General features: G+C 64.4%; 59 protein-coding genes and 1 riboswitch (1 of these 60 running past the window's edge). Of the genes, 28 read left to right on the top strand and 31 right to left on the bottom strand.

The window, feature by feature from the left end:
* The 3 genes in view from IVB01_RS16445 to grxD are tightly spaced (at most 45 nt apart) and all read right to left on the bottom strand, a layout consistent with a single transcriptional unit that may run on beyond the window.
* Positions 1-779, bottom strand: the 5' portion of a protein-coding gene (locus tag IVB01_RS16445) for a serine hydrolase domain-containing protein (RefSeq protein WP_247280691.1). The gene continues 508 nt to the left of window position 1, outside the view; 779 of the gene's 1,287 nt are visible here — the first part of the coding sequence; the start codon lies at positions 777-779; the stop codon falls past the left edge of the window.
* Between the two features lie 45 nt (positions 780-824).
* Positions 825-1,376, bottom strand: a complete 552-nt coding sequence (locus IVB01_RS16440; protein WP_247280690.1) for an O-acetyl-ADP-ribose deacetylase — start codon at positions 1,374-1,376, stop codon at positions 825-827.
* Positions 1,377-1,379: 3 nt separating this feature from the next.
* Positions 1,380-1,706 (bottom strand): Grx4 family monothiol glutaredoxin, encoded by a 327-nt coding sequence (grxD, locus tag IVB01_RS16435; protein ID WP_247280689.1) that lies wholly within the window; start codon positions 1,704-1,706, stop codon positions 1,380-1,382.
* Positions 1,707-1,941: 235 nt separating this feature from the next.
* Here grxD and egtB point away from each other — a divergent pair, with 235 nt between their 5' ends.
* Both egtB and egtD read left to right on the top strand, forming a co-directional pair.
* A complete protein-coding gene (egtB, locus tag IVB01_RS16430) occupies positions 1,942-3,240 on the top strand; it encodes an ergothioneine biosynthesis protein EgtB (protein ID WP_247280688.1) in 1,299 nt (432 codons plus the stop codon).
* 51 nt (positions 3,241-3,291) lie between these two features.
* Positions 3,292-4,263: an L-histidine N(alpha)-methyltransferase gene (gene egtD / locus IVB01_RS16425; protein ID WP_247280687.1), complete on the top strand. Its 972-nt coding sequence runs from the start codon at positions 3,292-3,294 to the stop codon at positions 4,261-4,263.
* Positions 4,264-4,274: 11 nt separating this feature from the next.
* Here the strand turns inward: egtD and IVB01_RS16420 are convergent, their stop codons facing one another.
* A complete protein-coding gene (locus IVB01_RS16420; protein ID WP_247280766.1) occupies positions 4,275-5,456 on the bottom strand; it encodes a low temperature requirement protein A in 1,182 nt (393 codons plus the stop codon).
* A gap of 39 nt (positions 5,457-5,495) precedes the next feature.
* Entirely contained in the window at positions 5,496-5,750 is a 255-nt protein-coding gene (locus IVB01_RS16415) for a BolA family transcriptional regulator (RefSeq protein WP_028137365.1), read from the bottom strand.
* Between the two features lie 175 nt (positions 5,751-5,925).
* Between IVB01_RS16415 and IVB01_RS16410 the strand changes: the two genes are divergently transcribed.
* A complete protein-coding gene (locus IVB01_RS16410) occupies positions 5,926-6,285 on the top strand; it encodes a DUF427 domain-containing protein (RefSeq protein WP_247280686.1) in 360 nt (119 codons plus the stop codon).
* Positions 6,286-6,358: 73 nt separating this feature from the next.
* Here the strand turns inward: IVB01_RS16410 and IVB01_RS16405 are convergent, their stop codons facing one another.
* A complete protein-coding gene (locus IVB01_RS16405; RefSeq protein ID WP_007612121.1) occupies positions 6,359-6,532 on the bottom strand; it encodes a DUF1328 domain-containing protein in 174 nt (57 codons plus the stop codon).
* 169 nt (positions 6,533-6,701) lie between these two features.
* Between IVB01_RS16405 and IVB01_RS16400 the strand changes: the two genes are divergently transcribed.
* Entirely contained in the window at positions 6,702-7,889 is a 1,188-nt protein-coding gene (locus tag IVB01_RS16400; protein WP_247494693.1) for an acyltransferase, read from the top strand.
* 34 nt (positions 7,890-7,923) lie between these two features.
* On the opposite strand, the gene purL is transcribed toward IVB01_RS16400, so the two are convergent.
* Entirely contained in the window at positions 7,924-10,134 is a 2,211-nt protein-coding gene (purL, locus tag IVB01_RS16395; protein ID WP_247280684.1) for a phosphoribosylformylglycinamidine synthase subunit PurL, read from the bottom strand.
* A 184-nt stretch (positions 10,135-10,318) separates the two neighbouring features.
* On the opposite strand from purL, the gene IVB01_RS16390 reads away from it, so the two are divergent.
* Together IVB01_RS16390 and IVB01_RS16385 are read left to right on the top strand one after the other, a co-directional pair.
* On the top strand, positions 10,319-10,798 hold the full coding sequence (locus IVB01_RS16390; RefSeq protein ID WP_247280683.1) for a PaaI family thioesterase: 480 nt from the start codon (positions 10,319-10,321) through the stop codon (positions 10,796-10,798).
* A gap of 74 nt (positions 10,799-10,872) precedes the next feature.
* Positions 10,873-11,838, top strand: coding sequence for a DMT family transporter (locus tag IVB01_RS16385; protein ID WP_247280682.1), 966 nt, complete (start codon positions 10,873-10,875; stop codon positions 11,836-11,838).
* A 180-nt stretch (positions 11,839-12,018) separates the two neighbouring features.
* Here IVB01_RS16385 and IVB01_RS16380 read toward each other — a convergent pair whose 3' ends face one another.
* A complete protein-coding gene (locus IVB01_RS16380) occupies positions 12,019-12,990 on the bottom strand; it encodes a tripartite tricarboxylate transporter substrate binding protein BugD (RefSeq protein WP_247280681.1) in 972 nt (323 codons plus the stop codon).
* Positions 12,987-13,688, bottom strand: coding sequence for a phosphoribosylformylglycinamidine synthase subunit PurQ (gene purQ / locus IVB01_RS16375; protein ID WP_247280680.1), 702 nt, complete (start codon positions 13,686-13,688; stop codon positions 12,987-12,989). The genes IVB01_RS16380 and purQ overlap by 4 nt, the downstream gene beginning before the upstream one ends.
* A 169-nt stretch (positions 13,689-13,857) precedes the next feature.
* Here purQ and IVB01_RS16370 point away from each other — a divergent pair, with 169 nt between their 5' ends.
* A complete protein-coding gene (locus IVB01_RS16370) occupies positions 13,858-14,874 on the top strand; it encodes a magnesium and cobalt transport protein CorA (RefSeq protein ID WP_247280679.1) in 1,017 nt (338 codons plus the stop codon).
* Positions 14,875-14,886: 12 nt separating this feature from the next.
* On the opposite strand, the gene purS is transcribed toward IVB01_RS16370, so the two are convergent.
* Entirely contained in the window at positions 14,887-15,126 is a 240-nt protein-coding gene (gene purS, locus IVB01_RS16365; RefSeq protein WP_247280678.1) for a phosphoribosylformylglycinamidine synthase subunit PurS, read from the bottom strand.
* 15 nt (positions 15,127-15,141) lie between these two features.
* Complete coding sequence (gene purC, locus IVB01_RS16360) at positions 15,142-15,909, bottom strand: phosphoribosylaminoimidazolesuccinocarboxamide synthase (RefSeq protein WP_173015815.1); 768 nt, start codon at positions 15,907-15,909, stop codon at positions 15,142-15,144.
* 309 nt (positions 15,910-16,218) lie between these two features.
* On the opposite strand from purC, the gene IVB01_RS16355 reads away from it, so the two are divergent.
* Entirely contained in the window at positions 16,219-16,542 is a 324-nt protein-coding gene (locus tag IVB01_RS16355) for a DUF1476 domain-containing protein (RefSeq protein ID WP_247280677.1), read from the top strand.
* 133 nt (positions 16,543-16,675) lie between these two features.
* Here IVB01_RS16355 and cynS read toward each other — a convergent pair whose 3' ends face one another.
* Together cynS and IVB01_RS16345 are read right to left on the bottom strand one after the other, a co-directional pair.
* The gene (gene cynS, locus IVB01_RS16350) at positions 16,676-17,164 is read right to left on the bottom strand and encodes a cyanase (RefSeq protein ID WP_247280676.1); all 489 of its coding nucleotides are present in this window, start codon (positions 17,162-17,164) and stop codon (positions 16,676-16,678) included.
* A gap of 263 nt (positions 17,165-17,427) precedes the next feature.
* On the bottom strand, positions 17,428-18,636 hold the full coding sequence (locus IVB01_RS16345) for a TrmJ/YjtD family RNA methyltransferase (protein ID WP_247418770.1): 1,209 nt from the start codon (positions 18,634-18,636) through the stop codon (positions 17,428-17,430).
* 336 nt (positions 18,637-18,972) lie between these two features.
* Here IVB01_RS16345 and IVB01_RS16340 point away from each other — a divergent pair, with 336 nt between their 5' ends.
* Positions 18,973-20,187 (top strand): NADP-dependent isocitrate dehydrogenase, encoded by a 1,215-nt coding sequence (locus tag IVB01_RS16340; protein ID WP_247280674.1) that lies wholly within the window; start codon positions 18,973-18,975, stop codon positions 20,185-20,187.
* A gap of 197 nt (positions 20,188-20,384) precedes the next feature.
* Here the strand turns inward: IVB01_RS16340 and alaS are convergent, their stop codons facing one another.
* Positions 20,385-23,063, bottom strand: a complete 2,679-nt coding sequence (gene alaS / locus IVB01_RS16335) for an alanine--tRNA ligase (protein ID WP_247418768.1) — start codon at positions 23,061-23,063, stop codon at positions 20,385-20,387.
* Between the two features lie 236 nt (positions 23,064-23,299).
* A riboswitch (glycine riboswitch) is annotated at positions 23,300-23,390 on the top strand.
* 147 nt (positions 23,391-23,537) lie between these two features.
* Here alaS and gcvT point away from each other — a divergent pair.
* From gcvT to gcvP, 3 genes are all read left to right on the top strand, one after another.
* Positions 23,538-24,689 carry a glycine cleavage system aminomethyltransferase GcvT gene (gene gcvT, locus IVB01_RS16330; RefSeq protein ID WP_247418766.1) on the top strand — a complete coding sequence of 384 codons (1,152 nt, stop codon included), beginning with the start codon at positions 23,538-23,540 and terminating at the stop codon, positions 24,687-24,689.
* 10 nt (positions 24,690-24,699) lie between these two features.
* Entirely contained in the window at positions 24,700-25,068 is a 369-nt protein-coding gene (gcvH, locus tag IVB01_RS16325) for a glycine cleavage system protein GcvH (RefSeq protein WP_247280671.1), read from the top strand.
* Positions 25,069-25,242: 174 nt separating this feature from the next.
* Positions 25,243-28,110: an aminomethyl-transferring glycine dehydrogenase gene (gcvP, locus tag IVB01_RS16320; RefSeq protein ID WP_247418803.1), complete on the top strand. Its 2,868-nt coding sequence runs from the start codon at positions 25,243-25,245 to the stop codon at positions 28,108-28,110.
* A gap of 4 nt (positions 28,111-28,114) precedes the next feature.
* On the opposite strand, the gene IVB01_RS16315 is transcribed toward gcvP, so the two are convergent.
* The 5 genes from IVB01_RS16315 to IVB01_RS16295 all read right to left on the bottom strand — a co-directional run bounded on the left by IVB01_RS16315 (position 28,115) and on the right by IVB01_RS16295 (position 33,904).
* Complete coding sequence (locus IVB01_RS16315; RefSeq protein ID WP_247494692.1) at positions 28,115-28,879, bottom strand: hypothetical protein; 765 nt, start codon at positions 28,877-28,879, stop codon at positions 28,115-28,117.
* 265 nt (positions 28,880-29,144) lie between these two features.
* The gene (locus tag IVB01_RS16310; protein WP_247451532.1) at positions 29,145-30,143 is read right to left on the bottom strand and encodes a hypothetical protein; all 999 of its coding nucleotides are present in this window, start codon (positions 30,141-30,143) and stop codon (positions 29,145-29,147) included.
* A gap of 3 nt (positions 30,144-30,146) precedes the next feature.
* Positions 30,147-30,515, bottom strand: coding sequence for a hypothetical protein (locus tag IVB01_RS16305; RefSeq protein ID WP_247418758.1), 369 nt, complete (start codon positions 30,513-30,515; stop codon positions 30,147-30,149).
* A gap of 717 nt (positions 30,516-31,232) precedes the next feature.
* Complete coding sequence (recA, locus tag IVB01_RS16300; protein WP_247280668.1) at positions 31,233-32,321, bottom strand: recombinase RecA; 1,089 nt, start codon at positions 32,319-32,321, stop codon at positions 31,233-31,235.
* 1,325 nt (positions 32,322-33,646) lie between these two features.
* The gene (locus IVB01_RS16295) at positions 33,647-33,904 is read right to left on the bottom strand and encodes a DUF2798 domain-containing protein (RefSeq protein ID WP_247418756.1); all 258 of its coding nucleotides are present in this window, start codon (positions 33,902-33,904) and stop codon (positions 33,647-33,649) included.
* A 206-nt stretch (positions 33,905-34,110) separates the two neighbouring features.
* On the opposite strand from IVB01_RS16295, the gene IVB01_RS16290 reads away from it, so the two are divergent.
* Together IVB01_RS16290 and IVB01_RS16285 are read left to right on the top strand one after the other, a co-directional pair.
* Positions 34,111-34,299, top strand: a complete 189-nt coding sequence (locus tag IVB01_RS16290) for a hypothetical protein (RefSeq protein ID WP_247418755.1) — start codon at positions 34,111-34,113, stop codon at positions 34,297-34,299.
* A 150-nt stretch (positions 34,300-34,449) separates the two neighbouring features.
* Positions 34,450-34,695, top strand: coding sequence for a hypothetical protein (locus IVB01_RS16285; RefSeq protein WP_247280664.1), 246 nt, complete (start codon positions 34,450-34,452; stop codon positions 34,693-34,695).
* Here IVB01_RS16285 and IVB01_RS16280 read toward each other — a convergent pair.
* On the bottom strand, positions 34,692-34,946 hold the full coding sequence (locus IVB01_RS16280) for a hypothetical protein (protein WP_247280663.1): 255 nt from the start codon (positions 34,944-34,946) through the stop codon (positions 34,692-34,694). The two genes, IVB01_RS16285 and IVB01_RS16280, sit on opposite strands and share 4 nt — an antisense overlap.
* 106 nt (positions 34,947-35,052) lie before the next feature.
* Positions 35,053-35,346, bottom strand: a complete 294-nt coding sequence (locus tag IVB01_RS16275; RefSeq protein WP_247280763.1) for a hypothetical protein — start codon at positions 35,344-35,346, stop codon at positions 35,053-35,055.
* Positions 35,347-35,717: 371 nt separating this feature from the next.
* Between IVB01_RS16275 and IVB01_RS16270 the strand changes: the two genes are divergently transcribed.
* Positions 35,718-36,182, top strand: a complete 465-nt coding sequence (locus IVB01_RS16270) for a PaaI family thioesterase (RefSeq protein ID WP_247418753.1) — start codon at positions 35,718-35,720, stop codon at positions 36,180-36,182.
* Positions 36,183-36,227: 45 nt separating this feature from the next.
* Here the strand turns inward: IVB01_RS16270 and IVB01_RS16265 are convergent, their stop codons facing one another.
* Together IVB01_RS16265 and IVB01_RS16260 are read right to left on the bottom strand one after the other, a co-directional pair.
* Positions 36,228-38,222: a pyrroloquinoline quinone-dependent dehydrogenase gene (locus tag IVB01_RS16265; protein WP_247418802.1), complete on the bottom strand. Its 1,995-nt coding sequence runs from the start codon at positions 38,220-38,222 to the stop codon at positions 36,228-36,230.
* Between the two features lie 56 nt (positions 38,223-38,278).
* Positions 38,279-38,503: a hypothetical protein gene (locus IVB01_RS16260; protein ID WP_247280661.1), complete on the bottom strand. Its 225-nt coding sequence runs from the start codon at positions 38,501-38,503 to the stop codon at positions 38,279-38,281.
* Positions 38,504-38,656: 153 nt separating this feature from the next.
* Here IVB01_RS16260 and IVB01_RS16255 point away from each other — a divergent pair, with 153 nt between their 5' ends.
* Positions 38,657-39,061: a hypothetical protein gene (locus tag IVB01_RS16255; RefSeq protein WP_247418750.1), complete on the top strand. Its 405-nt coding sequence runs from the start codon at positions 38,657-38,659 to the stop codon at positions 39,059-39,061.
* 109 nt (positions 39,062-39,170) lie between these two features.
* Positions 39,171-39,503, top strand: coding sequence for a hypothetical protein (locus tag IVB01_RS16250; protein ID WP_247280659.1), 333 nt, complete (start codon positions 39,171-39,173; stop codon positions 39,501-39,503).
* A 56-nt stretch (positions 39,504-39,559) separates the two neighbouring features.
* Here IVB01_RS16250 and IVB01_RS16245 read toward each other — a convergent pair whose 3' ends face one another.
* The gene (locus IVB01_RS16245) at positions 39,560-40,027 is read right to left on the bottom strand and encodes a YeeE/YedE family protein (protein ID WP_247451530.1); all 468 of its coding nucleotides are present in this window, start codon (positions 40,025-40,027) and stop codon (positions 39,560-39,562) included.
* Positions 40,028-40,032: 5 nt separating this feature from the next.
* The gene (locus IVB01_RS16240; RefSeq protein ID WP_247418748.1) at positions 40,033-40,461 is read right to left on the bottom strand and encodes a YeeE/YedE family protein; all 429 of its coding nucleotides are present in this window, start codon (positions 40,459-40,461) and stop codon (positions 40,033-40,035) included.
* 185 nt (positions 40,462-40,646) lie between these two features.
* Here IVB01_RS16240 and IVB01_RS16235 point away from each other — a divergent pair, with 185 nt between their 5' ends.
* A complete protein-coding gene (locus IVB01_RS16235; protein WP_247280656.1) occupies positions 40,647-41,816 on the top strand; it encodes a GNAT family N-acetyltransferase in 1,170 nt (389 codons plus the stop codon).
* Between the two features lie 7 nt (positions 41,817-41,823).
* Here IVB01_RS16235 and IVB01_RS16230 read toward each other — a convergent pair whose 3' ends face one another.
* Entirely contained in the window at positions 41,824-42,489 is a 666-nt protein-coding gene (locus IVB01_RS16230; RefSeq protein WP_247418746.1) for a DsbA family oxidoreductase, read from the bottom strand.
* 167 nt (positions 42,490-42,656) lie between these two features.
* On the opposite strand from IVB01_RS16230, the gene IVB01_RS16225 reads away from it, so the two are divergent.
* Positions 42,657-43,457: a thioesterase family protein gene (locus IVB01_RS16225; protein ID WP_247418744.1), complete on the top strand. Its 801-nt coding sequence runs from the start codon at positions 42,657-42,659 to the stop codon at positions 43,455-43,457.
* Here the strand turns inward: IVB01_RS16225 and IVB01_RS16220 are convergent.
* Both IVB01_RS16220 and IVB01_RS16215 read right to left on the bottom strand, forming a co-directional pair.
* Positions 43,445-44,269 (bottom strand): helix-turn-helix transcriptional regulator, encoded by an 825-nt coding sequence (locus IVB01_RS16220; protein WP_247418733.1) that lies wholly within the window; start codon positions 44,267-44,269, stop codon positions 43,445-43,447. The two genes, IVB01_RS16225 and IVB01_RS16220, sit on opposite strands and share 13 nt — an antisense overlap.
* Positions 44,270-44,309: 40 nt before the next feature.
* On the bottom strand, positions 44,310-45,131 hold the full coding sequence (locus tag IVB01_RS16215; protein ID WP_247418731.1) for a helix-turn-helix transcriptional regulator: 822 nt from the start codon (positions 45,129-45,131) through the stop codon (positions 44,310-44,312).
* Positions 45,132-45,232: 101 nt separating this feature from the next.
* Between IVB01_RS16215 and IVB01_RS16210 the strand changes: the two genes are divergently transcribed.
* Together IVB01_RS16210 and IVB01_RS16205 are read left to right on the top strand one after the other, a co-directional pair.
* Positions 45,233-45,463 carry a hypothetical protein gene (locus IVB01_RS16210; protein ID WP_247418730.1) on the top strand — a complete coding sequence of 77 codons (231 nt, stop codon included), beginning with the start codon at positions 45,233-45,235 and terminating at the stop codon, positions 45,461-45,463.
* Positions 45,464-45,494: 31 nt separating this feature from the next.
* Positions 45,495-45,893, top strand: coding sequence for a hypothetical protein (locus IVB01_RS16205; RefSeq protein WP_247280650.1), 399 nt, complete (start codon positions 45,495-45,497; stop codon positions 45,891-45,893).
* A gap of 120 nt (positions 45,894-46,013) precedes the next feature.
* Here the strand turns inward: IVB01_RS16205 and IVB01_RS16200 are convergent, their stop codons facing one another.
* A complete protein-coding gene (locus IVB01_RS16200; RefSeq protein ID WP_247280649.1) occupies positions 46,014-46,589 on the bottom strand; it encodes an SET domain-containing protein in 576 nt (191 codons plus the stop codon).
* Between the two features lie 161 nt (positions 46,590-46,750).
* Between IVB01_RS16200 and IVB01_RS16195 the strand changes: the two genes are divergently transcribed.
* A complete protein-coding gene (locus IVB01_RS16195; protein WP_247280648.1) occupies positions 46,751-47,356 on the top strand; it encodes a hypothetical protein in 606 nt (201 codons plus the stop codon).
* On the opposite strand, the gene IVB01_RS16190 is transcribed toward IVB01_RS16195, so the two are convergent.
* Positions 47,353-48,108 carry a TetR-like C-terminal domain-containing protein gene (locus IVB01_RS16190; RefSeq protein ID WP_247280761.1) on the bottom strand — a complete coding sequence of 252 codons (756 nt, stop codon included), beginning with the start codon at positions 48,106-48,108 and terminating at the stop codon, positions 47,353-47,355. The two genes, IVB01_RS16195 and IVB01_RS16190, sit on opposite strands and share 4 nt — an antisense overlap.
* A gap of 106 nt (positions 48,109-48,214) precedes the next feature.
* Here IVB01_RS16190 and IVB01_RS16185 point away from each other — a divergent pair, with 106 nt between their 5' ends.
* The 5 genes from IVB01_RS16185 (at position 48,215) to IVB01_RS16165 (ending at position 51,565) form a co-directional block, all read left to right on the top strand.
* Positions 48,215-49,603, top strand: coding sequence for a carotenoid oxygenase family protein (locus tag IVB01_RS16185; protein WP_247494691.1), 1,389 nt, complete (start codon positions 48,215-48,217; stop codon positions 49,601-49,603).
* 76 nt (positions 49,604-49,679) lie between these two features.
* Positions 49,680-49,943, top strand: a complete 264-nt coding sequence (locus IVB01_RS16180; RefSeq protein ID WP_247280646.1) for a hypothetical protein — start codon at positions 49,680-49,682, stop codon at positions 49,941-49,943.
* A gap of 76 nt (positions 49,944-50,019) precedes the next feature.
* Positions 50,020-50,595 carry a hypothetical protein gene (locus IVB01_RS16175; protein ID WP_247280645.1) on the top strand — a complete coding sequence of 192 codons (576 nt, stop codon included), beginning with the start codon at positions 50,020-50,022 and terminating at the stop codon, positions 50,593-50,595.
* 12 nt (positions 50,596-50,607) lie between these two features.
* Positions 50,608-51,162 carry a septation protein IspZ gene (locus IVB01_RS16170; RefSeq protein ID WP_247280644.1) on the top strand — a complete coding sequence of 185 codons (555 nt, stop codon included), beginning with the start codon at positions 50,608-50,610 and terminating at the stop codon, positions 51,160-51,162.
* 106 nt (positions 51,163-51,268) lie between these two features.
* Positions 51,269-51,565, top strand: a complete 297-nt coding sequence (locus IVB01_RS16165) for a hypothetical protein (RefSeq protein WP_247280643.1) — start codon at positions 51,269-51,271, stop codon at positions 51,563-51,565.
* 181 nt (positions 51,566-51,746) lie between these two features.
* Here IVB01_RS16165 and IVB01_RS16160 read toward each other — a convergent pair whose 3' ends face one another.
* A complete protein-coding gene (locus IVB01_RS16160; RefSeq protein WP_247280642.1) occupies positions 51,747-53,402 on the bottom strand; it encodes a fumarate hydratase in 1,656 nt (551 codons plus the stop codon).
* A gap of 209 nt (positions 53,403-53,611) precedes the next feature.
* Here IVB01_RS16160 and IVB01_RS16155 point away from each other — a divergent pair, with 209 nt between their 5' ends.
* Complete coding sequence (locus IVB01_RS16155; RefSeq protein ID WP_247418724.1) at positions 53,612-54,085, top strand: hypothetical protein; 474 nt, start codon at positions 53,612-53,614, stop codon at positions 54,083-54,085.
* The last annotated feature ends 157 nt before the right edge of the window (positions 54,086-54,242 follow it).

Genomic DNA, 54,242 nt, shown 5'->3' with positions numbered 1-54,242 from the left:
TCGGTGACGAAGAACCCGGTATCGACCATGCCGAGCGGATCGAGCAGCTTTTCCCGCATGATATCGATCAGCGGCTTGCCGGCCGCGATCTCCATCACGCGCGCCAGCACGTCGGTGGAATGGCCATATTGCCAGAGTGCACCCGGCTGGTTGTGCAGCGGCAGTTTTGCGATCCGCTCGGCGAACTCGGCAAGGTCGAAATCGCCGGCATAGATATTCGCCTCCCGATAGGCTTTTCGCACCAGGCTGTCGCCGTAGAAGCCATAGGTGATGCCCGAGGTGTGGCGCATCAGGTCGAGCACGGTCATCGGCCGGTTGGGCGACACCAGTTCGAGCGACCTGCTGCCGTCTTCGGCCTTCTTCTCGACGCCGACCTTCACATTGGCGAAGGACGGGATGTATTTCGCGACGGGATCGTCGAGCTTGATCTTGCCCTCCTCGACCAATTGCATCGCGACCACCGAGGTAATCGCTTTGGTCATCGAGAACAGGCGGAAGATCGTCTTATCGGTGATCGGGGCCTTGCTGACCACGTCCTGAACGCCGAACGCTTCGTGAAAGACCGGCTTACCGTGCTGCTTGATCAGCACGGTCGCGCCGGCGATCTTGCCGGTAGCGACTTCGTTCTTGAAGAACTCGCTGATCCTCGCGAGCTTGTCCTGGTTGAAATGCGCGCCGGCTGGAATCTCGTAAATGCCCTCCGCCCGCGCCAGCGACACGGGGCCAAGCGACATCAGCGCGCCGCAGACCAGCGCACGCAATCCTGATCGTGAAATCATATCCCCTCCCCGGAACATGGCCCGCGGAGTGTACCGACCGCGTTGTCAGGCACAAGGGCTGCCGTATCGCGCCAGAACGGCCGTGTGAAGAGCGGCGCTTCTCTCCGAGAAACAACAGAATATGACGCGGGTGACCGAGGGCGTGGCCGGCAGCGTGTCGATGGTCGTATGAACTGCAATCGTCGCGGCCTGGTCAGCCGGGAAACGATACACGCCGGTGGAGATCGCGGAGAAGGCCAGCGAAGTCAGCCCGTTGGCCTGACAGAGCTCAAGCGCGCGCCGATAGCACGAGCGCAGCGCCTCCGCCTCGCCGCGGCCCCCGCCGTGCCAGACGGGGCCGACCGCATGGATCACATGGCGCGCAGGCAGAAGATAGCCCTTGGTGATCTTGGCATCGCCGGTCGGGCATCCTCCGAGCGTCCGGCATTCGGCGAGAAGCTCGGGACCGGCAGCGTCGTGGATCGCCCCGTCGACACCGCCTCCACCAAGGAGAGACGAATTTGCGGCGTTGACGATGGCGTCAACGCCGAGCGTGGTGATGTCGGCAACGATGACCTCGAGCTCGGCGCCGCCGATCCGGCGCGTCAGCCGGGCCATGCATCAAGCCGCGACGACGACGCCCTTCTCGGAGAGGAGCTGCTGCAATTCGCCGGCCTGGAACATCTCGCGGACGATATCGCATCCGCCGACGAACTCGCCCTTCACATAGAGCTGCGGGATGGTCGGCCAGTTCGAGTATTCCTTGATGCCGTTGCGCAGCTCGGCGGATTCGAGGACGTTGAGGCCTTTATAGCCGACGCCGATGTGGTCGAGGATCTGGACGACCTGGCCGGAGAACCCGCACTGCGGAAATTGCGGCGTGCCCTTCATGAACAGAACCACGTCGTTCGACTTCACTTCGTTGGCGATGAATTCCTCGATGCTCATATCCGTGTCCTTCTGGGGCGGAGCCCTTCTTTCACGTCGGGCCGGCTCAGCCGATCTAACCCGATATCTGTCATATATGTAGCCCAAACCGTTGTGCATCCAAAGTAAAATGGCGGCGAACGGTCGGCGGCGGCCGGTCTGAACCGCGCCGGTCCATAGGCTGATGACAACAATATCATCGCCGGGGAGGACTTTCATACCGTAACGGAGCCCCTATCTAGGACGAACCCTGGTCATGGAACCGGGAAACGCGAACAACGTTCTCTTGTCCTGTCTGGAGAAAACCGTGACGAAACCAGCCTCCGCTACGGCCGCCCCCCAGCTTTCGTCGCTGTCCTCCGATCCGGGCAAGTTCGCCCAGCGGCTTCAAGACGCGTTTCTGACCGTCCGCGACGAGACCGAGCGCCGCGCCGCCCCCCTGTCGCCGGAGGACCAACAGATCCAGTCCATGCCCGATGCGAGCCCGACGAAATGGCACCGCGCGCATACCACCTGGTTTTGGGAGCAATTCCTGCTCGGCGAGCACTGTCCTGATTACCGGCCCTTCCACCCCGATTTCGCGTTCCTGTTCAATTCCTATTACGTCAGCGCCGGCCCGCGTCATGCCCGGCATCGCCGCGGCGATATCACCCGTCCCAGCGCCGACCAGGTCGGCGCCTATCGCAACTATGTCGATGCGGCCGTCGTCAAATTCTTCCGCGAGGCCGGCTGGGACAAGCTGCGCGAGATCGCACCGCTGGTCGAGGTCGGGCTCAATCACGAGCAGCAGCATCAGGAATTGATGTTCACCGACATCCTGCACGCCTTCGCGCAAAACCCGGTCTCGCCGGCCTACGATGCGAACTGGCGTTTCCCGGCCGCGACCCGGGGCGGCGAGGACTGGCTGACGCTGAACGAGGGCATCCACACCGTCGGCCACGTCGACGACAGCTTCCATTTCGACAATGAGAAGCCGCCGCATCGCGCCCTCGTCGGCCCGGTCAAGATCGCCCGCCATCTCGTCACCAACGGCGAATGGCTCGCCTTCATGCGCGCCGGCGGCTACCGGACCGCAACGCTGTGGCTGATGGACGGTTTTGCCACCGTGAGCAACGAGGGCTGGGACGCTCCGGGCCATTGGCGCGAGGTCGATGGCGCCTGGCACGTGATGACGCTGGCCGGCCTCAAGCCGATCGATCCGAACGCGCCGGTCTGCCACGTCAGCTATTACGAGGCGGATGCGTTCGCGCGCTGGGCCGGAAAGCACCTGCCGACCGAGATAGAATGGGAGGTCGCGGCCCGCACGGGCCAGCTCAACGATGCTTTCGGCATTGTCTGGCAATGGACCCGCTCTTCATACGCGCCCTACCCCGGCTACCGCGCCGTCGAAGGCGCGCTCGGCGAATACAACGGAAAATTCATGGTCAACCAGTTGGTGCTGCGCGGCTCCTCGCTTGCAACTCCCGAAGGCCACAGCCGTATCACCTATCGCAACTTCTTCTATCCGCACCACCGCTGGCAGTTCACGGGGCTGCGGCTTGCCGGCTACGAGTAAAAAAACTTCCGACGACAAATGCGCGCCGGACAGCGCGTTCAGGAGAGTATCATGAATGTGCACGCCAGCGCTTTGGCCGAAGCCCATCTCCCCGACGAGCAGACGACTGCCTTCGCCCGCGAGGCGATCGAGAATCTCTCGCAGCAGCCGAAAAAACTGTCGCCGAAATATTTCTACGATGCGACCGGATCGGAATTGTTCGAGGCGATCACGCGCCTGCCGGAATATTATCCGACGCGCACCGAGCTATCGATCCTGAAAGAGCGCGGCAGCGAGATCGCGAAGATCATCCCAGAGCATGCGGCCCTGGTCGAGTTCGGCGCCGGCGCGACCACGAAGGTCCGGCTGCTGTTGAACCACTGCAAGTTTGCAGCCTATGTGCCGGTCGACATCTCCGGCGATTTCCTGAAGGCGCAGGCGAACGGCTTGAAGCGGGATTTTCCCGCGCTCGGCATCCACCCGGTGGCGGCCGACTTCACCACGCCGTTCGAGCTGCCCAGGGCGGTCGCGTCCATGTCCAAGGTCGGCTTCTTCCCTGGCTCGACCATCGGCAATTTCGAGCCGCAGGAAGCCGAGGGCTTCCTGAAGAGCGCACGCAAGATCCTCGGCCGCGGCGCGCAGATGATCATCGGCGCCGATCTCGAGAAGGACGAGCGGGTGCTCTTTGATGCCTATAACGATGCCGCCGGCGTCACCGCGCGCTTCAACCTCAATGTGCTGGTCCGCATCAATCGCGAGCTCGGCGGCAATTTCGATCTCTCCGCGTTCACCCATCGCGCGATCTACAATCGCGAGCGTCATCGGATCGAGATGCACCTGATCAGCAAGAAGAGCCAGACCGTGCGCCTGCTCGGCACCAGCTTCTCGTTCCGCGCCGGTGAGAGCATCCACACCGAGAACAGCTACAAATACAGCCTTGAGCGCTTTGCTGCGTTGGCGCAAGACGCAGGCTGGCGCGTGCGCGACAGCTGGACCGATGCGGCCAAGATGTTCTCGGTGCACGCGCTGGAGGTCGCCGACTAGGCCTTCCGCGCTTAGGCCTCGGTTGCCGACCCGAGCGACACCGATTCCCACACCGCAACGACAATCATGATCACGGACGTCGCGACCGACAGCCAGAGCGGCGAGAGGTCGGCGGCGAACCACCACAGCACCAGCAGCAGGATGATGCCGATGCCGTGGGAGAGCTGAAGGAAGCCGCGAATGGCGTGCTTGAACAGGATGGTGCCGACCAGGAATACCAGCGGCCCGCCGATCGTGCTCAGGATGATCCGCAGGTCGGAATGGCCAGTGGGATGCTTCAGCACCAGCTCGTCCGAGACCGCGGTCAGGATGATGCCGGCGACGATCGGCATGTGCAGATAGGTGTAGGCGAGCCGCGCCAGCCGCCCGGATTCGGTGGACTTGGAGATGCGCTCGGAGCCGGCCTCCGCGCCCTTGTGGAAATAGACCCACCACATCGCGATGGCGCCGACCAGGGCCGAGACGAAGGCGAGGATGTTGCCCGCGGTCCAGGTCAGCTCAGCAAAAGTGGCGCCGTTGACGACGACGGCTTCGCCAAGCGCGATGATGACGAACAAAGAGCAGCGCTCGGCCATGTGCGCGCCTTCGACGGCCCAGGCCTCGACCGACGAGAAGCCCAGCTTCGGGACCCAGAAGCGTGCGGCCGGCGAGATGTACTCCCAGGTCACTGCTGCGATCCACAGCCATAGCCGGGTGTCTCCCTCGGACAAGCCGCCTGCGATCCACAACACAGCGGAGAGCGAGAGCCAGGTCAGGATGCGAATAGCGTTGTGCCGCACCGCGGTGCGATGATGCGGGGTCGCGAACAGCCAGAACGCCGTGCGTCCGACCTGCATGGCCGCATAGGCAATCGCAAACCACAGGCCCCGGCCCTCGAAGGCGGTTGGGATGGTCGTCGACAGCACGAGGCCGCCCAGCATCATCGCAAACAGCAGGATGCGGACCGGCGTCAGCTCGGGATTTAGCCAGTTGGTGACCCAGGCGGTGTAGACCCACACCCACCACACCGCCAGAAACAGCACCGCGACATGGACCGCGCCGAGCGGCGTGAAATGGTGCAGCAGCGTGTGGGAGATTTGCGTGACGGCAAAGACGAAGACGAGGTCGAAGAACAGCTCGGCATTGGTGACGCGGCCGTGCTGGTTCGGACCGATGACGCGAAACATTGCGCCGCGCGGGTTGTCCGCAGCCATCATCGTCCCCCGTCGCGCCGAGATCAGGTGCCGTTCAGATCAGGTGCCCGGCGCCCCGGGTCCGCCAGGTACCCCGGTTTGCAGCGCCAGGGCGTGCAGGACGCCGCCCATCTGCCCGCGCAGGGACTGATACACGATCTGGTGCTGCTGGACGCGGGACTTGCCGCGGAAGGATTCAGAGATCACGGTCGCGGCATAGTGATCGCCGTCGCCGGCGAGGTCTCGGATGGTCACCTCGGCATCGGGGATCGCTGCCTTGATCATCGCCTCGATATCGTGGGCGTCCATGGGCATTTCGGGTCTTGCTCCTTCTGGTCTCGAATCGCTTGCCGGGGTCCCCTCACCGGCACGGCCAAACTTAGCGTGGACGGCCTTCACCGTCACGCCGTCCGGCACTATATCCCTGATCGCAACAGGAAGGCACGACAAAGTGCCGCGCGCGGCAGGTTGATCGAAAAGGCGTGACATCATGAAGCTTCCAGGGCCCGACCACCCCATCACCATCACCCAAAATCCCCGGCGCGTCCGCGTCACGGCCGGCGACATCGTGATTGCCGAGACCAGCAAGGCGCTGACTCTAAAGGAGGCCAAATATCCGGCGGTGCAGTATGTACCGCGGGAGGACGCCAATATGGCGCTGCTCGAGCGCACCGACCGCGTCACCCACTGCCCGTACAAGGGCGACGCGAGCTATTACAGCATCAAGGCCGATGGCAAGACGCTGGACAATGCGATCTGGACCTACGAGACGCCCTTCCCCGCGATGACGGAGATTTCCGGCCATCTCGCCTTCTATCCGGACAAGGTGAAGATCGAGGAAGTGGGCTAGCCCTGGCTAGACGCCGCCGTCACGGCCGGGCTCGTCGCCGGCCATGACGAGTGTAAGCATGGATGCCGCGGGGCTACGCCCTGAAGATCGTGAGCCCCAATATTAGCAGCACCAGGAAGATCACGACGAAGACGTAGAACAGGAAGCGGGCGATATCGGCGGAGGCGGCCGAAATGCCGGTGAAGCCGAGCACACCGGCCACGATCGAGACAAGTAAGAAGATCAGCGCCCACTTCAGGATCGTCATCGCCGCCTCCGAATTGGTGCCGCCCCCTCGCGGCCCTCACACCTTTTTCGCGAACGCTAACTTCGCTGCGCGGAACTGGTTCCTATGACTGGGGGCGGCCCAAAGGGCCCTTGATGAATCTGGTTCCCGGCGGCACAGTCCGCACCGGGAGCGGGAGCGCGGGGCAACGATGATCACGATGTCACATTCAGCGACGATCGGCGCGGAGGCGCATGCTGCGCCCAAGAGCAAGGCGCGCAATTTGTCGCTCGATCGCGCCCGCACCTTCCTGACGCTGGTCGTGCTGCTGCATCACGCGGTGATCCCCTACACGCATTTCGGTCACACCGATCCGGCCTCCTGGGCCGGCTTCGACGTGATCGTGCTCGCCACTGACAGCTTCTTCATGGCGATGTTCTTCTTCCTGTCGGGACTGTTCACCTGGCCGGGCATCGCGCGCAAGGCGCCGTCAGTCTTTCTCCGCGACCGCCTGTTGCGCCTCGGGCTGCCGTTCGTGATCACGGCCTTCACCGTCATTCCGCTCGCTTATTACGCGATCGCGCTGCGGCAGGAGCCGGAGCTGACCTTCGCTTCGTTCTGGTGGAAGACGGTGACGGCGGGCCCGTGGCCGAGCGGCCCGATCTGGTTCGTCTGGGTGCTGCTGGCGTTCGACCTGACGGCGAGCCTGCTCTACCGGGTCTCGGCGCATCTGGTCGATCCGGTCAACCGCATCTCGGTGCGCGGTTTCGAGCAGCCGGCCCTATTCTGGCTGCTGCTCGCGGCCATCAGTGTCATCGTCTACGTGCCGGCGCTGGTCTATTTCGGGGCCAACAAGTGGTTCGAGTTCGGGCCGTTCTCGGTGCAGGCGAGCCGCATCCTGCTCTATTTCGCGTATTTCTTCATAGGCGTCAGCGTCGGTGCGGCGAACTTCGACCGCGGTGTGCTCAGCGCCGAGGGCCAGTTGCCGAAAACCCGCTGGCTGTGGGTGGTCGTCACGCTGATCCCCTACTGCCTGATGTGGGGCATGATCTATATCAAGCGTGAGATCCTCGGGAATCCGGATCGGCTGCCGCACTGGTATCATGTGTTCTACGGCACCTTCGTCGTGCTGTTCTCGGCCTCGATCCTGCTCGCGATTCTCGCCTTCTTCCTGCATTCGAAGGCGCCGGGGTCGACCCTGCTCGACCGCATGCAGGCGGATGCCTACGGCATGTTCCTGGTGCATTATCCGATCGCGCTGTGGATCCAGTACGCCCTGTTCGACTATGCGTGGCCTGCGATCGCGAAGGCGGCGATCGGCTTCGTGCTCACGGTGATCCTGAGCTGGGGCCTGACTGCGGCGTTGCGGAAGATTCCGGGCGCGTCGCACGTGTTGTGAGGGCGTAATCCGGGTCTGAGTATGCGGAAGCCGCTCAGGCCACCTTCCCGCCCATATACTCCGGCAGCCAGCGCTCGAACGACTGACGCAACACGTCGATCGCCACCGCCGCTTCACCTGAGATCGCAACCGCATCGCCACCAGTGGTGCCGATGCGCACGCAGGGCACCTCGCAGCCGCGCATCTTGGCGAGCACGCGGCCGGCCTCCGTTTCCGGCACGGTGACGAGATAGCGCGCCTGGTCCTCGCCGAACCAATAGGCCTGCGGAACGAGCGCGGTCGGTGCTGCGAGCAGTCTTGCGCCGATGCCGCTCGCCATCGCCATTTCGGCGAGCGCGACCAGCAGACCGCCATCGGAGAGGTCGTGCACGGCCGTCGCGGTGCCCGCATGGATCATGCCGCGCACGCAATCGCCGTTGCGCTTTTCGGCGCTAAGATCGACCGGCGGCGGGGCGCCCTCCTCGCGACCGCAGATGTCGCGCAGGTACACCGACTGGCCGAGCCAGCCATGGGTCTCGCCGATCAGCAGGATCGCTTCGCCCTCGGCTTTGAAGGCCAGGGAGGCAGACTTGGTGAAATCGTCGAGCAGACCGACGCCGCCGATCGAGGGTGTCGGCAGGATCGCCCGGCCGTTGGTCTCGTTGTAGAGCGAGACATTGCCGGAGACGACCGGGAAGTCGAGCGTACGGCAGGCTTCCGAGATGCCCTGCAGGCAGCCGACGAACTGGCCCATGATCTCGGGCCGTTCAGGATTGCCGAAATTGAGGTTGTCGGTGATCGCCAGCGGCTTGCCGCCGACCGCGGTGATGTTACGCCAGGCTTCCGCCACCGCCTGCTTGCCACCCTCGAACGGATCGGCCTCGCAATAGCGCGGCGTGACATCGACAGTGAGCGCCAGGCCCTTCGGCCCGTCCTGCACGCGCACCACGGCGGCATCGCCGCCGGGACGCTGCATGGTGTTGCCGAGAATGACGTGGTCGTACTGCTCCCAGATCCAGCGCTTGCTGCACATGTCCGGCGTGCCGATCAGCTTCTCCAAGGCCGCACCGAGGCCCATCGGCGCCGGCACGTCGCGGGCGTGCACGATCGGCAGCGCGGCGGAGGGGACATGCGGGCGGTCATAGACCGGCGCCTCGTCGCCGAGCTCCTTGATCGGCAGATCAGCCATGACGTCGCCGCCATGCTTGACCACGAAACGCTTGCTCGGCGTGGTGTAGCCGACGACAGCGAAGTCGAGCCCCCACTTCCTGAAGATCGCCTCGGCCTCTTTCTCCTTCTCGGGCTTGAGCACCATGAGCATGCGCTCCTGGCTCTCCGAGAGCATCATCTCGTAGGCGCTCATGCCGGTCTCGCGCGTCGGCACCGCATCGAGATCGAGATCGACGCCGAGGTCGCCCTTGGCGCCCATCTCGACCGCCGAGCAGGTCAGGCCCGCCGCGCCCATGTCCTGGATCGCGATGACGCAGCCCTTCTCCATGATCTCGAGGCAGGCCTCGAGCAGCAGCTTCTCGGCGAAGGGATCGCCGACCTGCACGGTCGGGCGCTTCTCCTCGGATTTGTCGTCGAACTCGGCCGACGCCATCGAGGCGCCATGAATGCCGTCGCGCCCGGTCTTGGAGCCCAAATAGACGATCGGCATGTTCACGCCGGAGGCAGCCGCATAGAAGATCTTGTCGGCATCGGCGAGGCCCACGGCCATCGCGTTGACGAGGATGTTGCCGTCATAGCGGGTGTGGAAGCGCACCTGCCCGCCGACCGTCGGCACGCCGAAGGAATTGCCATAGCCGCCGACGCCAGCCACCACGCCCGAGACGAGATGCCGCGTCTTGGGATGTTCCGGCGCGCCGAAGCTCAGCGCATTGAGGCAAGCGACCGGACGCGCGCCCATGGTGAAGACGTCGCGCAAAATGCCGCCGACGCCGGTGGTCGCGCCCTGGTACGGCTCGATGTAGCTCGGGTGGTTGTGGCTCTCCATCTTGAAGACCACAGCCTGCCCATCCCCGATATCGATCACGCCGGCATTCTCGCCGGGCCCCTGGATCACCCAGGGCGCCTTGGTCGGCAGACCACGCAAATGGATGCGTGAGGACTTGTACGAGCAATGCTCGTTCCACATCGCCGAGAAGATGCCGAGTTCCGTGAAGGTCGGCTCCCGCCCGATCAGCTTGAGGATGCGCTCATACTCGTCGGGCTTGAGCCCGTGGGCGGCAACCAGTTCTGGGGTGATCTTGGGTTCATTCTTCATGGATTGGGGGCTTTCGGCAGCGTTTGGCCGTTCTTAGGAACATCGGGGGCTCACGAAAAGCCCTTTGTGGCGCATTTTCCCGCTGTCCCACGTTTTGCGGCAGGCGACCTGCGGGAACAGGAATTGCACGGCGCGGACGGATCGGATTTAAGGGCTAAAGACCCGCAATTGAAGGCCCACGTCCTTGCACGAATTGACCAAAGCCCCTCCGCCCCGCCGCCCCGACCTCCACGTCGCCACAGACGGCGAATTCAAGGGCTGGCGGACCTGGATTCGCGACAGTTTTGAATCCCATGTCGGCCCCTTCTGGCACCGGATCGAGGCGGACGGCAGCGTCCGCTGCGCCTTCCGGGTGGAGAGGAAGCACCTCAACGGCTCCGGCAACGTCCATGGCGGCTGCTTCATGGCATTCGCCGATTATTGCCTGTTTGCAATCGCCACCCATGAGCTGGATGGGCCTGCCGTGACCACCAATTTCGCCTGCGACTTCCTCGATGCAGCACGCGAGGGCGAGTTGATCGAATGCGTGGGCGAAGTGTCTCGCGCCGGCGGCTCGCTGATCTTCCTGCGTGGCAAGCTGGCCTCCGACGGACGGCCGCTGTTCACTTTTTCCGGGACGATCAAGCGGGTGAAGCGGAAGCCGCAGCCCCAGCCAAACGCATAGCTCGACGCCTTCCCTTTTCACGCTCCCTCGCCCAGAGTTGGTCAAGCGCTTGTGCGCCGGGGAGCAAGAACAAGGTGCCGCAGAGCACATCGGAGGCGGGTCGCACGACGGCGTCCGCATCAACGCCGTTGCCGTCAATCGCCACCACCGGGGCACGCAGCTGGCGCGACTTCGCGCTGCTGCTGGCGCTGGCCTGCTGCTGGAGCTCGACCTATCCGCTGGCCAAGCTGGCGCTGGACACGATCCCACCCATCACCTTCATCGCGGCGCGCTCGCTGATCGCGGCCGCCTTCCTGTTCGCGATCCTGTGGATGCGCGGCGTCACGATCCCGACCGACGCGAAAGCCTGGAAGCTGTTCGCGACCCAGCAATTGATCAACTCGACCTTTCCGTTCCTGATCATCACCTGGTCGCAGCAATATGTGCCGGCGTCGAACACGGTGGTGCTGGCTTCGACGACGCCGATCTTCGCCTTCCTGATCACATCGCTGATCACGCGGCACGAGCCGGCGACGCTGCTCAAGCTCGCGGGCGCGATCCTCGGGCTTGCCGGCACGATTCTCATCGTCGGCCTCGATGCGCTGCGCGGGCTCAGTCGCGAGATCATCGCGGAGGTCGCGATCCTCTTCGCCACCATCTCGTTTGCCTGCGCCACGATCTTCGGCCTGCGCCTGTCCGATTACGACCCGATGGTGGTGGCGGCCGGTTCGCTGCTGTTCGGCGGCATCATCCTGCTGCCGCCCTCGCTTCTCATCGACCAGCCCTGGACGCTGCACCCGACGCCGACCGCGATCACCGCCACCATCGTCATGGGCATCGTGTCGAGCGCATTGGGCTTGATGCTGTTCTATGTCTGCCTCGGGCGGCTCGGCACGCTCACGACGAACGCCCAAGGCTATTTGCGCATCCCGATCGGCGTCGGCCTCTCCGTGCTGCTGCTCGGCGAGAGCGTGCCGTCGAACCTCGCGCTGGGTCTGCTGCTGGTCATGGCCGGTGTTGCGGCAATGACGGTGCCGACCGAACGGCTGAAGCTGCGCTAGAGCGGGATGAGATGGGGCGTAGCGGCCGCCACGAGGAAGATGCGCCCCCTTCTTCCGCTCCATTTTTGTGACGAGCCCGACCCCTCCTGATTGAGCTGACTTTCGGTCAGGCGCTAGTGATGCGCAACCATAGCTGCGCCGCCTGAAACAAATGAATGATTGTCGATCGAAGGCTGGCCGCTACTTGGCCTCGTCCGCGAGCATTTTCCGGTATTTTTCCACGTCGCGCGTCACGAGCTTTTGCAGCACTTCCGGCGTGTGCTCGTCGGGATCGGGCGCAACGGTCGAGAGGTCAGCGAAGCGCTTCTTCACCGCGTCGGATTCCACAGCCGTGCGCGCGGCGGCATTCAGCTTGGCGATCACGGCCGGCGGGGTGCCCTTGGGCGCGAACAGGCCGTTCCAGCCCTGCGCCTCGAATTCGGCTAGGCCGGCTTCGGCTGATGTCGGCAGATCGGGCAAAGAGGCCAGCCGCACGGTCGAGCCGACCACGAGGCCCTTTACCAGCTTGTCGTTGATTGCTTGCGAGACGGAGGCGGCCGCATCGCAGACGCCGTCGATCTGGCCGCCGATCGCATCGGTCAGCGCGGGCGCGGCACCGCGATAGCCGACCAGCGTCGCGTCGATCCCGGCGGCGGTGACGAAGCTCTTGCAGATCAGATAGTTCGAGGAGCCGACGCCGGCATGGCCGAGATTGATCTTGCCTGGATTGGCCTTGGCGTAGGCGATGAACTCTTTCAGGTCCTTGGCCGGAAAATCCTTGCGCACGGCGACGACGCCGAACGTCTTCGCCACCATGGCGATCGGCACGAACGATTCCGGCGTGAACGGCAGCTTTGGATAGATCGTGTAGGTCGCCGCGTTGGTGCCGGCATTGCCGATCGCGATGGTGTAGCCGTCGGGCTCGGCGCGGGAGGCGCGTGCCAGCGCCGTCGAGCCGCCGGCGCCGGCGACGTTCTCGATCACCATGGTCTGGCCGAGCGCGATGCCCATCTGCTCGGCCACGGTCCGCGCGATCACGTCCGAGGTGCCGCCGGCCGCGAACGGCACGATCATGGTGATTGGACGCTTGGGATAATCCTGCGCGAACGCAACGGTCGCGAACGACAGCGCCGCGAGCGCGGCGAGCGAGCGCTTCAGCACGAACCAGATCACGCGGCTTTTTCCAAATGCTGGACGAGGCCGGCGAACAGGCCGCGGCCGTCAGTGCAGCCCATGATGTCTTCGACGTGGTTTTCCGGATGCGGCATCATGCCGAGCACGTTGCCCTTGTCGTTGACGATGCCGGCGATGGAATGCGCCGCGCCGTTGATGTTATGGGTCTCATCAACCACGCCCTCAGGGGAGCAGTAGCGATAGAGCACCCGCCCCTCGCCTTCGAGCCGCTTGATAGTCTCTTCGTCCGCCTCGTAATTGCCCTCGCCATGCGCGACGGGCACGCGGATCACCTGCCCGGCATTGTAGCCGCGGGTGAACGGCGTGTCGGAACGCTCGACCCGCAGATGCACGTCGTGGCAGATGAATTTCAGCCGCGCATTGCGCATCAAGACGCCCGGCAACAGGCCGGATTCGCAGAGGATCTGGAAACCGTTGCAGACGCCGAGCACGAGGCCGCCCTTGGCTGCATAGTCGCGCACCGCGTCCATTACGGGCGCGCGCGCCGCGATCGCGCCGCAGCGCAAATAGTCGCCATAGGAGAAGCCGCCCGGCACCACCACGAGGTCGGTGCCCGCAGGCAGTGAAGTCTCGGCGTGCCACACCATCACGGGCTCGCGGCCGGAGATCAGCCTCAAGGCACGCGCCATGTCGCGCTCGCGGTTGATTCCGGGAAAGACGAGGATGGCGGCTTTCATGGCGTAATGTTCCGACGGTGGCTGGAATCGAGATGGCAGGGAGGGCCAATTCGCCAAGAGACATAACGATTTGACGGGGATTTTACCAGTGCTAGCCTCGGCAAAGGGCCTTGTACACAGGCCATGGCCGCATGCGGTTTGGCCGCTCGAATTGCCCGGGATTGAAGCCATGAACGTCCCGTCGCTGTCCGCATCTCCTGCCGAACCGGTGTCCGCCGAGGGCGTCGTCGCGGCCGGCGCCTATGTCGACGGCCGCCGCGTTGCCAATATCGCCATCAGCGAGGCCTCGAGCTGGCGGGCCAAGCCCGGACACGTGGTCTGGATCGGCCTGCACGAACCCGACATGGCGCTCCTCGGCGCCGTGCAGAAGCAGTTCGATTTGCACGAGCTCGCCATCGAGGACGCCAACCACGCCCATCAGCGGCCCAAGATCGAGCAATATGGCGAGGCTCTGTTCATCGTCGCGCGCACCGCGCAATTGATCGAGGGCCGCATCGCCTTCGGCGAGACGCACATCTTCGTCGGCGAAGGCTATCTGGTGTCGGTGCGCCACGGCGCTTCGACCTCCTACACGCCGGTACGCGAACGCTGCGAAAGCTGCCCGCGGGCGCTGGCGCGCGGCGAGGATTACATCCTCTACGCCATCCTCGATTTCATCGTCGACAATTACTCGCCCGTGCTCGAAAGCATTCACGATGAAGTCGAGGCCATCGAGGACGACGTGCTCTCCAAGCCGATCAGCAAGGCGCAGATCGAGCGGCTTTACATGCTGCGCCGCGACCTGTTGCGGCTCAGGACCGCGATCGGCCCGCTGGTGGAGGTTTGCCGCCGGCTGGAGCACGACGAACTCGCCATGGTGCGCCAAGCCATGCAGCCGCTGTTCCGCGACGTCACGGACCACGTCCGCAACATCCAGGAGCGCATCGATTCCATGCGCGAGGTGCTGGCCTTCGCCTTCGAGGCGAGCCTGCTGGTCGGCCAGGCGCAGGAGACGGCGGTGTCCAAGAAGCTCGCCTCCTGGCTCGCGATCATCGCCATCCCGACTGCCCTCGCCGGCATCTACGGCATGAACTTCAAGCACATGCCGGAGCTGGAATGGGAATACGGCTATTACATGCTGCTCGGCGTGATGCTGACGGCATGCGGCGCGCTGTACTGGCGTTTTCGCAGCGTGGGATGGCTGTGAGCGGCACGCGCATTAGACGATCTCGACCCGATAATTCTCGATCACGGTGTTCGCCAGCAGCTTGTCGGCGGCTTCCTTCAGCGCGGCTTCCGCCTTGGCCTTGTCGGCGCCGGCGAGCTCGATGTCGAACACCTTGCCTTGCCGGACGCTGGCGATGCCGTCGACGCCGAGCGACTTCAGCGCGCCTTCGATGGCCTTGCCTTGCGGATCGAGGATACCCGTTTTCAAGGTAACGGTAACACGTGCCTTCACGTCAAAGATCCTCTTTCAGCTTTTCACCAGCACTGGGCCGGAGCCCTGCGGACGCTCGTTCTCCATGAGGATGCCGAGGCGCTTTGCGACTTCGGTATAGGCCTCGAGCAGGCCGCCAAGGTCTCTGCGGAAGCGGTCCTTGTCGAGCTTCTCGTTCGACTTGATGTCCCATAGACGGCAGGAGTCCGGCGAGATCTCGTCGGCGACGATAATCCGCATCATCTCGTTCTCGAACAGGCGGCCGCACTCCATCTTGAAGTCGACGAGGCGGATGCCGATGCCGAGGAAGAGGCCGGTGAGGAAATCGTTGACGCGGATGGCGAGCGCCATGATGTCGTCGATCTCCTGCGGCGTCGCCCAGCCGAACGCAGTGATGTGCTCTTCCGACACCATGGGGTCGTTGAGCTGGTCATTCTTGTAGTAGAACTCGATGATCGAACGGGGCAGTTGGGTGCCCTCCTCGATGCCGAGGCGCTGCGACAGCGAGCCGGCGGCAACGTTCCGCACCACCACTTCCAGCGGCACGATCTCGACCTCGCGAATCAACTGCTCGCGCATGTTGAGCCGGCGGATGAAATGGGTCGGCACCCCGATGTCGTTGAGGTGCTGAAACAGGTACTCCGAGATCCGGTTGTTGAGGACACCCTTGCCCTCGATCACCTGATGCTTTTTCGCATTGAACGCGGTGGCGTCATCCTTGAAGTGCTGGATCAGGGTACCGGGCTCCGGGCCTTCATAGAGAACCTTTGCCTTGCCTTCATAAATGCGACGCCGACGGCTCATTGGGATGTACCGTGTTTTGTTGAAATCCATGAATCTGGTGTGCTCCGGTTGACTAGGATTACGACCCACAGCGGAGCTGCCGTGAACGGCCTGGAACCTCTGGAAACAGAACAGGAACCAAACCTTCAGGCAACCTATCCGATTGGCTGTCCCAGCACAATCGATCCGGTCCATCCGACGCCGACTTATACCGCCTTGACTGCGGCTTAACGGCCCGTTGTTTTGCCGATATCTGCTATCTATGTAGGCATGCAGTCGGGGCGCCGCAACGGAAGGCTCCGCTCCATTCAGAGGGATTTGGAACAAGGCATGAGCGAGTTCGACAAGCGGCAGGAAGGTTTCGAGAAGAAGTTCGCCCTCGACGAGGAGCAGAAATTCAAGGCAGAGGCCCGCCGCAACCGGCTGCTCGGCCTGTGGGCGGCGGAAAAGCTCGGCATCACCGGCGATGCCGCCACTGCCTATGCCAAGGAGGTGGTCGCGGCGGATTTCGAGGAGGCCGGCGATGCCGACGTCCTGCGCAAGATCATGGCCGATTTCGCCGCCAAGAACGTTGCCGTCACCGAGCAGGCGATTCGCGCCAAGATGAGCGAATTGCTCGCAGTGGCGGCCGCCGAGGTGAAGGCGGGAAAGTAGACGCGAGGCGCATCCACACACACCATCGTTCCGGGGCGGTCCGCAGGTCCGAACTCAGGTGCGCAAGTGCGCACCTGAGAATCTCGGAATTCCGGATCGCCGCTGGCGCGGCGTCTGGAATGACAGAGCTGAATCACCCCTCCTTGAAGCCGTATTCCGGCACGTTACCGCTGGCGCCGTAATATTTGTACGGCAGGAACTTGCCGCTCATGGTGATCTTGACGCGGTCGCCCTTCGGGTTGGCGACGCGCTCGATTCCCATGTCGAAGTCGATCGCCGACATGATGCCGTCGCCGAACTCTTCCTCGATCAGCGCCTTCCAGGCCGGGCCGTTCACCATCACCATTTCGTAGAAGCGATAGATCAGGGGATCGGTCGGCGGCATCGGCGTGCCGGTGCCGCGCATCGGCACCTCGTTGAGCATCGCAACTTCCGCCTTCGACAGGCCGAACAGCTCGCCGGCGTTGGCGGCCTGCGGTTTTGTCAATTTCATCTGGCCGAGGATCGCGCCCGTTATCAGCACTTCGGAATAGCCGCCGATCTTCTCGCAGATGTATTTCCAACTCCAGCCCTTCTCGCGCTTGATGTCGAGCAGCTTTTCGGTGAGGTCTTCGCGTTTCATGTCAGGGTCTCCTCTTGGTTCGGCATTGTGCCGGGCCTGCCGCTTTGGGAGGCACGAAGCGTGCCAATAAATGAGGCTAGCGCTTCATGGCGGCGCCTCTCGTGACGGCAAGTCCGTGAATCCGCCTGACCGCCCGCTCGTCGATGATGTCCTCTCCGCGCGTTCTCCAGCGACTGCGATAAGAGCAACGTTATCGAAGACGTTGCTCGACGAAGCAGCCAATAGTCTTTGTTCGATGGTGGCACCCTGTCTGAGGCTACCTGCTACGAAGCGCTCGATCCTTCCGACATCAGCCCCTGCAGCCGCACCAGCTCCGCCTCCAGATCGCGCTCCACGTCCGCCGCCCGGATCTCCAGCACGCGATAATCCCGCGCCTCCAGCCAAGCCTGCCGCGACGCGCGATCTGCCGCAATGGCTTCCCCTTCGCCCGCGTTGACCAGCTCGATCGCGATCCGGTGCGGGAAGGAGACGAAGTCGGGAATGTGCCGCCCCACTGGGGTCTGGCGCTTGAACTGGCCGGCGAAGCGGCGGTCGCGGGTCAGCGCCTGCCACAGCAGGCGCTCGGCGTCGGTCGGGTTGCGGCGGAGCAGGCGCGCGAGCCCGCGCACAGTCGAGCCGCTGTCAGGCACGCTGCCGCCCTGCCCGTGCTCGGCCAAGAGCGCGCGCAGGCGCGTCGCCTGCTCGCCGTCGAGCACGCCGCCCTTGGCCGGGCCCTTGCGGCCTTCCGCGATCGCCATCACCACGCCGTGCAGCGTGTGCATGTCCTGCTTGGTCGGCTCCATCCGGGTGAAGATGTTGCGCAGGTTGACCAGCATGGTGTCCCGCTTCTCGGCCGGGCGCAAAAATTCCACCTTGTCGAGCTCGCGCACGAGGTTGTCGAAGAAGGCCTGCATCTGGTGCTGCGAGGCGCGTTCGGAGCGCTCGGGCATGCCGTGCGGCAGCTCGCCTGACGTGGCGCGCTTGAACCATTCATAGCCGACCAGCAGCACGGCCTGGGCGAGGTTGAGCGAGGCAAAGCCAGGATTGACCGGGAAGGTGATGATACGGTTGGCGAGCCCGACCTCCTCGTTGGTCAGGCCCCAGCGCTCCCGGCCGAACAGGATACCGGCCTTGCCCCCTGTGGCGATGTGACCCGAGATCTCGGCCGCTGCCGCCTCCGGCCCGACCACCGGCTTGGCCTGGTCGTGGGCCCGCGCCGTGGTGGCGAACAACAGATCGAGATCGGCGACGGCCTCTTCCACCGTCTCGAACAGTTCGGCCTTTTCCAGAATGTGGTCGGCGCCGGCCGCGGCGCGCTGCGCGGCGATGTTGGGCCAGCCGTCGCGGGGATTGACGATGCGCAAGGCGGCAAGCGCAAAATTGCCCATGGCGCGCGCGGCCATGCCGATGTTTTCCCCGAGCTGCGGCTCGACCAGGATCACGATGGGACCGTCGAGGGAAAGCCCCGCTTTGCTCTTGTCAGTCCCCGACATCTCACTTCGCTTTCACGCTGTCTCTCAAGGCCTTGCAGAGGCCGCTTCAGGAGTTGATTCAAGCCGGCCCACCGGACCGGCCGCATCGCCGCTTGTCGTTTGCCTGTCCTGACAGAATTCTCAAGGGAAATAACGGCTTGGATTCGACTTTTGAATCTCGCCTGGAACGTCAGCCCGGCCCGGCCGGGGAGCCGGCTGCCGCTTCCCGTCTGCGCAAGCTGGATGGGCTAAAAGTGCATAATCCCTTGGCTTTCGCCCGCCGCGCGGCGGTGCTAAGAGGCGCCGGATATTCCCGTGGCGCGCCCAAAGCGCCGTTCCCAAGAGGCTTCCCCGATCATGGCAAAAATCAAGGTATCCAATCCCGTCGTCGAACTCGATGGCGACGAGATGACCCGGATCATCTGGCAGTACATCAAGGACAAGCTGATCAACCCGTTCCTTGACGTCGAGCTGCTCTATTTCGACCTGGGGATGGAATACCGCGACCACACCAACGATCAGGTCACCATCGACGCCGCCGAGGCGATCAAGAAGGTCGGCGTCGGCGTCAAGTGCGCCACCATCACCCCTGATGAAGCCCGGGTGAAGGAGTTCAATCTCAAACAGATGTGGAAGTCGCCGAACGGCACCATCCGCAACATCCTCGGCGGCGTGATCTTCCGCGAGCCGATCATCTGCAAGAACGTGCCGCGTCTCGTTCCCGGCTGGACCAAGCCGATCATCATTGGCCGCCACGCCTATGGCGACCAGTACCGCGCCACGGATATCAAGTTCCCGGGCAAGGGCACCCTCTCGCTGAAGTTCGTCGGCGAGGACGGCACCGTGATCGAGAAGGAAGTGTTCAAGGCGCCGGGCGCCGGCGTCGCCATGGAGATGTACAATCTCGATGACTCCATCATCGACTTCGCCCGCGCCTCCTTCAACTACGGCCTGCTGCGCGGCTACCCGGTCTATCTGTCGACCAAGAACACGATTCTGAAGGTCTATGACGGCCGCTTCAAGGACATCTTCCAGGATATCTTCGACCGCGAGTTCAAGAAGGAATTCGACGCCAAGGGCCTGACCTATGAGCACCGCCTGATCGACGACATGGTGGCCTCGGCGCTGAAATGGTCCGGCGGCTACGTCTGGGCCTGTAAGAATTACGATGGCGACGTGCAGTCCGACACGGTTGCGCAGGGCTACGGCTCGCTCGGCCTGATGACCTCGGTGCTGCTCACCCCCGACGGCAAGACGGTGGAAGCCGAAGCCGCCCACGGCACGGTGACCCGCCACTACCGCGAGCACCAGAAGGGCAAGGAGACCTCAACCAATTCCATCGCCTCGATCTTCGCCTGGACGCGCGGCCTGTCGCATCGCGCCAAGCTCGACAACAATGCCGAGCTCGCCAAGTTCGCGAACACGCTGGAGAAGGTCTGCGTCGACACCGTCGAAGCCGGCTACATGACCAAGGATCTCGCACTCTTGGTCGGCGCCGACCAGCGCTGGCTCTCGACCACCGGCTTTCTCGACAAGGTCGCCGAGAACCTCACGAAGGCGCTGGCAGCGTAAGCTGGCGTCTCGCCTCAACCGTCATTGCGAGCGAAGCGAAGCAATCCAGACTGCCTCCACGGCGGACACTGGATTGCTCCATCGCATCAGCGCAAAATAGCTCTGCAATTTTGTCGCGAGCTCCTCGCAACGACGACACTTGTGTCCGAGGAAGCATCATGCCGACCCCGTCCTCGCCGAACGGGGGATACGGGGTTTTAAGCGCCTGCCATCGCCTTTTCGATCGCCGAGAGCGCCGCGGCCGCATTGGCGCCGTCAGGGCCGCCGGCCTGCGCCATGTCGGGCCGGCCGCCGCCGCCCTTGCCGCCGAGCGCTTCGGACGCGATGCGCACCAAGTTCACGGCGTTGAAGCGCGCGGTCAGATCCTGTGTCACGCCGACCACGACACCGGCCTTGCCGTCCTCGGTGACGCCGACGATAGCGACGACGCCGGAGCCGATCTGCTTCTTGCCGTCGTCGGCAAGGCTCTTGAGATCCTTCATCTCGATGCCCTCGACCGCGCGCGCCATCAGCTTGACGTCGCCGACCTCGCGCACGCCCGCCGCCGCGCCGTTGCTCGATGACGCGCCGCCGCCCATCGCGAGCTTCTTGCGCGCGTCGGAGAGCTCGCGCTCGAGCTTCTTGCGTTCCTCCATCAGCGCGGCGATGCGCGCCGGCACGTCGTCGATGGAGGTGCGCAGCTCGTTCGCCGCAATCTTCGCCAGCGCCATGGTGTCATTGGCGTGCTTGCGCGCATAATTGCCGGTCAGCGCCTCGATGCGGCGCACGCCTGAGGCGACCGCGCTCTCGCTCGTGAGCGTGATCAGACCGATGTCGCCGGTCCGCTTCACATGCGTGCCGCCGCAGAGCTCGACCGACCAGCCGAGCGTGTTGGCGCCGCGCTCGCGTGCGGTCCTGCCCATCGAGACGACGCGGACCTCGTCGCCATATTTCTCGCCGAACAGGGCGCGCGCCCCCGCCTCACGGGCTTCATCGACGCCCATGATACGCGTGGTGACCTCGTCGTTCTCCAGCACCACGTCGTTGGCGATGTCCTCGACGCGGGCGAGCTCCTCGGCCGTGATCGGCTTCGGATGCACGAAGTCGAAGCGCAGCCGGTCGGGCGCGACCATCGAGCCGCGCTGAGCGATGTGGTCGCCGAGCACCTGGCGCAGCGCCTCGTGGATGAGGTGCGTCGCCGAGTGGTGGGCGCGGATCGACGCACGACGCGAATGATCCACCTCGAGCTGGAGCGCGGTGCCGAGCTTCACTTCGCCGCTCTCGACCGTGCCGATATGGACGAAGAGATCGCCGAGCTTCTTCTGCGTGTCGGTGATGCGGACCTTGATGCCGCCCTCGCCGAGCAGCACGCCGGTGTCGCCGACCTGGCCGCCGGATTCCGCATAGAATGGTGTCTGGTTCAGCACGATCGCGCCGGTCTCGCCGGCCTTGAGGCTGTCCGCCTCCTTGCCGTCCTTGACCAGCGCGGAAACCACGCCTTCGGCGCTCTCGGTCTCGTAGCCGAGGAATTCGGTCGCACCCAGCTTCTCACGCAGCGGGAACCAGATCGCTTCGGAAGCCGCCTCGCCAGAACCCTTCCAGGACTCGCGCGCCTTGGCCTTCTGACGCTCCATCGCATCAGAGAACGCCGCCTGGTCGACGCCGATGCCGCGCGACTTCAGCGCGTCCTGCGTCAGGTCCAGCGGGAAGCCGTAGGTATCGTAGAGCGTGAAGGCGACGTCGCCGTCGAACATGTCGCCCTTCTTCAAGGACGCGCTCTTCTCATCGAGGATGGCAAGTCCGCGCGACAGCGTCTTGCGGAAGCGGGTCTCTTCCAGCCGCAGCGTCTCCTCGATCAGCTTCTCTGCGCGGACCAGTTCCGGAAGGGCCTGGCCCATCTCGCGCACCAGCGCCCAGACCAGGCGATGCATCAGCGGTTCTTTCGCGCCCAAAAGCTGCGCATGGCGCATCGCGCGGCGCATGATCCGGCGCAGCACATAGCCGCGGCCCTCGTTCGAGGGCAGCACGCCGTCGGAGATGAGGAAGGCCGAGGAGCGCAGATGGTCGGCGATGACCCGGAACGAGGCGACGGTCTGCTCGTTCGGCCCGCTGCCGAGTGCGGACGCCGCCGCGTCGATCAAATTGCGGAACAGGTCGGTCTCGAACACGCTCTCGACGCCCTGGAGAATGCAGGCCATGCGCTCCAGGCCCATGCCGGTGTCGATCGAGGGACGCGGCAAGCCCACGCGCTCCTCCTTCGTCACCTGCTCGTACTGCATGAAGACGAGATTCCAGAATTCGAGGAAGCGGTCGCCGTCCTCCTCGGGCGAGCCCGGAGGCCCGCCCCAGATGTGCTCGCCGCGGTCGATGAAGATCTCCGAGCACGGGCCGCACGGGCCGGTGTCGCCCATCGCCCAGAAATTGTCCGAAGTCGGAATCCGGATGATGCGGTCGTCGGAGAAGCCGGCGATCTTCTTCCACAGGCCCGCCGCCTCGTCGTCGGTGTGGTAGACCGTGACGAGCAGCTTGTTCTTCTTCAGCCCGAACTCGCTGGTGATCAGTTTCCAGGCGAGCTCGATCGCGCGCTCCTTGAAATAGTCGCCGAACGAGAAGTTGCCGAGCATCTCGAAGAAGGTGAGATGGCGCGCGGTGTAGCCGACATTGTCGAGGTCGTTGTGCTTGCCGCCGGCGCGCACGCATTTCTGCGAGGTGGTGGCGCGCTGATAGGGCCGCTTCTCGACGCCGGTGAAGACGTTCTTGAACTGCACCATGCCGGCATTGGTGAACATCAAGGTCGGATCGTTGCGCGGCACGAGTGGCGAGGACGGCACGATCTCGTGGCCGTTCTCGGCAAAGAAGTTCAAAAAGGTCGACCTGATCTCGTTGACGCCGCTCATGTTCATCCAATCGGGTATGCTTGGGCCCGCTTCTCGCCATCCAAAACAGACGCTAAAGGCTGATATCTGCGGGCCAAAGCGCTTTTAGACAAGGCCAGCTTCGCTGTCCAGAAACTGTGCAAGGAGATGTGCAAGCAGATCAGTAGGTTGCCGCAGTCGCGCAATCCCGGTTGAAAGCCGATGCCGGCCGCGTTGACAGGCTTGGCCAGGCTGTGGTCTTTACCTATCTGTATCGTACGGCCACGTCGGGAGAGACCGGCTTTAGGCAGCCGGCGCCGAAGGAGCAACCGCCCCGGAAACTCTCAGGCAAAAGGACCGCGTGGCTTTGACAACATCTGGAAAGAGGCGCCGACGGGGGTTAAGACCCGGACAGCGTCCGCCGACGGGATAATACTCTCAGGCACAGCGACAGATGGGGCTTCGATGGGTTGCTGCCGGGGAATCGTCCCCGGGGAACCGCCGAGGGCCCCTGTAATGCCTGCACCCGACGACCACGATTCCCTCCTCCGACGTACCCCGCTCCACGCCCTGCATGTGTCCCAGAGCGGCAAGATGGTGCCGTTCGCGGGCTATGACATGCCCGTGCAGTACCCTGCGGGCGTGCTGAAGGAGCATCTCCACACCCGCGCCTCCGCCGGCCTGTTCGACGTCTCCCACATGGGGCAGATCGCGCTACGGCCGAAATCCGGCAAGGTCGAGGACGCCGCCCGTGCGCTGGAGCGGCTGGTGCCGCAGGATATCATTGCGATTGCACCGGGACGGCAGCGCTACGCCCAGTTCACCAATGCGGATGGCGGCATCCTTGACGATTTGATGGTCGCCAATTTCGGCGATCACCTGTTCCTGGTCGTCAATGCCGCCTGCAAGGACGCCGACGAGGCGCATCTGCGCGTGCATCTCTCCGACGACTGCGTCATCGATCCCCTGGACGGCCGCGCGCTGATCGCGCTCCAGGGCCCGAAGGCGGAAACGGCGCTGGCGAAATGGTGTGCAGAGGCGCCGTCCATGAAATTCATGGATGCCGGCCCGCGCGAGGTCGCCGGCCTCCCCTGTTTCGTCTCGCGCTCGGGCTATACCGGCGAGGACGGGTTCGAGATTTCCGTGCCCGCTGGCGATGCCGAGCGCCTCGCCAAGACGCTGCTCGAAAACCCGGACGTGCTGCCGATCGGGCTCGGGGCCCGCGACAGCCTGCGGCTGGAGGCCGGGCTCTGTCTCTACGGCCACGACATCGACACCACGACCACGCCGGTCGAAGCCGCGCTGGAATGGTCGGTGCAGAAGAGCCGCCGCAGCGGTGGGACGCGCGCCGGCGGCTTCCCCGGCGCCGAGAAGATTCTCGCCCATTTCGACCAGGGTGCATCCCGCCGCCGCGTCGGCCTGCGCACTGAGGGACGCGCGCCGGTGCGGGAGGGCGCGCTGCTGTTTGCGGATGCGACGGCGGGCGAGCCGATCGGCAAGGTTACATCGGGCGGCTTCGGCCCGAGCCTGAATGCGCCGGTGGCGATGGGCTATGTGCCCACGAGCCAGAGCGCGCTCGGCACCAAGCTGTTCGCCGAGGTGCGCGGCCAGCGCCTAGCCGTCGAGGTCGCCGCCATGCCCTTCGTGAAAAACACCTACAAACGCTGAGGATTCGCCCATGACCACGACGCTGTACACCTCCGACCACGAATGGCTCGCCATCGAGGGCGACATCGCCACCGTCGGGATCACCGATTACGCGCAGCAGCAGCTCGGCGACGTCGTGTTCGTCGAGCTGCCCAAGATCGGCCGCGTGCTGAAGAAGGCAGAAGCCGCCGCGGTCGTGGAATCCGTCAAGGCCGCCTCTGACGTCTACGCGCCCGTTACGGGCGAGGTGCTCGAGACCAATCCCGCACTCGCGGCCGAGCCCGCGCTGGTGAACACGGATGCGCAGGGCGCGGCCTGGTTCTTCAAGATCAAGATTGCCGACAGAAACGAGCTCGGCGGCCTCATGGATGAGGCTGCGTACAAAGCGCATACGGCGTGAGATGAAGCAAGTAGCCGCCTCACACTCACTGTCATGCCTCGCGAAGGCGGGGCATCCAGTCGACGCAGCCGCTTCGGCTAGAGCCGAGGGGCCACGGCGTATTGGATCGTCCGCCCCTGTGCGCAAGTGCGCACAAGGCGGACGATGACAGCAACTCCTAGCGAGGACCCTATGATGACCGCGCACCGCAAATCCAACGGCGACACCGCCGCCAGCTTCGTTCGCCGCCACATTGGCCCCTCGACGCGCGACGTCACCGCAATGCTCGAGGCCGTCAGCGCCAAGAGCGTCGATGCGCTGATGGGGGAGACGCTGCCGGCCTCGATCCGGCAGGCCGCCCCGCTCGATCTCGGCAAAGCCTTGAGCGAAACCGAGGCGATCGCGCATATGGGCGAGCTCGCGCGGCAGAACCAGGTCTTCACCTCGCTGATCGGTCAGGGCTATTCCGGCACGATCCTGCCCGCGGTGATCCAGCGCAACATCCTGGAGAATCCGGCCTGGTACACGGCGTATACGCCCTACCAGCCCGAAATCAGCCAGGGCCGGCTCGAGGCGCTGCTCAATTTCCAGACCATGATCTGCGACCTCACCGGGCTCGACGTTGCCAACGCCTCGCTGCTCGACGAGGCGACCGCGGCGGCCGAAGCCATGGCGCTCGCCGAGCGGCACTCACAGGTGAAGGCAAAAGCCTTCTTCGTCGACAAGGACGTGCATCCGCAGACGCTCGCGGTGATGCGCACCCGCGCCGAGCCGCTCGGCTGGAGCCTGATCGTCGGCGATCCCCTCACCGATCTCGCTAAGAGTGACGTGCTAGGTGCGCTGCTGCAATATCCGGGCTCGTCGGGCGCGGTGCGGGACCTGCGTCCCGCGATCGCGACACTGCGCGCCAAGGGCGCGCTCGCGATCGTCGCCGCCGATCTGCTGGCACTGACGCTGCTCGCCTCGCCCGGCGAGCTAGGGGCCGACATCGCGATCGGCTCGGCGCAGCGCTTTGGCGTGCCGATGGGCTATGGCGGACCGCATGCGGCCTATATGGCGGTGCGCGACGCGCTGAAGCGCTCGCTGCCGGGCCGCATCGTCGGCCTCTCCGTGGATTCGCGCGGGATGCCGGCCTATCGCCTCGCCCTCCAGACCCGCGAGCAGCACATCCGCCGCGAGAAGGCGACCTCCAACATCTGCACCGCGCAGGTGCTCCTCGCCGTGATCGCCTCGATGTACGCGGTCTATCACGGCCCCGAGGGCCTGACGCAGATCGCGCAAAATGTGCATCGCCGCGCGACCGTGCTCGCCACCGGCCTGCGCAAGCTCGGCTTTGCGCTCCAATCGGAGACCTTCTTCGACACGCTCAGCGTCGATGCTGGCGCCAAGCGTGCCGAGATCATTGCGCGCGCGACCGCCGAGACAATCAATCTCGGCATCAGTGAAACCGCGCTTCGCATTGCGCTCGACGAGACCACGACGCCTGCAACGGTGGAAGCGGTTTGGCGCGCCTTCGGCGGCACACTTGCCTATGCCGAGATCGACGCCGAGACGCGCGAGGCGCTGCCGGACGACTTGAAGCGCACGACCGCTTTCCTCACCCATCCGGTGTTCCATGCGCATCGCTCGGAGACCGAGATGCTGCGCTACATGCGCAAGCTCAGTGATCGCGACCTCGCGCTCGACCGCGCGATGATTCCGCTGGGATCCTGCACCATGAAGCTGAACGCGACCACCGAGATGATGCCGCTGACCTGGCCGGAGTTTGCGACGCTGCACCCGTTCGCCCCGCGCGAGCAGGCCGCCGGCTATCACGCGCTGTTCGCGCGGCTTGAAAAGTGGCTGTGCGACATCACCGGCTATGATGCGATCTCACTGCAGCCGAATTCCGGCGCGCAAGGCGAATATGCCGGGCTGCTCGCGATCCGCGGCTATCATGCCGCGCGCGGACAGAGCCACCGCAAGATCTGCCTGATCCCCTCCTCCGCCCATGGCACCAACCCGGCCTCGGCCGCGATGGTCGGCATGGACGTGGTGGTGGTCGCCTGCGACAAGAACGGCGACGTCGACGTTGGTGATCTCCGCGCCAAGGCCGAGAAACATTCGAATGACCTCGCCGCTGTGATGATCACCTATCCCTCGACGCATGGCGTGTTCGAAGAGCACATCCGCGAGATTTGCGACATCGTCCATGGCCATGGCGGCCAGGTGTATCTTGACGGCGCCAACCTCAACGCGCAGGTCGGGCTGTCCCGGCCCGGCGATTACGGCGCCGATGTCAGCCACCTCAACCTGCACAAGACCTTCTGCATCCCGCATGGCGGCGGCGGCCCCGGCATGGGCCCGATCGGCGTAAGAGCTCATCTCGCCCCGTTCCTCCCCGGTCATCCCGCGACCAAGGCGGATGCACCCGTCGGCCCGGTGTCGGCCGCGCCGTTCGGCTCGGCCTCGATCCTCACGATCTCCTACATCTATATCTTGATGATGGGCGGCGAAGGGTTGAAGCGCGCGACCGAGATTGCGATCCTCAACGCCAATTACATCGCGGCAAGGCTCGATCCGCACTTCCCGGTGCTCTACAAGAACGCCAAGGGCCGTGTCGCGCATGAGTGCATCGTCGATCCCCGGCCGCTGAAGACGACCTCAGGCGTCACCGTCGACGACATCGCAAAACGCCTGATCGATTACGGCTTCCACGCGCCGACCATGAGCTTCCCGGTGCCGGGCACACTGATGATCGAGCCGACCGAGTCGGAATCGAAGGCGGAGCTGGACCGCTTCTGCGACGCCATGATTGCGATCCGGAAGGAGATCGCCGAGGTCGAAGCCGGCCGCTTCAAGATCGAGGCCTCGCCGCTGCGCCACGCCCCGCACACCGTGCACGACATCGCCGATGATGCATGGAATCGCGCCTACACCCGCAGCGAGGGCTGCTTCCCCGCGGGCACCTCGCGCAGCGACAAATACTGGAGTCCGGTGGGGCGCGTCGACAACGTCTATGGCGACCGCAACCTGGTGTGCTCCTGCCCGCCGGCGAGCGATTACGCGCAAGCCGCGGAGTAGCGGCTTACGGCGCGATCAACGAACGGGTCTCGGCGTCCCAACGCCAGAGCCGTTCGTTGGTCAGCTCGGTACCGCCCCACCAACGTGTGAGCGGGTTGTGGCGCCACAAATCGTCTTCGCGGGCTACAAGTGAACGCCCGAGCTCTGTCAGCGTGACCTTCCACTCGCTCTCGCCGCGGTAGCGGGCCTCATTGTCGAACGACGGATCGCCCAGCAGGACCGGGGGCGTCGAATGTTCCGCCAGTTCGATCAAGGCATCGCGCGCTTCGTGTTCTTCGAGCACATCGCGAAGCCACCTCGCGTCGCAGACGAGCCTCGGGTCGGTGTGGCCATCGTTCACAAAATCCAGCAAATCCGTTTCGCTGGCAGCGAGTCCCGTGACGCTGTCCGGAAGCTCTTCAAGCATTGCTATCAGTGCCGATCGAAGTCTGGGCAGGATCATCAGGTCCGTCATCAGCAGATCGAAACAGGGTTGCGGCGTGTCAGCCCGATAGGCTTGCCAGGCGCGACTCGCGGTCGTCACATGGTTCTCGGCCACCTTGAAGGCCGGCAGCTTCCATTTTGCGACCGACGGCGGAGCATAGTTCGCGATGATGTCGTCCGTATGCACGAGGCTCAGCTTGGTCGTGATTTCCTTGTAGGGACGAAGCAGGTCGAGCAACCAGACGAGCACGAGCTGATCGTTCGGCCGTGGGTCGGCCCATATTTCAATGGAGTCGAATTTCTCGCAGAGCTGGAAGAAACCAATATCCGGCGAACCGAAGCCCATCAGCCGATCTCGTCCCACCCCGTCGAGCCAATGATCGCCTCTTCTGGAATGCTTCGCGGAACGTGCCTCCAGCCCCACCGCGAGCTCCTCTTCGGACGGCAATTGGCCCCGACGAAGCGAAGGGAAAAGCCGAGGGCGATGTTCGCCAGGTTAGAGCGGCCAAGCACGGCGGCTGCTCCATCGTTCGTCGTCAGGATCATATGAGACAAGATCGCCTCTCAAAATTGATGCGCAATACGGGAGCACACTGAGCGATACGCACGCGTTAGTCAGGCGCAATCAACAACCGGATTTCGCGATCCCAGCGCCAGAGCCGTTCGCTGGTGAGAAGCGTTCCACCCCACCAGCGGGGAACCGGATTATGGCGGTAGAAATCCTCCTTGCCTGCCAGCACCGCCTTTCCCAGATCTGTAAGCGACAAGCGGGATTGCTTGTATCGTGCGTGACGGAGAACATCGTCATGCATGTCAAGCGAGAATGGCCCCTCGTCCAGCCCGGACACAGCCGGCACCGGACATCGCGCCAGTCCATCGAGCAGCGCGCCCACTTCCCAGTAGTCGAAGACGCGACGCTCGTTGGGCTTCTGATGGCCTGGAAAGACGTCAAAGGGCAGCACGCCGCCGGGCGCGATCAATTCCAGAATTCGTGTTTCCGTCGCTCCAAGACCGGTTGTGACGTTCGGAAGCTCTTCGAGCAGGTCAACCGCGCAAGGCTCGAACTGCGGCAGCAAGCTCAAATCGGCCTTGAGCAGATCGAACCAGGCCTGCGGCGTCAGGGCGCGATAGGCCTGCCACGCACGCCCAGCCAGTGCGAGGTGATCTGCCGTGGGCCTAGCAGCCGGCGGGTTTAGCTTCGCAAACCGCTCCGGGTCGATACCCCCCAGGGCAATGTCGAGGTGACGTATCGCGAGCTTGGAGACTGCCGCTCTCTCACCGCCGCAACGGTCAAGCAGCCACAGCAAAATCAATTGCGCATTCGGCTCAGGTCCTGGCCATAATTCGACCGATTCGCATTCGGCCATCAGCTCGATCAATCCACGCCCCGTCATCCCCGATTCTTCAAGACGCCAGGATGGTGTGTCGTCCAGCCAATGGAGGCCATGCGGCTGCGTTGTGCGTGGCGCAAAGAACGCCTCGAGTTCGGCATCCGACGGCAGCGGTCCCCAGACCAGCCGATGCTCGATCGCAATGACAAGATCGGCGACACCGGCGCGTTGTATCCCGCCGGCAGTGGACGAGTCGGTTGTCACAATGAGCCGCGTCATGCCTCAGGGCCTCGTCAAACCAGGGCCGTACCGCCACAGCCGGTCGTTGGTCAGATGCGTGCCGCCCCACCAGCGATCGATCGGATTGTGGCGGCTGAAATCATCCTGATGTGCCAGGACAGCTTTACCGAATTCGGTCAGCGAAAGGCGGCTGCGCAGATAGACTTCATGCCGAGCCCTCAAATTCTTAAGGTCGATTGTGCGCAGTTCCTCGCCCAAACCGGCCACTGCGGGATTGGGGCCGAGCGCCAGCCCCTCGAGCAACCAACCCAGCTCGGTCTCTCCGAACACGAACGTGCGCCGATGCGAGCGCAGATGAAACAACGAATTCGTGTTCCCAAACCCTCTGGAAAGAAGCTCCAGAAATCGCATCTCCGTCGCACCAAGCCCTGTCGAGGGTGACGGCAATTCTGGCATTGAGCAAAGCCGGCCTCAGCATCGGTAATGCACTGAGGTCGCTGCGGAGGAGATTGACGCAGCTTTCCGGTGCCGGTTCGCAATAGGCCCGCCACGCCGCCTCGGCAGTCCCGAATTCCCTGGCAGTGACATTAAAGGCGGGAATATGCGACGCAGACTTTCCCAGGTTATCGCCTCTCATCCCGATTAGATCGTCCGCCACAAGGCGCATTTTGAGTTTTTGCGCCGGCCAGGAATGAGATCTGAGGTGATCGAGCAACCAAATAAGTTGCAACTGATCTTCGGGATTTGGATCGAACCAGAGTTCGATCACATCGTAAGGTTCGCAGAAATCGACAAGCGATAGATTTTTGCGACGACTCATGGCGCGAGGCCAATGGATGCCCCAGTCCGACCAGTGATCACCCGGCCCAAGAGTCTCCGAACGTGCCGCAAAATAGGCCGCACGCATTTCAGGTGGAGGCACGGGTCCCCACTGAAAGCGAAACGAGAACATTATGACGAATTCGGCCAGCCTCGATCTGGCGAGAGCAAAGCCCGACGAACTGGTCAGGATCAGACGCTTCATCACACTACCCGATCACGACAACACAAAACGAAACGGGCGCTGACGACGTCGGCAACTCAACGTCCTCAGCGCCCGCTCCTCGCGAAAATTCTTCGCGGTAAGTCTTACTCCTCCGTCGGCTCCTCGCCGTCGGCGTCGCGCTCGGGGGTGCCGGCGAGAATCTGCTCGGCGATCAGGCCGGAGTTCTGGCGGATCGAGGTCTCGATCTTGGCGGTGATGTCGGGATTGGCCTTCAGGAACGCCTTGGCGTTCTCGCGGCCCTGGCCGAGGCGCTGGCTGTCATAGGAGAACCAGGCGCCGGACTTTTCGACGATGCCGGCCTTGACGCCGAGATCGAGGATCTCGCCCATCTTGGAGACGCCCTCGCCGTACATGATGTCGAACTCGACCTGCTTGAACGGCGGCGCCAGCTTGTTCTTCACCACCTTGACGCGGGTGGTATTGCCGACGACTTCGTCGCGCTCCTTGATAGCGCCGATGCGGCGGATGTCGAGGCGGACGGAGGCGTAGAACTTCAGCGCGTTGCCCCCGGTCGTGGTCTCGGGCGAACCGTACATCACACCGATCTTCATGCGGATCTGGTTGATGAAGATCACCATGGTATTGGACTTGTTGATGGAGGCCGTGAGCTTGCGCAGCGCTTGGCTCATCAGGCGGGCCTGCAAACCCGGCAGCGCATCGCCCATTTCGCCCTCGAGCTCGGCCTTCGGCACCAGCGCTGCGACCGAATCGATCACCAACACGTCGACCGCGCCGGAGCGCACCAAAGTGTCGCAGATCTCCAGCGCCTGCTCGCCGGTGTCGGGCTGCGAGATCAGGAGCTCGTCGATGTTGACGCCCAGCTTGCGGGCATAGACCGGGTCGAGCGCGTGCTCGGCGTCGATGAAGGCACAGATGCCGCCCTTCTTCTGCGCTTCCGCCACCGTATGCAGCGCCAGCGTGGTTTTGCCCGAGGATTCCGGCCCGTAGATCTCGACGATGCGCCCCTTCGGCAGGCCGCCGATGCCGAGCGCGATATCGAGCCCGAGCGAGCCCGATGACACCGCCTCGATGTCCATGGACCGGTCGTTCTTGCCGAGCTTCATCACCGAGCCCTTGCCGAACTGGCGCTCGATCTGGGAGAGCGCGGCAGCCAGGGCTTTACTCTTGTCCATGGAAGATCCTTCGACGATACGCAGGGCAGTGGCGGACATTGGGTCGTGCTCCTTATGGCGAGGATTCGCTAGGGGGACAAACGATTGAGAGGCGGGCCGGCAATAAAAGCAATGTACCCCATTTGTTCTAGGTTCGCAATATGTTCTTTGCAAGAGTCCCTAATTCACTCTCCTGAATCGAAAAGGGGCCGCCTTTCAGCGACCCCTTTGCCGGTTGCAATCTCGTTTCGGGATGAAATGCCAGCCCCGGCGGGAGCCACCGTACCGGTATCACAATGCCAAGTGGATTCCGGGCAACTACCGTTCGTATTCCTGTCCTAATCTGCCCTTCCAGGATCTCTGGCCGTCACAAATCCTTAATCCTGAGGCACCGAACCTTTTCGCGGTCTCTGTGGTCTTCTTCGGGACGAGACTGCACCTCCGGAGCCTCTGCCCATACTGAAGACACACACCGCGACGCCATCAGGCGCAATCCACTCCTGAAGGCCGCGCAGGAGGAGATGATCAAGTTCGAGCGCAAGGAGAACGCGTTCCGCAAGAAGGACCGCGACGAGCGCGCCGCCGAGCTGCGGCTGCCCCTGGACGAGATCAAGCTCCACTAGCGCTCGCCAGGGCCCGCTGCGCACGGCTACCGTGAACCCGAAGGGACCAACATCGCGCGTCGGGATGCGCTTCTCGCTCGATTAAGGTATCGAAATACCTCATGTAAGTCATTGATGGAATGACGAAATCATCCCACGGATGGGGTTGTTTTTCCATTTTTGAAGGACAAAGCGCCGGTTCATCATCGGCAAACCGCGACGATACGGACCCCGGTCGCTCCCCGCACCTGCGCTTGCGCTGCCTTACAGCACCGCCAGCAGCACGAGGCTGATCACCAGCACGACGAAGCCAGCCGCCGTCGCGGCGGCGAATGACCGCTCTACGTTATCCATGATGCCACCCCGTTGCCGCCGTGCCACGTTCCCCCATGGCGCGCCGGACGGTGTGGAATCTTGCCGACCCGTGTGTCGCCAGTTGTGCGGCCGGATGTCGAAATTGGGACAGGCGCGGGGCCAGTCTGCGGCCTCGCGACCGCGACTTTCACTGACACCCGTCAGGCGCGTGTCAGCCTGATCGCCTATTCTCGTCGTGCTCGGTGGACCAACACTGGGCCTCCATACCCGGCCGACGACCCCGCTCCCTCGAGCGGGGTTTTCTGTTTGCGGCCCATGGGCGAAGGCGATTACCGACCGGCCTCGATTTGGCCCTGTCAGGCTGTCGTAAGCCGAACCGGCTAGGGTCGCTTGGCTATGGTGTTGCAGCCCAGCACCTCAGCCTCCAATAACTTCCTCCCCGCTTGGCTCTCCCCAGGCGGGGTTTTTTCATGCCTGCCGGCCGGTTCGCAGGTCCTTCTCCTCGCGCGTCAGCCGCAGCGAGACGGCGCGGATCGCGGGCGCAGCCAGCAGCACGATCGGCAGCATCGCGGCCCATGCGATCAGCCACGACACCATCCAGTGCCCGAGGAAGACCATCGCGCTCCCCGCGGGAAGGCTCGCGATGCCGGCCGCGATCAGCGAGGTCAATCCGGACTGGATGATACCGAAGACGAAATGGGAGTAGCGGCGGGGAATGCCGAGCATGAGGCGCCCATGGTTTGCGTGCCGTCATGAGGCCAAGCAAGGCACATGCCGCCGGCGCGGTGGACTCCGTGGTTCTCCGACCATGAACAGAGTTCCCTTCCCGCGCGCGAGGCCACGATGGGTTTACCGGCAGATTTTGCTTGTCCCCGGAATATGATGGCGCCCAACATGCTGCAGGCATGGAAAGTGAATCGTGGGAGGTGACCATGAATCACAGGGGTGTCGAATTCACCGTCGCCAGGACGGCAATTCCCGGAATCTGGCACTGGCGATTCCGCATCGGCGAGCAGATCAAGACCGGCCGAACCGAGACGAAGATCGACCTGTTGGCGATTCGCCGGGTGCAGCCGCGCATCGACCGCGAGCTGAAGGCGATCGAGCGCAAGACGGCCTGAGCAAGACCGCCAGTGAGATCAGCGGCGGGTGCGGCGCCTCGCGAGGGGCATATCCCGTAGCCGCCCGGAATTGATCTGATCGGGGTTTGGGATTGCACTGCGCGCCCGTGGCCTTGGGGGTTGGGCCGTCACGCGTGATCGGTGCCAGCCATGCCGCTCTACTTCTTTCGAATCCGGAACGGCCGTTATTCCGGCTGCGCGGACCAGGCGAGCGAATTTGCCGATCGCGATTCGGCCTGGAAGGAGATGACCAGCGTCTGCGCCGACATGGCCGCCGGGATCGCCCGCAAGCTCCAGGAAAATTCCGAATGGCACATGGAGCTGCTGGACGAGGCCAAGGAGCCCGTATTCCGAATCCGCATCGTCGCAGAAACGCTCGAAAAGGTGAGACCCTAATCCGCGCTGGGCAGCCGCCGCATGGTGAATTCGATGTCGCCGCCGGGCAATTCGCGCCAGCTCTCGACTGCGCTCATATAGCCCGCCTTGGGGTAGCGGGCGAAGAAGGCCTCCGCCCTCGCCCGTGCCGCTGCGCGCGGCAGCGTGAAGGTCTCGCGCAGATAGCCGTCGCCGGTCGCGTGGTCTGGCTTGCCGCCCATCTTGCGCCGGCGCGCCATCCGTTCGGCGAGATCCCGCGGACGATCGGCCATGTGCCGCCCTCCTCTACGCAAATACGCTCTTGCGAGATGTAGGAGGCCTGTGGGGCAAAGAGGAGTCCCCGGCCGGAGGCGTCTACCGCCTCCGACCGGCGGAAGGTCAATTGGCAGCCGTGCCGGATTTCTTCTTCGGCGCACTGGTCGCGGCCGAGGCCTTCGGCGCCGCCGACTGCTTCGGCGGATCGGAGCGCATGCCGCCCCAGGGATCGTTGGAGGCCTTGGAGTCCGGAATCTTCTTCAGTGTCTCCTTGTAGGCCTTTTCACGTTCGGCTTCCGCGGCCTTCTCCTCGGGGCTCTTGCTCGGACCATCCTGCAGCAAATTGAGATTGGGCATTTGCGCATAGGCCGGTCCCGCCAGCACGGCCAGCACCGCGGCCAAACGGAAAAGCTTCATCATTCACTCCTTGATCATCCACGAAGCGCGGATCGCCCGCGCCTTGTCGTCCTTGTGGCGGCCGACCGCAAGCTCAGGGCCGCATAGCCGCTAGATCCGGTCCGATCTGCACGATTTCGGCGCATGCAGCCAGTCGTCCCAGATCGGGCCGCATCTGGTGCAGCCGTTCAGCGCAAGGCCGAGCGCGGCCAGACAAAAGACCAGGACACATCGACGCAACATCATCCACCCGTACCCAAGCAAGGCCATCATATCGGGCAAAGTCGGGCATTTTCAAGCCGACGCGGCCGGCAGCAGACCCGGTGACTTTGCCGCGCCGATGCGCGCAGAATGAGACGAAACATCCGGCAACAATGGAGGGAACGACAGCAATGCAAACGCAGCCAGACGCCGAGTTCGGCATCACCGATGCGAAACGCATCCTCGGCGAGGTCTTTGCACCCTGGGTCCAGGATCTCGACCTCTCGGTCGAGCGCATCGAGCACGCACAGCCAGCGAATGCGCCGGACTGGCAGCCGGGCGCGCTCCTGCGCATGCCGTTCTCGGAACGGCTGTGCCGGAACGGCGGCGTGGTCTGCGGCCAGGCGCTGATGGCGCTCGCCGACACCGCGATGGTGATCGCGATCCTCGCCGCCAACCGCGGCTATCGTCCGATGACCACGGTCGACCAAACCACGCATTTCATGCGCGCAGCCTCCTCGTCGGACGTGCTGGCGGACGCGCGCGTGGTGCGGCTCGGCCGCACCATAAGCTTCGGCCGCGTCACGCTGCTCTCGGCCTTCGACAACAAGCCGGTTGCGATCGTGTCGAGCGCGTTCGCGATGCTGCCAGGGTGAGCGCGCGCGATGTGAACGATCGTTCGCATCGCCTCCACAACACGATCATGATCGCGTGACACGATGGCGGCGGCGCCAGCGCAGGCCCGTGATCACAAGCGCGACGACCGCGAGCGCGATCGCCGAGGACGCCGCAAAGAAACGTCCACCGGGACGATCGACGGTGCGTGACCACAATGACGGTCCCTCGCCCGGCCGCGCCAGACGAAACGCAACGACGCTGTCGCCGATCGACGTGCCTGCCTCGGAGTGGCCGCCGGCGCCGATCGCGACATATTGCTCCCCCTGCCAGAGATAGGTCATGGGGTTGGCGACGCCCGGGACGGGCAACCGGCCCTGCCACAGCTCCCTGCCGCTCCGCGCATCGAAGGCGCGCAAATAGGCGTCCATCGCTCCGGTGAAGACGAGCCCGCCTGCGGTGACCGCGAGCCCGTTGACGAGCGGCGCGCCCCAGGGCAGCGGCACGCCGAGCGGCGCAAGATCCTCGGTGGTGCCGACCGTCGAGCGCCAGAGGATTTTTCCGGCCTTCAGATCAACCGCGACCATCTCGCCCCATGGCGGCTTGTTGCAGAGCAGGCCGAGCGGCGACGTCACCATGGCGCGCGTCATCGCGAACGGCGTGCCACGCTGCTGGCCGAAATCGTGACCGGGCGGCGGATTGAACCCGAAGGCGTCCGCGCGCGGAATCAGCTTGATGAGATGAACGGCGCGGCTGGTGTTGGCGTAGAGGACCTGGCTGACCGGATCGAAGGCCGCACTGCCCCAGTTCACCCCGCCACCGGTGAACGGAAAAAACAGCGTGCCCTGCACGGAAGGCGGCGTGAACAGGCCCTCATTGTGAGCCGCCGCGAATTGGCGCTCGCAGGACGAGCGACGCAGTGCAGGTATTAGCGAGAGCGCATCGTCGGTCGAGATCGTCTGCGACGTTAGTGGCGGTACATGCGTCGGGAATGGCTGCGTTGGTGATAGCGCTTCACCTTCCGCGCCGCCCTGCGGCACGGCGCGCTCCTCGACGGGCCACACCGGCTTGCCGGTGTCGCGATCGAGCACGAAGACGAAACCCAGCTTGGTCGGCTGGATCACGACGTCGCGCTCGCCATCACCAATGTCGAGGCGCGCCAGCGTCGGTTGCGCCGGCAGATCGTAGTCCCAAACGTCGTGATGCACGGTCTGAAAGGCCCATACGAGGTCGCCGGCCTCAATCTGCAGCGCGACTACCGAATTGGCGTGCTCGTTATTGCCCGGCCGCCTACCGCCCCAGAAATCCGGCGAGGGCGACGACGTCGGCAGGAACACGAATCCGCGCCTGTCGTCGACCGACATCGGCGCCCAGACATTGGCGTGACCGGCTTCGATGCCATCGCGCTTGAGCGGCTCGAAGGTCCAGCGTGGCTGGCCGGTTCGCGCATCGAACGCACGCACCTGGCCGCTCGGCGCGTCGACGCGGCGGTTGTCACCGATTGCAGACCCGACCACGACGACACCGCGGCCGACCGCCGGCGGCGAGGTGATCTGGAATTCGCCCGGCCATTCCAGGGTCATTCCGGTATCGAGCTTGATCTGCCCGCCATTGCCAAAACCGGCACAGGGAACGCCTGTCTTCGCATCGAGCGCGATTAGGCGGACGTCGTTCGTGCCCATGAAGATGCGCGCGCGGCAGGCAGCATCCGGCGGCGCCGTGTCGTCGACCCAATAGGTGACGCCGCGGCAGACATAGCGATTGGCCGGCCGCTGGTTGATCGCGATCTTCGGATCGTAACGCCATTTCTGCACGCCGGTGCCGGGATCGAGCGCGATGACCTCGTTGAAGGGCGTGCAGAAGATCAGGCTGTCTTCGACGAACAGCGGCGTCGCCTGGAATTTGGTTCGCCGCATCAGCTCGGGTGCGCGCGCTGTGAGATCGCCCGTGTGATATTCGAAGGCGCGGACGAGTTGGCCGACATTGCCGGGCGAAATCTCCCGCAATGGCGAGAAGCGCGAGCCGCCGGGATCGCCGCCCCAGCTCTCCCAGGCGAAGCATGGCGGCACGGCAAGCAACAGGAGCGTAACGAATGCGACCGCAGCGCGCAGGTGGATCCGCAACGCCCCGCCCCGTTCTATTTCGGCTTCTTGGTGGGCTCGCCAGGGCGGGCCCCGCCCCACGGATCGTACTTTTCCTTTGGCTCGGGAATGCGCTCGAGCGCAGCCTTGTAGGCCTTTTCGTCGACCTTGGGTTTGGTGTCAGCCGGCTTTGCACCCTCACTGGGCTGGCGCCGGCCCTGCGCCTCCGCCGATCCAGCTGCCAGCGCCAGCACCGCGGCCGCGATGACCAAAATCCTCATCCGTGCAATCCCCCTGATGTGGGATACAAACTAGCCCGCAATCCCGTATTCGCAAATGCCCCGGTTTCCGCGTCTTCAGCAAATTTTGAACGGAGCGGACTTCGCCGGATCGCATTCGTGCCTATCTGTTGGCCCGCAGGGGACCTTCAAGGGATGTTGCGGATCATTGCTCATGCCGCGCTGCTCGCCGGCGCGCTCGCGCTCGGTGCCTGTGGCTTTGCCGACAGCCGCGCGCCGGTGCCGGAGTTCATGCGCATGAACGAGGCCGAGCAGCCGCCGCCCGAGCCGCCCCCGGACGTCAAGCGCCTGGTGCGCGAGCAGATCGACGTCGTCTTCCTCGCCACCTCCTATCCGCGCGAGGTGCACGTCGCCCCGCCTCATCGCGAGGTGCGAGGGCCGGGCTGGACGGCCTGCGTCCGCGCGCAGCTCACCTCCGCGACCGGCACGCCGCTTGGCGCCCAGACCTACATCGTGACCATCAACGGCGGAAAGGTCGTCGACCGCCGGCGGGCGGACGCCGACGACATCTGCGGGACCGAGACTTACGAGCCGATCTAGGAACAAATTGCTGTAACGAAGCTGCGGTTCCGGGAAAAACCAGCATCGCGGACGGGAACGATCACCGCCTCCCCTTCTTGTTACCGCCGAGGGCAGTTTCGAGGAGGACATGATGAGGATGTTGACTATTGCGCTGTTGGCGGGTGTCGGTGCTTTGGCAGCCGCATCGGGTGCGAAGGCTTCCGATATCTATACGAGCAGCGAGTACACCAATCCGGATCTCGTCCAGCAGGTACGACTTGTCTGTGACGACGCTGGCCGCTGCTATCGGACGCGCGGCGGTTCGCGCGTGATCGTGCGGGATTCCTATAACTACATGCCGCGCGAGCGCTATTACGAGCGTCGGACCTATCATCGCGATTGGGATGACGGACCGCGCGCCGGCGTCGGCATTCGCGCACCTGGCGTCAGCGTCGGCGTCGGTGTCGACGACCGCTGGTAATCCATGAACGCTTGATGGCCGGGACCGGACGAGACGACTCGCCCGGTCCCTTCATATCAGGTTTCGTGCGGATCGGCCGGCGTCGTGACGCGCGCCCTCGATGGCAAATGCGCGGTGAACCGCGCAAGCAACATGCCGGCAAACATCGCCGCGACGAAAATGAGGGCGGAGCTCGAGCCAAATCCGAGCGCCGTCAGCGCCGGTCCCGGGCAGAACCCCGCCAATCCCCAGCCAATGCCGAAGATCGCCGGACCAACCACTATTCTCCGATCGACGTCTGCTCGCGTGGGAAGAGAAAATCGCTCGGCGAAAAATGGACGTCCCAGCCTCAGGACGCGATTGAACCCGACGAAAGTCACGGCCACAGCGCCGGCCATCACGAACGCAAGGCTCGGATCCCACGTCCCTGCCGGGATGCCGGCGGCATCGAGGAAATTCAAGACCTTTGCTGGATTCGACATTCCGGAGACGATGAGGCCGACGCCGAAGATCAGGCCGATCGCGAACTGAACGAAAATTGCCATCGCCGTCAGCTCCCGTGCCGCATCACGAAGACGGTCGCCATGCCTGCCGCCATGAAGACGATGGTCGCGACCAGCGAGCGCGCCGACAGCCGCGACAGGCCGCAGACGCCATGGCCGGACGTGCAACCGCTGCCCCACACTGCGCCAAATCCCGTCAGTAATCCCGCAACGATCAGCACCGGCGTTCCCGCCAGTATAGTCTGCTCCGGCAGGCCTCCGGTGGTGAGTCGAACCAGCACGGGCGCGAGGATGAGACCCGCGACGAAGGCGAGCCGGCCGGGGAATTCGCTATCCTCATAAGGCGGGAACAGCCGCGCCGCGATGCCGCTGACCCCGGCGATTCGTCCCGTCGCCCACATTAGAAGCACCGCGGACATTCCGATCAGCGCCCCGCCCAGAAGCGAGGCCAGCGGCGTGAAAGGTGTGGCGATCATCCTGATCCCTCCGGTCGAGCACCCCTCGCCCATCCGCTACAACCGGCGCAGTGCCGCCGGAATGTCAACGAGACGTTAACACGACCGCTCGAATTGACGCAGCATCCCAACGGTATCTTTCCAATCGTTGCGCTAAGCATGGCCGTAACGCGGCCTTGGCCTGCGTGAACGGGGAACGACGGGACGTGGTCGACATCGCGCAGCAGGCAGCGGTCAAGCCGCCATCGGCAAGGGATGCTGTGGCCGCGCGCGCGCTCGTTCCGCTCACCTCCATTGACCCCGGTCAATGGCGCGCGCTCGCGCAGCGGGCGGTCGAGCCGAACGGCTACTACTTGCCCGGCTGGGAGCTTGCCGTCAGCGCAACCGCGCGCGGCCGCAGCTCGGCCTCGGCACTGCCCGCATTCGACGGATCTTCGGCGCGGCTGATCGGACTGATGCCGGTGATCTCGCTGTGGCGCGCCTGGAAGATTCCCTTGCCCGCGCTGGTGAGCGCGCATCCCTATGGCACGCTGTGTAGCCCGCTGATCGACCGCGACGCCCCGATCGAGGCCGCTATGCGTCTGTTGCAGCAGGCGCGCGAGGCGGGAGCCCATGCGCTGGTGCTGAATGACATTGCGCTCGATGGCGCTGCGATGATCGCCCTCAATCAGGTTCTCAATCGCGACGGCCTGAGACCGCGCCTGCTCAGCTCCTACATCCGTGCCAGCCTCGATGCGACGCAAGACGGCGATGCGCTGCTGCGCGAAGCGCTCGGCGCCAGGAAGCTCAAGGAGCTGCGGCGCCAGCGCCATCGGCTCGAAGAAAACGGCGCGGTCGTGTTCGAGGTCGCGCGAGGGCGCGACGAGATCGGGCCCGCGCTGGAAACGTTCCTGCAGCTCGAGGCCAGCGGCTGGAAGGGCAAGCGCGGCACCGCGCTGATCCAGCATGCGGGCGATGCGACCTTCATCCGCCGCGCCGTCGCGGCGCTGGCGGAAACCGCGCAATGCGAGATCATCACGCTGCGCGCCGGCACGACACCGGTCGCCGCCGGCGTCGTGCTGCGCCATCAGGACCGCGCCTTCTTCTTCAAGCTCGGCATCGACGAGCGCTTTGCAAGATATTCGCCGGGCGTGCAGCTCACGCTCGACCTCACTCGCCATCTCTGCGCTGATCCGGCCATTGCCAGCGCGGATTCGATGGCCAGCGCCAACCACCCCATGATCAACCCGATCTGGCGCGGGCGCTTCGCAATCGGCGACGTGCTGGTCCCGCTGCGGCGGAATGATCCGGTCGTCGCGCTCATTCATGCCGCGCTGGCCGGCCTCAACGTCGCGCACCAGGCCGCGCGAGGCGTGGTCCATCGGCTCCGCAAATAAGAGAAAGCTACTCCGCCGCCTGCGCGTTGACCTCCGCCGAGACCTGGCGGATGGCGCGCGCGAGCAGGTTCGGATCCTGCGCGCCGGAGACGGCGTACTTCTGTGCGAACACATAGGTCGGCACGCCGGAGATGCCTTTCTCGGCGGCCTCCTGTGCGTCCGCCGAAACGCGCGCGACATCCTCGTCGGTGGCAAGGCGCTTGCGCACGTCGTCGGTATCGAGGCCAACATCGGCGGCTGCCTGCACCAGCACGTTGACCTCGGTGAGGTCGCCGCCGTCGCGGAAATAGAGCTCCATCAGGCGCTGCTTCATCTCGGGCGCCTTGCCGATCGCCTCGGCCCAGAGGATCAGGCGATGGCAATCGGTCGTGTTGGGCTGACGCGCCACGAGCTCAGGCCGGTAGACGAGCCCCTCCTCGCTTGCGGCCGCGACGACGCGCCCGGCAATGCCCTTATAGGCCTCGACCGAGCCGAACTTCTGGGTGAGATAGTCCTCGCGGCTGATGCCCTCGCGCGGCACCCAGGGATTGAGGAAGAAGGGCCGGAAATTGAGCTTGACCGGAACATCAGGCACGAGCGCCAACGCGCTCTCGATGCGGTGTTTGCCGATATAGCACCAGGGGCACACCACGTCGGAGACGACGTCGATCTGGAGCGGTTTCAGCGTGCTCATGGCGGCGCCTCCTTCGGGCAGTCTACGGGTCCGTCGGAAGATAAGCCGAACCAGAGGCCGCGCAAGGCGCCCATCCCGCATGGCTCACGACTTCACCTCTGCGGTTATTGTAGGAAACGCAACCCGCCCCGATACTCGCTGCACGATCGAACCAGCGGGAGACTGCAATGACAGCCATTTTCAGGCCGGAAGGTCATCAATTTCGGGCTACGGAGCATGCCGGCGGTCCGTGGTCGCCGGACATGTTGCAGGGAAGCGCTACCACCGCGCTGATGGCCCGTGAGGTCGAGCGGCTCGCAACCGAATCGGGCTTTGCGGTGCGGCGCCTGACCTTCGATCTCTGGCGACCGGCAGGCCTGCGCGCCTTCAGGACCACCACTGAACTGCTGCGCGACGGGCGCAAGGCCAAGACCGCGCAAGTGCGGCTGATGGACGGCGAGACCGAGATCGGCCGCTGCACGGCGCTGCTGACGGCGCAGAGCGGAGAATCGCCGGTCGATCCCTTCGCGGCGCCCGCAGCGCTCGACCAGGCGCCCGAGGCAGGCACGCCGCCGCCGGCCTTCGCGCAGAAATGGAGCCGCTATTTCCAGAATGTGTCGGTGCGGCTGATCGAGGGCGCACTGGAGAAGCCGGGTCCGGCCGCCGCCTGGATGCGGCTCGACGCCGCGCTGGTCGAAGGCGAGCCGAACACGCCGCTGCTCCAGGCGGTGCAGGCCGCTGACTTCTCCAGCGGCGTCGCGCAGATGGTCGATATGCGCCAATGGACCTTCATCAATCCCGAGATCAGCCTCTATTTCGTCCGGCCGCCGGAGGGCGAATGGATCCTGATCCGCGCGGCGACGGGCGTCGGCGCCAACGGCGCGGGCCTGACCACGGCGACGCTGAGCGATCGCAACGGTCCGTTTGCCGAGGTGATGCAGGCCCTGAGCTTCGAGCGGCGTGAGGCCGTGCAGGCTCAGGCGTCCTGAGACGCAAGCGCGATCAGCGTCGTCTCGGACCCTGCATCCGTCGGCATGAACATCTCGACACGAAGCTCCTGGAGCGTGACGTCCTGCGGTGTGCCGAGCGTCAGGACCGCACCGATCAGGCCGATGCCGACCTCACCTTTGCGCAGGCGCACCTCGCACAACGGCCCCGGCACGGCCTCGTCCTCGAGTTGAGGCGCCGGCAGCTCCGGCAAGCGCATCAATTCGCGCCAGGTCGATTGCAGGGCATCGTCGAGCGGGGCGGCCATCGCTTCATGACGCGCCCGCGACAACAGCGCTGCCGCGACAATTGGCCAGTTCTCGACGAACGGCTTGAGCTCGTCCGGCGCGAGGAACATGCGCATATGGTTGAGCGGACGCTGCATACGTTCAGAGCCAAGCAGCATCGTCATCAGACGCGAGGCCGCGCGGTTGGCCTGTTTCACGTTCCAGCGCCGGTCGGTGACGATCGCGGGAAATGGCTCGTGACGGCTGAGCAGAAGATCGATGGCACGCCGCGCATCGGCAAGCTCGGGCGCGGCGAGGTCGCGCTCGCCATATTGCCGCGCGAAGCCGCCGGCCTCGAGCAGCGCATTGCGGTCGCGCAGCGACAAATCGAGCGCGGAGGCGAGCTGGAGGAGGATGTCCCGACTGGCCGCCGCCTTGCCGGTCTCGACATGACTGAGATGCTTGACAGAGATGCCGGCCTCGAACGCCAGCTCCGCCTGGCTAAACGCACGGCGCATGCGCCAGGCGCGCAGGAGATTGCCGACCGGATTGGCCGGCCGCAAGGACCGGGACGAGCGTGTATCCATCCGCCGATTATGCGGGCCCTCGTGCACCCTGTAAACGCGGCTAAGAAAGTGTGGCCGCCATCTGCTTCAGCCGCTCGGCAGTGCGCTCGTCCGCCGGGAAGAAGGTCTCCAGCGCCAGCTCCGACAGAGTGATGTCGACGGGCGTGCCGAACACCATGGTGGTGGAAAAGAAGCTCAGGATCTCACCCTGGTGGCGCAGCTTGAACGGGATCGCGACATTGTCGCTCGGCAGCGGCGCCGCACGCGCCGGGATGGGGTAGCTTTTTAGATCGTTATACAACTTGATCAGTTCAGGATCGGCGGTCGCCTCGCATTGCCGGTGCAGCCGCTCGAGCAGATGCCCGCACCATTCCGCAAGATTGACGGTACGCGGCCCCAGCGCCTCGGGATGAAAGGCAAGTCGCAACACGTTCAAGGGCTGGCCGAGCAGATGCTGCGGGATGCCGTCGAGCAGCGGCGCCACCATGCGGTTGGACGAGACCAGGTTCCAATGCCGGTCCACCGCCAGTGCCGGATTGGGCTCATGTGCCTTGAGGACGATGTCGATCGCCTGGCGGGCTGATGTCAAGGCGGGATCCTCCAGCGGGCGCTGCGGGAACGCCGGCGCATAGCCGGCCGCGACCAGCAGCACGTTGCGTTCGCGCAAGGGCACGTCGAGGCGCTCGGCGAGCCTGAGCACCATGTCGCGCGAGGGCGCGGCGCGGCCGGTCTCGACGAAGCTCAAATGGCGCGCGGAGATCTCGGCCTCGCCGGCGAGATCGAGCTGGCTCATGCGGCGGCGCTGCCGCCATTCTCGCAAATGGTCGCCGATATGGACCGGTTGGCTGCGCTCAGTACGTGCCGTGGATGCATGTGCGTTCATGATCGAAAACCTAGCATGCGAATTTCGGCCCTTCCATTACCCGCGAGGTAATCGAATTGAGGCGCGGACGCGCGCATCGTCGGTCGCAACAGGAGATGACCATGATCGCGCTGCTGCTCTACCGGACCATCGCTGACCACGTCTTGCCCTGGGCCATGGCCTTCGCAACCCGGATGCTGGCGGGCAGCCTCAACGTCCCGGAGCCGCTCGTGCATTCGACCGGCGACTATGTCGTCGCGCAGGTCATCGCCTTCGAGCACGGCGTCGGCAGGAGCCTGTGCCCGTTCCGCCTCGCCCGCCTCGTCCGCGCCTGGTGGCGCGGATTGCGGTGATGTCCCTCGACCTCAACCAAGGAGAACCACGATGATCGAAGCGTCCACTTTCCTGCGCCGTGCACTGCTCGCCGATGCCGTCTTCAGCGGCGTCGCCGCGCTGGGTTTCACTTTCGGCGCGAGCACGTTCGCCTCGCTGTTCAACCTTCCCGAAGCGCTGCTGGGTGAGACCGGCCTCTTCCTGATTGCCTACACCGTACTGGTCGGCTGGCTCGCCGCGCGTGCATCTGTTTCCAAGGCGCTCGTGCTGCTGGTCGTGATCGGCAACGCGGCCTGGACGGTCGGCAGCATCGCGCTGCTGCTTTCAGGCGCGGTGTCGCCGAACCTCATGGGCGAGCTGATGGTTGTGGCGCAAGCCATCGCGACCGGCGTGTTCGCGGAGTTGCAATATGTGGGGTTGCGGAGGAGCGCGAGTGCGGTGGCGGCGTGACCTACCGATCACTGCCATTCGGGGCTGGTGCGGCAGCACCAGAGACCCGGAATCTCGAGATTCTCAGGTGCGCAAGGGCGCACCCTAGTTCGCTGCGCACCGCCCCGGAATCTTGGATTCCTACGCCCGCGCGCGGCCGTTCGTCTTGGCGACGGCGTGACCGTTGAGCTGGTTCTTTTTGGGAGCCTTCTTTTTCGCACTCTTGGCGCCCGCCTTCGCGGCCTTGCGCTCGGCCCGCGCCTTCGCCTTGGTGCGTTGGGCCCGCGCCTCGGCGCGCAGCTTCTTGCGCTTCTTCTCGCAGGAATCGCACTTGCAGCCGATCGGCTTCAGATAGGCTTTGAAATAGTCGGTGCCGTAGTCGTAGTTGATCTCGTCGCCCGGCTCGATGTTCTTGATGGCGCGGATGAAGACCTTGCGCTCGCGCGGGCGGACGTCGGACTCGGCGTTGGGCCGGCAGGAATGATTGATGTAACGGGCGAGATTCTTGCGCACCGATCCGTCGATGGTCCAGCGCCCGTTGAGCTCGAACAGATATTTGTTCTCGATCTCGTCGTGCGCCGGAATCCGCGAGTCCAGGATCGGCCCGAAATAGCGGATGATCCGGGTGCCCTTCTTGATCGGCTTGGTGGCAAAGAGGCCGAGCCCTGTCTTGGAACGGCCGACGCGATAAGGTTTGTTCGAGGATATGGCTGGCATGATCAAGAGAACGAGGACGCGAACGGGGCCGGAGCGGCCCAGGCGAGCCGCTCTTCTAGAACGATTCCGCGCCGCTGTCAGGTGCCTGGAGGCGCTTTTGAACCTTGCCCACAGTCAAGACGTCTGATGCTACGAAGTTCCAGCTGCATCGAAGCGTCATCATGATCCGCATCGTCACCACATGCCTATCCGTGTTGCTGATATGCGCCGCCGTCAATTGGGCCTGCGCCGAGTCCGTGGGCGGCATCTACACCTCGACCGCGCCGAAAGATTGCCGCCAGATCGGTAAGCCCAGCGCGCTCGACGGCAGCACCATGCGGGTCTGTCCGGGCAAGTCCGGCCTCGTAGTGCTGATCGCCGAGGATGATCTTCGCGAGGTCGTCTCGGTCGGCCGCAATCGCAAGGAAGCGGCCGAGGAGCCGGCGGCCAAAGTTTGGTTCGCTCCCTTCAATTCATCGGACACGACTGTCGAATGGCGAGCTGCGGGCGCCAAGCCATTTGCGATCATTCAGCGCTGGCACATCGCCGACAGCAGCGATCCCGACAAGCAGGGGCGGCCGAACACCAAAGCCATGCTGGTCGTGACCCGGCTGCCGCCGGGTCCGGTCTGTCACGTCGCCTATGTCGATGCGATCGCGAATCCCACCGCCAATGAGCTCGCGCGCAAGGCCGCCGACGATTTCGCCCGCGGCTTCAGGTGCGGCAAGGACGAGGTCAAGATCATCGGCACAAGAGGCCGCGCCGTCGAGCTCGCGACCATGCGCTAGGTCTTCGCCGGGGGCAAACAGCCGCCAGGCGGCAATTTCGTGGTCACGGGCGACGTCAGCATCGCCTCGAGCAGCCGTTCGGCCGTCGTTCCCTCGGGCAACCTCTCCAGGATATCTTCGAGCCGGCCATCGAGCAGCAGCATGGTGAAGCCGTGCACCAGCGACCAGGCCCGCGCGATCGCCGCGCCCTGGTTCAAGGTCAGCGCATCGCCGCTGATCTGCTCCTGGCGCATCATGCCGACGGCATTGGCGAGCCCGGCAAAGGAGGCTTCGGCCGCCTCGCGCAGCGAGGGCCTGGAATAATCGAGCCGCTCGGTGCGAAACATGATGCCGTACATGCCGGGATGCGCCTGCGCATAGGCAACATAGGCTTTCGGCCGCGCCAGTGCGTGTTCAAGCGGCGTGGACGCGGCATCGGATGAAGCTGCCATCGCCGCGTTGAATTGGCGGAAGCCGACCGCCGCGAGCTCGCTGAGCAGGCCCGTGAGGTCTCCGAAATGATGGGTGGGAGCGGCGTGCGAGACGCCCGCCTCGCGTGCCACCGCGCGCAATGTCAGGCCGGCAAGCCCGTCGCGCTCCAGCACCCGTTCGGCGGCCTCGAGCAACGCCTCCCGCAGAGCGCCGTGATGATAGGGTGTCTCAGCCTTCGCAACTGCCGGGCGCCGCGCGAGACGCGGCAAGACGTGCGAGGTCGACGATGTCTTCTTCGGGGGGCGTAGGCCGCGCGCCGCCCTGGTTTCGCTTTTGCCCATGCTCAAGCTATAAGGCGCCATATTGACAGTGTAAAGATTTCCCTTGACCGCAACGGCAATCGGCACTATCTGATCTTTACGATGTAAAGATAGGGAAGGATACGCCGTGCAGCAGGACGTCGTCACCGAGCAGCGCAACAATATCGCGCCAATTCCCTTCGAAGCCGACGCGGCGTACCTCAAGCTCATCGGCGAATTGCCGCGCGAGTTGAACGGCACGCTCTATCGCAACGGCCCCAATCCGCAGTTCTCGTCGCCCGGTGCGCACTGGTTTGTGGGCGACGGCATGCTGCACGCCTTCCACCTCGAGAACGCACGCGCGAGCTACCGCAACCGCTGGGTCCGCACGCCGAAATGGCTGGCCGAGCACGACGCCGGCCGCGCTTTGTTCGGCGGCTTCGGCCGCAAGCTGCCGGATGCCCCGGCGGATCTCTCTGACGGCGGCGTCGCCAACACCAACATCATCTTCCATGCCGGCAAGCTGCTGGCGCTGGAAGAAGCACACCTGCCGACCGAGATCGAGCCGGGTACGCTGGCAACGCGCGGCTATCACAACTACCAAGGCCGCATCGCCGGCAGCTTCACGGCGCATCCGAAGATCGATCCTGTGACCGGCGAACTCGTATTCTTCGGGTACAATGCGGCGGGACCGCTGACCCCTGCCCTCTCCTACGGAGCGATCGATGCGTCAGGACGGGCGACGCGCTTCGAGGCGCCCTATGCCAGCATGGTGCACGACTTCATCGTTACCGCGAACCATGTGCTGTTTCCGATCCTCCCCATCACCGGCAGCATGGAACGCGCGATGAGCGGACGACCGCCCTATGCCTGGGAGCCGGACAAGGGCGCCTATGTCGGCGTGATGAAGCGCAACGGTACGGCAAAGGATATCGTCTGGTTTCGAGCTGAGGCCTGCTACGTCTTCCACGTCATGAATGCGTGGGAGGACGATCAGCGCACCATCGCCGACGTCATGCAGTTCGAGGAGCCGCCGTTGTTTCCGCGTCCCGACGGTCGGCCGACAGATCCGGAGAAGTCGCGCGCCCGCCACTGCCGTTGGACGTTCGATCTTTCGGGAAAAACCGACCGCTTCCAGCAGACTTATCTCGACGATCTCACCGGCGAATTCCCCCGCATCGACGATCGCCGCGCCGGACTGAAGAGCCGCCACGGCTGGTATGCCTGCGCCAATCCGCGGCTGCCGATGTTCGACGCGCTCTCAGGCATCGTCCATGTCGACGGCAGCGGTAGACGGCTCGGCCATTATCTGCTGCCGGCCGGCGACACCATCTCCGAGCCGGTGTTCGTCGAACGATCGAAGGATGCGGCCGAGGGCGACGGCTGGCTGCTCGCATTGGTCTGGCGCGCGCGAGAGAACCGCAGCGACCTCGCCGTGTTCAACGCCACCGATGTCGAGGCCGGTCCCGTCGCGCTTGTCCAGCTCGGCCACCGCGTGCCCGACGGCTTTCACGGCAATTGGGTTGGGGCGGCGTAACGCCCTCCTCGTCATTCCGGGCGCGCACTCGGCGAGGCCGGCATGACGGCGCGGATGCATCACCAAGAGGTTCCACATGCACGTGCCCTCGATCACAGCAGCCTGCCTCGCCGTTCTCGCTCTCTCCTGCGCCGCGCTCGCATTCGAGATGATCCGGCTGAAGCGAAGCAGCCATACCATCTTCAACGGCGGCATCTTGCTCGCCGCGGCTCTTTTGAGCGCCGCAGCGGCGCCGATCCTGTCGCGCCTCCCCTGGGCGGAATTGGCCGAGGAGGCGTCCGAACAAGCCACTGCAGCAATTCATCTTCTAGAGGCCGCCTTCGTCATTTTGACACTGTAAAGATTTCGCTTGACCCAATTTTCGCGTTCGGCTACGTATCTTGACGTTGTAAAGATTCGGCCTGACGAGGTGGCATATGGCGATTTTCCTGATCCTCGCGCCCTACGCCGTCTTCGCGTTGCTGATGCTGGTGACCTCGGCGACGATCAGCGTGTTCGCGGCCTCCGCGATCTGCCTCGCCACCGTTGCAATCGATGTCGCGCGCGGCCGCTCGGTGAAGATCCTGGCTGCAGGCTCGGCGACCGTGTTCGCCGCAATCGGCCTCTATCTCGCGCTGGTCGATCCCGGGCTCGGCACGCTCGGGGTCAAGCTGTCGGTCGATATCGGCATCTTCGTCATTTCACTCGGCTCGATGCTGGCCCGCCGTCCCTTCACACTGCAATATGCGCTTGAATCGGTCCCGGCCGAAACCGCGGCAATCCCTGGCTTCCTTTACGCCAATTACGTCATAACCGGCGCCTGGACCGCAGCCGCGCTGTTGATGGCCGGCGCCAATCTCGTGCTGCTCTACGTCCCCGGGCTGCCGCTCTGGTCGAGTGTTGCGGTCGCCTTCGCCGCCCGCAACAGCGCAATCTACTTCACAAAGTGGTATCCCGAGTATCGCCAGATCAAGTACGGTACGCCCGCCCGCGCATTGCCCAGCGCCCGCTGAACAGGATCGACGATGAAGGACGTATTCGCTCGCCTCGCCTCCGACCTCTTTTCCGCCATCGTCTTCCTCGCCGTCTACCTCATCACCGATAACGTCATCCTGGCGACATCGGTGGCGATCGCCGGCGCGATCGCGCAGGTGATCTATGCCCGCGTCAAGGGGCAGCAGCTCAACTACATGACTTATGCGAGCCTCGCGCTCGTTGTTGGACTGGGCGCGATCACACTCTTGACCAATGATCCCCGCTTCATGCTGGCAAAGCCTGCGATCGCGCATTTCGCGATCGGACTCATCATGCTCAAGCGCGGCTGGATGCTGCGCTACATGCCGCCGATCGTCGTCGAGACCGTTCCGGAATATGTGACGGCTGCGGGCTATGCCTGGGCGGTGCTGATGTTCGCGATCGGCGTCGGCGTGATCGCCGTCGCCTCGACCGGCGATCTGAAGCTGTGGGCGTTCTATCTCACCGTCGTCGCGGGCGGCGCCAAGATCCTGGCATTTGCCGTGCAATACGTCGTTCTGCGCCTCATCGTCACCAGCCGCCGGCGCGCCGCTGCCCGCGCCTAATTGCCCCATCGGAGCGTTAGGCAGGAGCTGCGAGTTGGGTTATAGGCTCGCCACAGGACTGGCCGCGGATCGTCGCGGCCCGCCGGGATTTGTTCGGGAGACGGGAATGGCCGTGGACGGCAACTGGAATCTGACCATGACGACGCCGATGGGCGAGCGCCAGGCGACGCTCAGCCTGAAGGCCGCGGGCGGCACGCTCACGGGCACGCAGGGTGCGGAAGGTAGTACCGCCGAGATTTTCGACGGCAACGTCAGCGGCGACAACGTCTCCTGGAAGGTCTCGATCACCAATCCGATGCCGCTCACGCTCGAATTCACCGGCACCGTCTCGGGCGACAGCATCAGTGGCGAGATGGGCATCGGCCCGATGGGTAGCTTCCCGTTTACGGGCACGCGCGCTTAAGGCCGGTCTGCCGTCCGCTGACAGCGACAGGGCGCGCCTAAGCTTTCCGCATCGTCATGGCCGGGACTGCCTCGGCCATTCACGTGCTCGCGGCAGCAAGAAAGATCCGTGCAATCCCGGGCATCACGGACTTCCGTAAGGGCACATGCACGCTCACGAGCGCGCAAGCAGGGTGAAGCCGCTAGCCCAAATTCAATTCCTTGAAGAAATCATTCCCCTTGTCGTCGATGATGATGAACGCCGGGAAGTCGACGACTTCGATGCGCCAGATCGCTTCCATGCCGAGCTCGGGATATTCGAGCACCTCGACCTTCTTGATGCAGTGCTCGGCAAGGTTCGCCGCGGCCCCGCCGATCGAGCCGAGATAGAAGCCACCATATTTCTTGCAGGCCTCGCGCACGGCCGGAGCACGGTTGCCTTTCGCCACCATCACCATCGAACCGCCCGCAGCTTGGAATTGGTCGACGAAGGAATCCATGCGGCCTGCGGTGGTCGGGCCGAACGCGCCGGAGGCATAGCCTTCGGGCGTCTTGGCTGGTCCGGCGTAATAGACCGGATGGTTCTTGAAATAGTCCGGCAGCGGCTCGCCCCTCTCCAGCCGCTCGCGCAGCTTGGCATGCGCGGAATCGCGCGCGACGATCATGGTGCCGGTCATCGAGACCCGCGTCTTGATCGGGTACTTGGAGAACGTCGCCAGAATGTCCTTCATGGGCTGGTTGAGATCGATCTTGACGACCTCGCCGCCGAGCGACTGCTCCACCTGCGGCAGGTATTGCGCCGGGTTGTGCTCGAGCTCCTCGAGATAAACGCCATCCTTCGTGATCTTGCCGAGCACCTGGCGGTCGGCCGAGCAGGACACGCCAAGCCCGATCGGCAGCGAAGCGCCATGACGCGGCATCCGGATCACGCGCACGTCGTGGCAGAAATATTTTCCGCCGAACTGCGCGCCCACCCCCAAGCTTTGCGTCATCTTGTGGATTTCCTTCTCCATCTCGACGTCCCGGAAGGCATTTCCGTCGGGCGAGCCGTGGGTCGGCAGCGCGTCGAGATAGCGGGCGGAGGCGAGCTTCACCGTCTTCATGCAGAGCTCGGCCGAGGTGCCGCCGATCACGATGGCGAGGTGATAGGGCGGGCACGCCGCGGTGCCGAGCGTCAGGATCTTTTCCTTCAGAAACGCGAGGAGCCGGTCCTTGGTCAGGACGGACGGCGTGGCCTGGAACAGAAAACTTTTGTTGGCGGAGCCGCCGCCCTTTGCCATGAACATGAACTTGTAGGCGTCGTCACCCTCGGCGTAGATCTCGCACTGCGCCGGCATGTTGTTGGCGGTGTTCTTCTCTTCAAACATCGAGAGCGGGGCGACCTGCGAGTAGCGCAGATTGCGGCGCAAGTAAGCATCGCGCGCGCCCTCCGACAGCGCCGCCTCGTCGTCACCGTCGGTGATGACGTTGCAGCCCTTCTTGCCCATAATGATCGCGGTGCCGGTGTCCTGGCACATCGGCAGCACGCCGCCCGCGGCAATGTTGGCGTTTTTCAAAAAGTCGAGGGCAACGAACTTGTCGTTCGGGCTCGCCTCGCCGTCCTCCAGGATCGCGCGAAGCTGCTTCAGATGGCCCGGCCGCAGGTAATGGTTGATGTCGCCGAAAGCGGCCTCCGACAGCGCCCGCAGCGCCTCGCGCGAAACCACCAGCATGTCCTTGCCCAGAACCTTCTCAACCCTGATACCCTCGGACGAGATCTTCTTGTAGGGCGTCTCGTCCTTGCCCAGCGGGAACAGCGGGGTGTGCTTGTAGGGCGGCACGGGTTTTGACTCGTCGGGAAAGGCAGTGGGAGCGTTCATAGCGGATCTCGGGGTTTGTGGCCTCATAGGCCCTCGGCATAGAGGCGTTCTAAGCCCATTTTGGACGGAAAAGAAAGGGACCGGGGCGCATGGGAGAGGGTGGCTAGGGGCTCGGGAAGGCATTGGCACAGCACGTGGAAAGGCCGGCGCCCACCCTTGCGCTTCGCGCCCGCCGACGCTTGAATGCACGCCGCAAGGGGCTTTTCATCATGACATTGAACTTGAACCTCCGCGGCGCGATCCTGGTCGCCGCCGCCATCACCGGCCTTGTGGCTCTCACCTTCCCCGCGCGCGCCGACCGCTGCGACGACAGCGCCAAGGAGCTGGCGAACCAGATCGATCGACTTAAGGTGAATTTCCGGGCCGCCAACATCGTCTATTTGACGCACCCGGCGGCCAAGGACCTGTCCGTTGGCTGCCGCGGCGACAAATATTCGATCGAGCTCTATGCCAAGGGCGATCGCAAGCCCAAGCCAGAGTTCTATGCGCTGGTGGGGTCGATGGCGGCGATCGTCTTCACCGTGACGAAGGACGACACCACCACGGGCGCGACACGCTGCCTGAAGCGGATGGGCCTGTTGCGCGGCGACAAGATCAGCATGCGCTACCGGCGGCTCAACATGGAATGCAGCCGCACCAAGTCGGACGCGTCCATCGCGATCACGCGCGGCAAGGACGAATAGGCGGAGCCTTGCACGCTCTTGCCCGCGGCGCGAGCATCACGATGTTGCTCGCCACACGTCGTCATTGCTGTGCATGTTCACTAATTCGCTGATTGGATCGCTCCAGCGGAGGACGATCCGATGCGCGACAACAGCTATGACCGGACGATTGAGCGCA

Source organism: Bradyrhizobium sp. 164, from assembly GCF_023073715.1.
GTDB lineage: Bacteria > Pseudomonadota > Alphaproteobacteria > Rhizobiales > Xanthobacteraceae > Bradyrhizobium.
Note: the sequence above shows the minus strand (reverse complement) of the source record. Positions and strands in the feature narration are given on the sequence as shown.

Excerpts from the sequence above, each read along its gene's own strand:
- IVB01_RS16440 (WP_247280690.1), bottom strand. The coding sequence starts at position 1,376 with ATGGCCCGGCTGACGCGCCGGATCGGCGGCGCCGAGCTCGAGGTCATC.
- grxD (WP_247280689.1), bottom strand. The coding sequence starts at position 1,706 with ATGAGCATCGAGGAATTCATCGCCAACGAAGTGAAGTCGAACGACGTG.
- egtB (WP_247280688.1), top strand. The coding sequence starts at position 1,942 with ATGGAACCGGGAAACGCGAACAACGTTCTCTTGTCCTGTCTGGAGAAA.
- egtD (WP_247280687.1), top strand. The coding sequence starts at position 3,292 with ATGAATGTGCACGCCAGCGCTTTGGCCGAAGCCCATCTCCCCGACGAG.
- IVB01_RS16420 (WP_247280766.1), bottom strand. The coding sequence starts at position 5,456 with ATGGCTGCGGACAACCCGCGCGGCGCAATGTTTCGCGTCATCGGTCCG.
- IVB01_RS16415 (WP_028137365.1), bottom strand. The coding sequence starts at position 5,750 with ATGCCCATGGACGCCCACGATATCGAGGCGATGATCAAGGCAGCGATC.
- IVB01_RS16410 (WP_247280686.1), top strand. The coding sequence starts at position 5,926 with ATGAAGCTTCCAGGGCCCGACCACCCCATCACCATCACCCAAAATCCC.
- IVB01_RS16405 (WP_007612121.1), bottom strand. The coding sequence starts at position 6,532 with ATGACGATCCTGAAGTGGGCGCTGATCTTCTTACTTGTCTCGATCGTG.
- IVB01_RS16400 (WP_247494693.1), top strand. The coding sequence starts at position 6,702 with ATGATCACGATGTCACATTCAGCGACGATCGGCGCGGAGGCGCATGCT.
- purL (WP_247280684.1), bottom strand. The coding sequence starts at position 10,134 with ATGAAGAATGAACCCAAGATCACCCCAGAACTGGTTGCCGCCCACGGG.
- purQ (WP_247280680.1), bottom strand. The coding sequence starts at position 13,688 with ATGAAAGCCGCCATCCTCGTCTTTCCCGGAATCAACCGCGAGCGCGAC.
- IVB01_RS16370 (WP_247280679.1), top strand. The coding sequence starts at position 13,858 with ATGAACGTCCCGTCGCTGTCCGCATCTCCTGCCGAACCGGTGTCCGCC.
- purC (WP_173015815.1), bottom strand. The coding sequence starts at position 15,909 with ATGAGCCGTCGGCGTCGCATTTATGAAGGCAAGGCAAAGGTTCTCTAT.
- IVB01_RS16355 (WP_247280677.1), top strand. The coding sequence starts at position 16,219 with ATGAGCGAGTTCGACAAGCGGCAGGAAGGTTTCGAGAAGAAGTTCGCC.
- cynS (WP_247280676.1), bottom strand. The coding sequence starts at position 17,164 with ATGAAACGCGAAGACCTCACCGAAAAGCTGCTCGACATCAAGCGCGAG.
- IVB01_RS16345 (WP_247418770.1), bottom strand. The coding sequence starts at position 18,636 with ATGTCGGGGACTGACAAGAGCAAAGCGGGGCTTTCCCTCGACGGTCCC.
- IVB01_RS16340 (WP_247280674.1), top strand. The coding sequence starts at position 18,973 with ATGGCAAAAATCAAGGTATCCAATCCCGTCGTCGAACTCGATGGCGAC.
- alaS (WP_247418768.1), bottom strand. The coding sequence starts at position 23,063 with ATGAGCGGCGTCAACGAGATCAGGTCGACCTTTTTGAACTTCTTTGCC.
- gcvT (WP_247418766.1), top strand. The coding sequence starts at position 23,538 with ATGCCTGCACCCGACGACCACGATTCCCTCCTCCGACGTACCCCGCTC.
- gcvH (WP_247280671.1), top strand. The coding sequence starts at position 24,700 with ATGACCACGACGCTGTACACCTCCGACCACGAATGGCTCGCCATCGAG.
- gcvP (WP_247418803.1), top strand. The coding sequence starts at position 25,243 with ATGACCGCGCACCGCAAATCCAACGGCGACACCGCCGCCAGCTTCGTT.
- IVB01_RS16315 (WP_247494692.1), bottom strand. The coding sequence starts at position 28,879 with ATGGGCTTCGGTTCGCCGGATATTGGTTTCTTCCAGCTCTGCGAGAAA.
- IVB01_RS16310 (WP_247451532.1), bottom strand. The coding sequence starts at position 30,143 with ATGACGCGGCTCATTGTGACAACCGACTCGTCCACTGCCGGCGGGATA.
- IVB01_RS16305 (WP_247418758.1), bottom strand. The coding sequence starts at position 30,515 with ATGCGATTTCTGGAGCTTCTTTCCAGAGGGTTTGGGAACACGAATTCG.
- recA (WP_247280668.1), bottom strand. The coding sequence starts at position 32,321 with ATGTCCGCCACTGCCCTGCGTATCGTCGAAGGATCTTCCATGGACAAG.
- IVB01_RS16295 (WP_247418756.1), bottom strand. The coding sequence starts at position 33,904 with ATGCTCGGCATTCCCCGCCGCTACTCCCATTTCGTCTTCGGTATCATC.
- IVB01_RS16290 (WP_247418755.1), top strand. The coding sequence starts at position 34,111 with ATGAATCACAGGGGTGTCGAATTCACCGTCGCCAGGACGGCAATTCCC.
- IVB01_RS16285 (WP_247280664.1), top strand. The coding sequence starts at position 34,450 with ATGCCGCTCTACTTCTTTCGAATCCGGAACGGCCGTTATTCCGGCTGC.
- IVB01_RS16280 (WP_247280663.1), bottom strand. The coding sequence starts at position 34,946 with ATGGCCGATCGTCCGCGGGATCTCGCCGAACGGATGGCGCGCCGGCGC.
- IVB01_RS16275 (WP_247280763.1), bottom strand. The coding sequence starts at position 35,346 with ATGAAGCTTTTCCGTTTGGCCGCGGTGCTGGCCGTGCTGGCGGGACCG.
- IVB01_RS16270 (WP_247418753.1), top strand. The coding sequence starts at position 35,718 with ATGCAAACGCAGCCAGACGCCGAGTTCGGCATCACCGATGCGAAACGC.
- IVB01_RS16260 (WP_247280661.1), bottom strand. The coding sequence starts at position 38,503 with ATGAGGATTTTGGTCATCGCGGCCGCGGTGCTGGCGCTGGCAGCTGGA.
- IVB01_RS16255 (WP_247418750.1), top strand. The coding sequence starts at position 38,657 with ATGTTGCGGATCATTGCTCATGCCGCGCTGCTCGCCGGCGCGCTCGCG.
- IVB01_RS16250 (WP_247280659.1), top strand. The coding sequence starts at position 39,171 with ATGATGAGGATGTTGACTATTGCGCTGTTGGCGGGTGTCGGTGCTTTG.
- IVB01_RS16245 (WP_247451530.1), bottom strand. The coding sequence starts at position 40,027 with ATGGCAATTTTCGTTCAGTTCGCGATCGGCCTGATCTTCGGCGTCGGC.
- IVB01_RS16240 (WP_247418748.1), bottom strand. The coding sequence starts at position 40,461 with ATGATCGCCACACCTTTCACGCCGCTGGCCTCGCTTCTGGGCGGGGCG.
- IVB01_RS16230 (WP_247418746.1), bottom strand. The coding sequence starts at position 42,489 with ATGAGCACGCTGAAACCGCTCCAGATCGACGTCGTCTCCGACGTGGTG.
- IVB01_RS16225 (WP_247418744.1), top strand. The coding sequence starts at position 42,657 with ATGACAGCCATTTTCAGGCCGGAAGGTCATCAATTTCGGGCTACGGAG.
- IVB01_RS16220 (WP_247418733.1), bottom strand. The coding sequence starts at position 44,269 with ATGGATACACGCTCGTCCCGGTCCTTGCGGCCGGCCAATCCGGTCGGC.
- IVB01_RS16215 (WP_247418731.1), bottom strand. The coding sequence starts at position 45,131 with ATGAACGCACATGCATCCACGGCACGTACTGAGCGCAGCCAACCGGTC.
- IVB01_RS16210 (WP_247418730.1), top strand. The coding sequence starts at position 45,233 with ATGATCGCGCTGCTGCTCTACCGGACCATCGCTGACCACGTCTTGCCC.
- IVB01_RS16205 (WP_247280650.1), top strand. The coding sequence starts at position 45,495 with ATGATCGAAGCGTCCACTTTCCTGCGCCGTGCACTGCTCGCCGATGCC.
- IVB01_RS16200 (WP_247280649.1), bottom strand. The coding sequence starts at position 46,589 with ATGCCAGCCATATCCTCGAACAAACCTTATCGCGTCGGCCGTTCCAAG.
- IVB01_RS16195 (WP_247280648.1), top strand. The coding sequence starts at position 46,751 with ATGATCCGCATCGTCACCACATGCCTATCCGTGTTGCTGATATGCGCC.
- IVB01_RS16190 (WP_247280761.1), bottom strand. The coding sequence starts at position 48,108 with ATGGGCAAAAGCGAAACCAGGGCGGCGCGCGGCCTACGCCCCCCGAAG.
- IVB01_RS16180 (WP_247280646.1), top strand. The coding sequence starts at position 49,680 with ATGCACGTGCCCTCGATCACAGCAGCCTGCCTCGCCGTTCTCGCTCTC.
- IVB01_RS16175 (WP_247280645.1), top strand. The coding sequence starts at position 50,020 with ATGGCGATTTTCCTGATCCTCGCGCCCTACGCCGTCTTCGCGTTGCTG.
- IVB01_RS16170 (WP_247280644.1), top strand. The coding sequence starts at position 50,608 with ATGAAGGACGTATTCGCTCGCCTCGCCTCCGACCTCTTTTCCGCCATC.
- IVB01_RS16165 (WP_247280643.1), top strand. The coding sequence starts at position 51,269 with ATGGCCGTGGACGGCAACTGGAATCTGACCATGACGACGCCGATGGGC.
- IVB01_RS16160 (WP_247280642.1), bottom strand. The coding sequence starts at position 53,402 with ATGAACGCTCCCACTGCCTTTCCCGACGAGTCAAAACCCGTGCCGCCC.
- IVB01_RS16155 (WP_247418724.1), top strand. The coding sequence starts at position 53,612 with ATGACATTGAACTTGAACCTCCGCGGCGCGATCCTGGTCGCCGCCGCC.